The 57,671-nt window shown below is 32.6% G+C and carries 51 protein-coding genes (2 of these 51 running past the window's edge); 32 read left to right on the top strand and 19 right to left on the bottom strand.

What is annotated here, in order from left to right; all coding sequences use genetic code 11:
- The 11 genes from Ollyesu_RS00855 to Ollyesu_RS00905 form a co-directional block, all read left to right on the top strand.
- A protein-coding gene (locus tag Ollyesu_RS00855; protein WP_279301929.1) for an endonuclease crosses the window boundary here: on the top strand, positions 1-1,117 show its 3' portion. It extends 755 nt beyond the left edge of the window; the window shows 1,117 of its 1,872 coding nt (coding positions 756-1,872); its start codon lies off the left edge, out of view; its stop codon occupies positions 1,115-1,117.
- A gap of 163 nt (positions 1,118-1,280) precedes the next feature.
- The gene (gene purL / locus Ollyesu_RS00860) at positions 1,281-4,985 is read left to right on the top strand and encodes a phosphoribosylformylglycinamidine synthase (RefSeq protein ID WP_279301930.1); all 3,705 of its coding nucleotides are present in this window, start codon (positions 1,281-1,283) and stop codon (positions 4,983-4,985) included.
- Between the two features lie 62 nt (positions 4,986-5,047).
- Positions 5,048-5,854 carry a helix-turn-helix domain-containing protein gene (locus Ollyesu_RS00865; protein ID WP_279301931.1) on the top strand — a complete coding sequence of 269 codons (807 nt, stop codon included), beginning with the start codon at positions 5,048-5,050 and terminating at the stop codon, positions 5,852-5,854.
- 282 nt (positions 5,855-6,136) lie between these two features.
- The gene (locus tag Ollyesu_RS00870; RefSeq protein ID WP_279301932.1) at positions 6,137-7,909 is read left to right on the top strand and encodes an AMP-dependent synthetase/ligase; all 1,773 of its coding nucleotides are present in this window, start codon (positions 6,137-6,139) and stop codon (positions 7,907-7,909) included.
- Positions 7,910-8,029: 120 nt separating this feature from the next.
- Positions 8,030-8,479, top strand: coding sequence for a MarR family transcriptional regulator (locus tag Ollyesu_RS00875; RefSeq protein ID WP_279301933.1), 450 nt, complete (start codon positions 8,030-8,032; stop codon positions 8,477-8,479).
- A gap of 1 nt (position 8,480) precedes the next feature.
- A complete protein-coding gene (locus Ollyesu_RS00880; protein WP_279301934.1) occupies positions 8,481-10,889 on the top strand; it encodes a 3-hydroxyacyl-CoA dehydrogenase NAD-binding domain-containing protein in 2,409 nt (802 codons plus the stop codon).
- An 84-nt stretch (positions 10,890-10,973) separates the two neighbouring features.
- On the top strand, positions 10,974-12,164 hold the full coding sequence (locus Ollyesu_RS00885) for an acetyl-CoA C-acyltransferase (RefSeq protein WP_279301935.1): 1,191 nt from the start codon (positions 10,974-10,976) through the stop codon (positions 12,162-12,164).
- Positions 12,165-12,190: 26 nt separating this feature from the next.
- Positions 12,191-13,999, top strand: a complete 1,809-nt coding sequence (locus Ollyesu_RS00890; protein WP_279301936.1) for an acyl-CoA dehydrogenase family protein — start codon at positions 12,191-12,193, stop codon at positions 13,997-13,999.
- A gap of 133 nt (positions 14,000-14,132) precedes the next feature.
- Complete coding sequence (locus tag Ollyesu_RS00895) at positions 14,133-15,464, top strand: M28 family metallopeptidase (RefSeq protein ID WP_279301937.1); 1,332 nt, start codon at positions 14,133-14,135, stop codon at positions 15,462-15,464.
- Between the two features lie 6 nt (positions 15,465-15,470).
- Positions 15,471-17,114, top strand: a complete 1,644-nt coding sequence (locus Ollyesu_RS00900) for a M1 family metallopeptidase (protein ID WP_279301938.1) — start codon at positions 15,471-15,473, stop codon at positions 17,112-17,114.
- Between the two features lies 1 nt (position 17,115).
- Positions 17,116-17,688, top strand: a complete 573-nt coding sequence (locus Ollyesu_RS00905; protein ID WP_279301939.1) for a YdeI/OmpD-associated family protein — start codon at positions 17,116-17,118, stop codon at positions 17,686-17,688.
- 3 nt (positions 17,689-17,691) lie between these two features.
- Here the strand turns inward: Ollyesu_RS00905 and Ollyesu_RS00910 are convergent, their stop codons facing one another.
- Together Ollyesu_RS00910 and Ollyesu_RS00915 are read right to left on the bottom strand one after the other, a co-directional pair.
- Positions 17,692-18,420, bottom strand: a complete 729-nt coding sequence (locus Ollyesu_RS00910; RefSeq protein ID WP_279301940.1) for a response regulator — start codon at positions 18,418-18,420, stop codon at positions 17,692-17,694.
- Positions 18,417-19,463: a histidine kinase gene (locus tag Ollyesu_RS00915; RefSeq protein WP_279301941.1), complete on the bottom strand. Its 1,047-nt coding sequence runs from the start codon at positions 19,461-19,463 to the stop codon at positions 18,417-18,419. Before Ollyesu_RS00915 ends, Ollyesu_RS00910 begins: the two co-directional genes overlap by 4 nt.
- A gap of 181 nt (positions 19,464-19,644) precedes the next feature.
- On the opposite strand from Ollyesu_RS00915, the gene Ollyesu_RS00920 reads away from it, so the two are divergent.
- Positions 19,645-22,047 carry a TonB-dependent receptor gene (locus Ollyesu_RS00920; protein WP_279301942.1) on the top strand — a complete coding sequence of 801 codons (2,403 nt, stop codon included), beginning with the start codon at positions 19,645-19,647 and terminating at the stop codon, positions 22,045-22,047.
- An 18-nt stretch (positions 22,048-22,065) separates the two neighbouring features.
- Positions 22,066-22,722 (top strand): hypothetical protein, encoded by a 657-nt coding sequence (locus Ollyesu_RS00925; RefSeq protein ID WP_279301943.1) that lies wholly within the window; start codon positions 22,066-22,068, stop codon positions 22,720-22,722.
- A gap of 36 nt (positions 22,723-22,758) precedes the next feature.
- Here the strand turns inward: Ollyesu_RS00925 and Ollyesu_RS00930 are convergent, their stop codons facing one another.
- Positions 22,759-24,225 (bottom strand): magnesium chelatase, encoded by a 1,467-nt coding sequence (locus tag Ollyesu_RS00930; RefSeq protein WP_279301944.1) that lies wholly within the window; start codon positions 24,223-24,225, stop codon positions 22,759-22,761.
- A 110-nt stretch (positions 24,226-24,335) separates the two neighbouring features.
- A complete protein-coding gene (locus Ollyesu_RS00935) occupies positions 24,336-25,463 on the bottom strand; it encodes a VWA domain-containing protein (protein WP_279301945.1) in 1,128 nt (375 codons plus the stop codon).
- A gap of 138 nt (positions 25,464-25,601) precedes the next feature.
- On the opposite strand from Ollyesu_RS00935, the gene Ollyesu_RS00940 reads away from it, so the two are divergent.
- The 6 genes from Ollyesu_RS00940 (at position 25,602) to Ollyesu_RS00965 (ending at position 31,768) form a co-directional block, all read left to right on the top strand.
- Positions 25,602-25,898 (top strand): hypothetical protein, encoded by a 297-nt coding sequence (locus tag Ollyesu_RS00940; protein ID WP_279301946.1) that lies wholly within the window; start codon positions 25,602-25,604, stop codon positions 25,896-25,898.
- A gap of 122 nt (positions 25,899-26,020) precedes the next feature.
- Complete coding sequence (locus tag Ollyesu_RS00945; RefSeq protein ID WP_279301947.1) at positions 26,021-29,242, top strand: hypothetical protein; 3,222 nt, start codon at positions 26,021-26,023, stop codon at positions 29,240-29,242.
- A gap of 1 nt (position 29,243) precedes the next feature.
- Complete coding sequence (locus tag Ollyesu_RS00950) at positions 29,244-29,729, top strand: YdeI/OmpD-associated family protein (RefSeq protein WP_279301948.1); 486 nt, start codon at positions 29,244-29,246, stop codon at positions 29,727-29,729.
- Between the two features lie 67 nt (positions 29,730-29,796).
- Positions 29,797-30,354 carry a superoxide dismutase family protein gene (locus Ollyesu_RS00955; RefSeq protein ID WP_279301949.1) on the top strand — a complete coding sequence of 186 codons (558 nt, stop codon included), beginning with the start codon at positions 29,797-29,799 and terminating at the stop codon, positions 30,352-30,354.
- 84 nt (positions 30,355-30,438) lie between these two features.
- Entirely contained in the window at positions 30,439-30,966 is a 528-nt protein-coding gene (locus Ollyesu_RS00960; protein WP_279301950.1) for an RNA polymerase sigma factor, read from the top strand.
- 1 nt (position 30,967) lies between these two features.
- The gene (locus tag Ollyesu_RS00965; protein WP_279301951.1) at positions 30,968-31,768 is read left to right on the top strand and encodes an anti-sigma factor; all 801 of its coding nucleotides are present in this window, start codon (positions 30,968-30,970) and stop codon (positions 31,766-31,768) included.
- A 430-nt stretch (positions 31,769-32,198) separates the two neighbouring features.
- Here Ollyesu_RS00965 and Ollyesu_RS00970 read toward each other — a convergent pair whose 3' ends face one another.
- The 4 genes from Ollyesu_RS00970 to Ollyesu_RS00985 all read right to left on the bottom strand — a co-directional run bounded on the left by Ollyesu_RS00970 (position 32,199) and on the right by Ollyesu_RS00985 (position 37,062).
- Positions 32,199-34,427 carry a TonB-dependent receptor gene (locus Ollyesu_RS00970; protein ID WP_279301952.1) on the bottom strand — a complete coding sequence of 743 codons (2,229 nt, stop codon included), beginning with the start codon at positions 34,425-34,427 and terminating at the stop codon, positions 32,199-32,201.
- Between the two features lie 10 nt (positions 34,428-34,437).
- Positions 34,438-35,721, bottom strand: a complete 1,284-nt coding sequence (locus Ollyesu_RS00975) for a cell surface protein (protein WP_279301953.1) — start codon at positions 35,719-35,721, stop codon at positions 34,438-34,440.
- 104 nt (positions 35,722-35,825) lie between these two features.
- The gene (locus Ollyesu_RS00980) at positions 35,826-36,383 is read right to left on the bottom strand and encodes a DUF4331 family protein (RefSeq protein WP_279301954.1); all 558 of its coding nucleotides are present in this window, start codon (positions 36,381-36,383) and stop codon (positions 35,826-35,828) included.
- Positions 36,384-36,411: 28 nt separating this feature from the next.
- Positions 36,412-37,062, bottom strand: coding sequence for a DUF4331 family protein (locus Ollyesu_RS00985; RefSeq protein WP_279301955.1), 651 nt, complete (start codon positions 37,060-37,062; stop codon positions 36,412-36,414).
- Between the two features lie 155 nt (positions 37,063-37,217).
- Between Ollyesu_RS00985 and Ollyesu_RS00990 the strand changes: the two genes are divergently transcribed.
- Positions 37,218-38,411 (top strand): LETM1-related biofilm-associated protein, encoded by a 1,194-nt coding sequence (locus Ollyesu_RS00990; protein ID WP_279301956.1) that lies wholly within the window; start codon positions 37,218-37,220, stop codon positions 38,409-38,411.
- On the opposite strand, the gene Ollyesu_RS00995 is transcribed toward Ollyesu_RS00990, so the two are convergent.
- Genes Ollyesu_RS00995 through Ollyesu_RS01020 form a run of 6 tightly spaced genes read right to left on the bottom strand, consistent with a single transcriptional unit; the run spans position 38,412 to position 42,326 of the window.
- Positions 38,412-39,167 (bottom strand): LytTR family DNA-binding domain-containing protein, encoded by a 756-nt coding sequence (locus Ollyesu_RS00995; RefSeq protein ID WP_279301957.1) that lies wholly within the window; start codon positions 39,165-39,167, stop codon positions 38,412-38,414.
- A gap of 2 nt (positions 39,168-39,169) precedes the next feature.
- Positions 39,170-39,640 carry a DUF2306 domain-containing protein gene (locus Ollyesu_RS01000; protein ID WP_279301958.1) on the bottom strand — a complete coding sequence of 157 codons (471 nt, stop codon included), beginning with the start codon at positions 39,638-39,640 and terminating at the stop codon, positions 39,170-39,172.
- Positions 39,640-39,954 (bottom strand): 2TM domain-containing protein, encoded by a 315-nt coding sequence (locus Ollyesu_RS01005; protein ID WP_279301959.1) that lies wholly within the window; start codon positions 39,952-39,954, stop codon positions 39,640-39,642. The genes Ollyesu_RS01000 and Ollyesu_RS01005 overlap by 1 nt, the downstream gene beginning before the upstream one ends.
- Before the next feature lie 31 nt (positions 39,955-39,985).
- Positions 39,986-40,339, bottom strand: a complete 354-nt coding sequence (locus Ollyesu_RS01010; RefSeq protein WP_279301960.1) for a 2TM domain-containing protein — start codon at positions 40,337-40,339, stop codon at positions 39,986-39,988.
- Between the two features lie 11 nt (positions 40,340-40,350).
- Positions 40,351-41,697, bottom strand: a complete 1,347-nt coding sequence (locus Ollyesu_RS01015) for a 2TM domain-containing protein (RefSeq protein ID WP_279301961.1) — start codon at positions 41,695-41,697, stop codon at positions 40,351-40,353.
- A complete protein-coding gene (locus Ollyesu_RS01020; RefSeq protein WP_279301962.1) occupies positions 41,697-42,326 on the bottom strand; it encodes a hypothetical protein in 630 nt (209 codons plus the stop codon). The genes Ollyesu_RS01015 and Ollyesu_RS01020 overlap by 1 nt, the downstream gene beginning before the upstream one ends.
- A 180-nt stretch (positions 42,327-42,506) precedes the next feature.
- On the opposite strand from Ollyesu_RS01020, the gene Ollyesu_RS01025 reads away from it, so the two are divergent.
- The 3 genes from Ollyesu_RS01025 to Ollyesu_RS01035 are packed head-to-tail and all read left to right on the top strand — an operon-like array spanning position 42,507 to position 43,907.
- Positions 42,507-42,920, top strand: coding sequence for a hypothetical protein (locus tag Ollyesu_RS01025; protein ID WP_279301963.1), 414 nt, complete (start codon positions 42,507-42,509; stop codon positions 42,918-42,920).
- Positions 42,921-42,923: 3 nt separating this feature from the next.
- Positions 42,924-43,358 (top strand): hypothetical protein, encoded by a 435-nt coding sequence (locus Ollyesu_RS01030; RefSeq protein ID WP_279301964.1) that lies wholly within the window; start codon positions 42,924-42,926, stop codon positions 43,356-43,358.
- A 36-nt stretch (positions 43,359-43,394) separates the two neighbouring features.
- The gene (locus Ollyesu_RS01035; protein ID WP_279301965.1) at positions 43,395-43,907 is read left to right on the top strand and encodes a 3'-5' exonuclease; all 513 of its coding nucleotides are present in this window, start codon (positions 43,395-43,397) and stop codon (positions 43,905-43,907) included.
- Between the two features lie 154 nt (positions 43,908-44,061).
- Here the strand turns inward: Ollyesu_RS01035 and Ollyesu_RS01040 are convergent, their stop codons facing one another.
- Positions 44,062-44,349 (bottom strand): hypothetical protein, encoded by a 288-nt coding sequence (locus tag Ollyesu_RS01040; protein ID WP_279301966.1) that lies wholly within the window; start codon positions 44,347-44,349, stop codon positions 44,062-44,064.
- Between the two features lie 60 nt (positions 44,350-44,409).
- Positions 44,410-46,563, bottom strand: coding sequence for a TonB-dependent receptor (locus tag Ollyesu_RS01045; protein WP_279301967.1), 2,154 nt, complete (start codon positions 46,561-46,563; stop codon positions 44,410-44,412).
- 192 nt (positions 46,564-46,755) lie between these two features.
- Here Ollyesu_RS01045 and Ollyesu_RS01050 point away from each other — a divergent pair, with 192 nt between their 5' ends.
- Both Ollyesu_RS01050 and Ollyesu_RS01055 read left to right on the top strand, forming a co-directional pair.
- Positions 46,756-47,250, top strand: a complete 495-nt coding sequence (locus tag Ollyesu_RS01050) for an RNA polymerase sigma factor (RefSeq protein WP_111658968.1) — start codon at positions 46,756-46,758, stop codon at positions 47,248-47,250.
- Between the two features lie 3 nt (positions 47,251-47,253).
- A complete protein-coding gene (locus Ollyesu_RS01055; RefSeq protein WP_279301968.1) occupies positions 47,254-47,886 on the top strand; it encodes a hypothetical protein in 633 nt (210 codons plus the stop codon).
- Between the two features lie 50 nt (positions 47,887-47,936).
- Here Ollyesu_RS01055 and Ollyesu_RS01060 read toward each other — a convergent pair whose 3' ends face one another.
- Both Ollyesu_RS01060 and Ollyesu_RS01065 read right to left on the bottom strand, forming a co-directional pair.
- Positions 47,937-48,740: a lysophospholipid acyltransferase family protein gene (locus tag Ollyesu_RS01060; RefSeq protein WP_279301969.1), complete on the bottom strand. Its 804-nt coding sequence runs from the start codon at positions 48,738-48,740 to the stop codon at positions 47,937-47,939.
- A gap of 47 nt (positions 48,741-48,787) precedes the next feature.
- Positions 48,788-49,429 (bottom strand): CoA pyrophosphatase, encoded by a 642-nt coding sequence (locus Ollyesu_RS01065; RefSeq protein WP_279301970.1) that lies wholly within the window; start codon positions 49,427-49,429, stop codon positions 48,788-48,790.
- A gap of 7 nt (positions 49,430-49,436) precedes the next feature.
- On the opposite strand from Ollyesu_RS01065, the gene Ollyesu_RS01070 reads away from it, so the two are divergent.
- The 6 genes from Ollyesu_RS01070 (at position 49,437) to Ollyesu_RS01095 (ending at position 56,229) form a co-directional block, all read left to right on the top strand.
- On the top strand, positions 49,437-50,123 hold the full coding sequence (locus Ollyesu_RS01070) for a peptidylprolyl isomerase (RefSeq protein ID WP_279301971.1): 687 nt from the start codon (positions 49,437-49,439) through the stop codon (positions 50,121-50,123).
- A 45-nt stretch (positions 50,124-50,168) separates the two neighbouring features.
- Entirely contained in the window at positions 50,169-52,313 is a 2,145-nt protein-coding gene (locus Ollyesu_RS01075; protein WP_279301972.1) for a M3 family metallopeptidase, read from the top strand.
- A gap of 89 nt (positions 52,314-52,402) precedes the next feature.
- Positions 52,403-53,347: a hypothetical protein gene (locus Ollyesu_RS01080; RefSeq protein WP_279301973.1), complete on the top strand. Its 945-nt coding sequence runs from the start codon at positions 52,403-52,405 to the stop codon at positions 53,345-53,347.
- Between the two features lie 16 nt (positions 53,348-53,363).
- Entirely contained in the window at positions 53,364-54,152 is a 789-nt protein-coding gene (locus Ollyesu_RS01085) for a PhzF family phenazine biosynthesis protein (RefSeq protein ID WP_279301974.1), read from the top strand.
- Between the two features lie 22 nt (positions 54,153-54,174).
- Positions 54,175-54,330 (top strand): hypothetical protein, encoded by a 156-nt coding sequence (locus Ollyesu_RS01090; protein ID WP_279301975.1) that lies wholly within the window; start codon positions 54,175-54,177, stop codon positions 54,328-54,330.
- A gap of 57 nt (positions 54,331-54,387) precedes the next feature.
- On the top strand, positions 54,388-56,229 hold the full coding sequence (locus tag Ollyesu_RS01095; RefSeq protein ID WP_279301976.1) for a PLP-dependent transferase: 1,842 nt from the start codon (positions 54,388-54,390) through the stop codon (positions 56,227-56,229).
- A gap of 2 nt (positions 56,230-56,231) precedes the next feature.
- Here the strand turns inward: Ollyesu_RS01095 and Ollyesu_RS01100 are convergent, their stop codons facing one another.
- Entirely contained in the window at positions 56,232-56,834 is a 603-nt protein-coding gene (locus Ollyesu_RS01100; protein ID WP_279301977.1) for a trimeric intracellular cation channel family protein, read from the bottom strand.
- A gap of 181 nt (positions 56,835-57,015) precedes the next feature.
- Between Ollyesu_RS01100 and Ollyesu_RS01105 the strand changes: the two genes are divergently transcribed.
- Positions 57,016-57,671 carry the 5' portion of an OmpA family protein gene (locus Ollyesu_RS01105; RefSeq protein ID WP_279301978.1) on the top strand. It continues 586 nt past the right edge of the window, so 656 of the gene's 1,242 nt are visible here — the first part of the coding sequence; its start codon is at positions 57,016-57,018; its stop codon lies beyond the right edge, outside the window.

Genomic DNA, 57,671 nt, shown 5'->3' on the forward strand with positions numbered 1-57,671 from the left:
AGAAATTGATAGAAATAATGCCATCTTTGCAATACAAAATAATAGAAACCCTTTTATTGATCATCCAGAGTATGTAAATGCTATTTGGAATCCTACAGCAGATACACAAGCACCAACTACTCCAACTAATTTAGTAGCCTCTAATCCAACTGCTACAACTGTGGACTTGGCATGGACAGCGTCTACAGATAACGTAGGTGTTGTTAGTTATGACATATATATTGGAGGAGCTTTATACACCAATACTGGATCAAATAATACTACTTACACCGTAACTGGATTAAATCCAGAAACTACTTATAGTTTTACGATTTTAGCAAAAGACGCAGCAGGTAATATGTCTGCATTAAGTACTTCTGCTTCAGAAACAACATTAGCAGGAAGCTCTGGTGGTGGTGATTTATTCTTTTCGGAATATATTGAGGGATCTAGTAACAACAAAGCTTTAGAGATTGCAAACTTTACAGGTACTGATATTACAGATTTATCTATCTATGAATTAAGAATTAGTTCTAATGGTAACGCATCATGGACTGGAACATATAATTTTCCTGGTGGTGCATCCATTACTAACAATGATGTTTATGTTATCGGAAATGGTAGTTTAGCAGTGTGTACAGGAGCTGTAGATGATTCTAATAACACCATTACTGGATTTAACGGTAATGACGCTATTGGACTATTTAAAAATGGAACACTTATAGACATTTTAGGAACTTTAGGAGATAATTCTACTTATGCTCAAAATACAACTTTGGTCAGAAAATCTACTGTAGCTGGAGGAAATACAGTATTTGATTTAAACGAGTGGGATTCTTTTGCATCAAACACTTGTGATGACTTAGGTCAACACACACAATCAACTTTAAGCACAGTAGATGTTAGCATAAATAAATTTAAAATCTATCCTAATCCAATTAAAGGAAACCTTTTGACTATTGAAAATATTGAAAACACACGTTTCGAAATTTACAATATTTTAGGAAAGAAAATTTTAACAGGTACTATTACACCTAATAATAATAAAATAAGTGTGTCATCGCTTAACCAAGGTGTGTATATTTTAAAGTTAAATAACAGCAACGGTACTATCACTAAAAAACTAATTAAAGAATAATTCATTATACAAATTGCATATAGAAAAAAGCGACTTTTAGTCGCTTTTTTTATGTTTAAAACCTAGTGAATAACTCTTAAATTAAGCTGAAATTTTTATAAGCTATTCTAACTAAAAAACTTAAATTTGTGACTTGTAAAAACAACACTCAAACTAAAATATAATGATTCATTTCTTCGGAAACCAAAACAGCAAAGTCTTTGCTGTTCAAGCAACAAAAGAATTATCAACGCAAACCATCTCTAAATTGATATGGTTATTTGGCAACCAGCCAAAAATAGAACAAGCATCATTAGATGCTTTTTTTGTTGGTCCTAGAGCTGCTATGATTACTCCATGGAGTACCAATGCAGTGGAAATTACCCAAAATATGGGTATTGCAGGCATTATTAGAATTGAAGAGTTTGAAACTTGCGCATCAGATTTTAAAGGCTTTGACCCTATGATTTCTGAAAAATACAATGGTTTAAATCAACAATCTTTTACCATTGATATTCAACCAGAAACCATCTTAAATATTGAAGATATTGCTGCCTATAACCAACAAGAAGGTTTAGCCTTAAACGAAGAGGAAATTGAATATTTGGAAGGTGTTTCAAAAAAAATAGGTCGACCACTAACCGACTCGGAAGTATTTGGTTTCTCACAAGTTAATTCAGAGCATTGTCGTCATAAAATATTTAACGGAACGTTCATAATCGATGGTGTTGAAAAACCGACTTCATTATTCAAATTAATTAAAGAAACGTCCAAGCAACATCCCAACGATATTGTTTCAGCCTATAAAGACAATGTGGCTTTTATCAAAGGTCCAACAGTCGAACAATTTGCACCTAAACGAGCAGACATACCTGATTTTTATGTCAAAAAAGGTTTTGATTCTGTTATTTCGCTTAAAGCGGAAACACATAACTTTCCAACTACAGTTGAGCCTTTTAATGGAGCAGCAACAGGTTCTGGTGGAGAAATTAGAGACCGTTTAGCTGGTGGAAAAGGGTCTTTACCACTAGCTGGAACAGCGGTTTACATGACATCTTATTCAAGATTGGAAGACAATAGACCTTGGGAACAGAGTATGGAAGCACGTCCTTGGTTATACCAAACACCAATGGATATTTTAATTAAAGCTAGTAATGGCGCATCAGATTTTGGCAACAAATTTGGACAGCCTTTAATCTGCGGTTCGGTTTTAACTTTCGAACACGACGAAAGCAAAAGCACTATTATTAACGGTGAAAAACGAACCAATCGTAAAATTGGTTACGATAAAGTCATCATGCAAGCTGGAGGTATTGGTTATGGGAAAGCAGATCAGGCTATTAAAGACATCCCTAAAGAAGGTGACAAAATTGTAATTCTTGGTGGTGAGAACTACAGAATTGGTATGGGTGGAGCTGCTGTATCTTCAGCAGATACTGGAGAATTTTCTACAGGAATTGAGCTTAATGCAGTCCAACGATCTAATCCAGAAATGCAAAAACGTGCTGCCAATACTGTTAGAGGTATGGTAGAAAGTGAACAAAACCATATTGTCTCTATTCACGATCATGGAGCAGGTGGACATTTAAATTGCTTATCAGAATTAGTTGAAGATACAGGTGGAAAAATAAATTTGGACACTTTACCAGTTGGTGATCCAACCTTATCTGCCAAAGAAATTATTGGTAACGAATCCCAAGAACGTATGGGATTGGTCATTGCTAATAAACATTTAGATACTTTACAACGTATTGCAAATCGAGAACGTTCTCCAATATATACTGTTGGCGATGTTACAGGAGATAACAGATTTACTTTCGAATCTGAAACCCCTGGTAATAAACCAATGGATTTAGCTTTAGAAGATATGTTTGGAAGTTCTCCTAAAACCATAATGCAAGATGTAACTGTAGACCGTAATTATGGTGGGATTTCATACAATCCAGATAATTTCTACGACTATCTAGATCAAGTATTACAGCTAGAAGCTGTAGCTTGTAAAGATTGGTTAACAAATAAAGTAGACCGTTGTGTTGGCGGTAAAGTTGCTAAACAACAATGTGTTGGTCCATTACAACTACCACTTAACAATGTTGGTGTTATGGCTTTAGATTATAATGGAAAAGAAGGTATTGCCACTTCTATAGGGCACTCACCTATTTCAGGACTAATAGATCCTATCGCTGGAAGTAGAAATAGTATTACTGAAGCATTAACCAATATTATGTGGGCACCTTTAAAAGAGGGATTAAAAAGTGTGTCACTATCTGCAAACTGGATGTGGCCTTGTAAAAATGAAGGTGAGGATGCAAGATTATATGAAGCTGTACAAGCTATTTCAGAATATGCGATAGACTTGGGTATCAATGTACCTACTGGAAAAGATTCGCTGTCTATGAAGCAAAAATACCCTAATGAAGAAGTTATTTCTCCTGGAACGGTTATTATTTCTGCTGCAGCAAATTGTAATAATATAAAAAATGTAGTCGAGCCTGTTTTTAAACTTGATGGAGGTAATATTTATTACATCAATCTATCACAAGACGACTTTAAATTAGGCGGAAGCTCTTTTGCTCAAATACTAAATAAAGTTGGTAGTAACACACCAAATGTTAAAGAGGCAACTTATGTTAAAACTGTATTTAATACCATACAGCAATTAATAAATAATAACCAAATTGTAGCAGGTCATGATGTTGCTTCTGGTGGATTAATTACAACTTTACTAGAACTATGTTTTGCAGACATCAATTTAGGTGCAGAATTAGACATAACCTCTTTAAACCAAAAAGATTCTTGTAAAGTACTGTTTTCTGAAAATTCTGGAATAGTGTTTCAATCAAAAGATACATCAATTGAAAAAGTACTTTCTGATGCAAATATTCAGTTTCATAATATTGGAAAAGTTACTAATTCAGATGTGTTAAGTATTATTAATAATACAGAAGTTTTTACAATGACAGTGTCGCGATTAAGAGACATGTGGTATAAAACGTCTTATTTATTAGACCAAAAACAAACAGCAAATAATTTAGCAGAAATACGTTACTTGAATTATGCTAAACAACCTTTAAAATACTACTTTCCTAAACATTTTACTGGGCTTTTACCAAATATAGAAGCAAGCAAATCAAGACCTAAAGCTGCTATATTACGTGAAAAAGGTAGTAATTCTGAACGTGAGATGGCAAATGCCATGTATTTAGCTGGTTTTGATGTTAAAGACGTCCATATGACCGATTTAATTTCTGGACGAGAAACTTTAGAAGATATTCAATTTTTAGGAGCTGTTGGTGGTTTTTCTAATAGCGATGTTTTAGGTTCTGCAAAAGGTTGGGCTGGAGCTATTAAATATAACGAGAATGCCAATAAAGCTATTAACAATTTCTTTAAGAGAGACAACACACTTTCTGTAGGAATCTGTAATGGTTGCCAATTGTTTATGGAATTAAATTTAATAAATCCAGAGCATGATGTGCACGGAAAAATGCATCATAATGATTCTAAAAAACACGAAAGTGCTTTTACCTCAGTTACAGTACAAGAAAATAATTCAGTGATGTTATCAACGCTTAAAGATGCAACATTAGGTGTTTGGATTAGTCATGGCGAGGGAAAATTTCATTTACCTAAATCTGAAAAAGATTATAATATTGTTGCTAAATATGGTTACGATAATTATCCTGCCAATCCAAACGGATCAGATTTTAACACAGCAATGTTATGTGATAAAACAGGTCGTCACTTAGTGATGATGCCACACATAGAGCGTTCTATTTTTCAATGGAATTGGGCAAACTATCCAGACAAAAGGACAGACCAAGTTTCTCCATGGTTAGAGGCTTTTGTGAATGCTAGACTTTGGATTGAAAATAAAAACACAAATTAGTTTAATGATTATAATATTTTTCTTACGTTTATAGGGTAATAATTCAGAAGATCCCTCTATAAATGAATTTTAAATACATAGAATGTGTTAACGATAATCCGTTAATAAACAATTTTTATGAACTCAATGTTGGCAACTCTAGTATACCTTTACATTCTAAAGTAATACCAACTGCCCAGTGCCATATTATTTTTTTAAAGTCATCTACTCCTATTGAAATAGTCCTAAAAAACAATACTTATAAAAATATTGGGTTGGTTGTTTTAGGGCAGTCTTACAAATCCTATCAACTAAATGCCAAAGCTGCATATTATAATTTTGGAATTAACTTTCATCCAACTGGATTATATAAACTTCTAAAAAGAGATATTTCTAAATTAACGGATAAACATGAAAAATTATCAGAAGTGAGTTTGGATTTATTCAATCTATTAAACCCATTATTTGAAGAACAACTAGATTGTAATATACTAGCAAAAAAAATTGAAAAACAACTTTTAAATATAGAAATATTCGAAAACAAGAATACAGAACTTGTAGATGAAGCCATTAAACTTATTTATAATAAGGAAGGTAAAATAAACGTAGACGAATTATTAAAATCTATACCAATTTCTCAAAAACACTTAGAGGTACAATTCAAAAAAATAGTAGGTTTAACTCCTTTAAAATTTATAAAACTTTATAAATTTTTAAACTTAATGAAGAAATACGAATCTAAAAAAGCCTCAATATCTCAACTCATTGAATATTATGGTTATTATGATTTATCTCATTTCACTAAAGACTTTATGCTCTTTATGAATCAGAAACCAACAGAGTACTTCAAATCAGATAACGAATTTTTAAATAATTACTTAAAAAGGTAATATTTACACTTTTAAGTAATTTTTACGATTTTTTACATCTTAAGTATCAAAGTTTTTACATAATTTAGCTAACGGATTTATGCATTTTATTTAATTTAAATGAAAGTTAAGGGATTCATTTAAAAATAGTTAGTTATTAAATAAAAATCAACAAAGCATTTATTCACGCTATCAATCAGTTAGCTGGGAGCTGTTTAAATACAGCTCCTTTTTCTTGTTTATATTTGAAATAGATTTAAAATTTCATACTTTGCAAGACTTAATAACTTCGCACATTAACTAATGATAGAAATTACACGTCTTTTTGATTTTCCTTATTACCAACTAGAAAAATACAACCTTGATGCTGCTTTAGTAACAAAAAAAGATGGCGTTTGGGAGAAAACATCTACTAGAGAGTATCTTGATAAAGCCAATGCAGTAAGTAGAGCATTATTAAAATTAGGTGTAAACGTAAATGATAAAATCGCTATAATATCTTCCAATAACAGAACAGAATGGAATATTATGGATATCGGTATTTTACAATTAGGTGCTCAAAACATACCTATTTATCCAACAATTTCTGCAGAAGATTATGAATATGTTTTAAACCATAGCGAATCAATCTACTGCTTTGTATCAGATAAAGAAGTTTTAGACAAAGTCAATAAAGTTAAAGCTAATACCAAGGTAAAAGAGGTGTATAGCTTTGACCAAATTGAAGGTTGTAAACATTATTCAGAATTATTCGAATTAGGAAAAGACACTAATAACCAAGAAGAAGTAGAAGCTAGAAAAAATGCAGTTAAACCAAAAGACTTAGCAACAATTATATATACTTCAGGTACAACAGGAAAACCTAAAGGTGTTATGCTATCTCATGATAATATAACCAGTAATGTATTAAGTAGCGTGACAAGATTGCCATTATCAGAAGGAAATCCAAAAGTATTAAGCTTTTTACCTATATGCCATATTTTTGAACGTGTCCTTATATATATATATCAGCACGCAGGAGTATCTATTTATTATGCAGAAGGTATAGACAAAATAGGTGACAACGCTAAAGAAATTAAACCAAATTTAATGAGTGTTGTACCAAGACTTTTAGAAAAAGTTTATGATAAAATATATGCTAAAGGTGCCGACTTAACTGGTATAAAAAGCAAATTATTCCATTGGGCAATCGCTTTAGGAGAACAATGGGAACCTTATGGCAAAAATGGCGCATGGTATGAATTTAAACTTAAAATTGCTAGCAAATTAATTTTCAGCAAATGGCGTGAAGCACTAGGTGGAGAATTAACCACTATGGTATCTGGTAGTGCTCCATTACAACCAAGACTAACCCGCGTGTTTTGCGCAGCAGGAATGCAAGTTATGGAAGGCTACGGATTAACAGAGACCTCACCAGTCGTATCTGTTGGTCAATATGACGGTAATATGTTTAAAGTAGGTACTGTTGGTAAACCCATAGATGGTGTAGAGGTTAAAATTGCTGAGGATGGAGAACTTTTAATTAAAGGTAGAAATGTCATGATGGGTTATTTTAAAGACCCAGAAAAAACTGCAAGTGTCATGACTGGCAATTATTTTCATACAGGTGATAAAGGAGAAATAGATCCAGATGGTTTCTTAAAAATTACTGGTCGTAAAAAAGAAATGTTTAAAACCTCAGGAGGAAAATACGTTATACCAACATTATTAGAGAATCAACTAAAACAATCTCGATTTATAGAACAAGTTATGGTGGTTGGTGAAGGCGAAAAAATGCCTGCTGCAATTATTCAACCTAATTTTGAATTTATTCAAGAATGGATAGATAGAAAAGGAAAAAACATTGAAAAAACTAATGCTGTTATTGCTGCTTCTGAAGAAATCATTAGTAGAATACAACAAGAAGTTGACCAATGTAATACACACTTTGGTAAATGGGAGCAAATTAAACGATTTGAGCTAACTCCGGAAATCTGGACAATTGATGGTGGACATTTAACACCTACAATGAAAATGAAACGAGACATAATAAAGGGTATTTATCAAAATTTGTACGATAAAATATACCGTTGCTAAATTGACTAAAGCTATCTTATTTACAGATAGCTTTTTTTATGCACAATTTTAAATTTATTATGCATGCATAATAAATTTTTACTATCTTTGGAAATGTAACTATTAATTACGTTATAACAAATGAAAGATAGAACCATTGATTACATACTCAGAACCACATGGTTAGCAGTCAATAAAATGTATAACGAGGAAGCTGCCAAATTTGGAACCACTATGGCAACTGGTTTTACATTATTAAGTATTGACCCAGAAAATGGTACGCCTTCTACTTCACTTGGTCCTATTATGGGTATGGAAGCCACAAGTCTTTCTAGAATTTTAAAACGAATGGATGAGTTAGACTTAATAGAACGTAAACCAAATCCTAATGATGGACGCGGAGTTTTAATTCACTTAACACCATATGGCAAAGAAAAACGCAAAGATGCAAAAGAGCGTGTATTAGTGTTCAATGAAGCTATTAGAGAACACGTTTCCGAAGAAAAACTAAAACACTTTTATGAAGTTTCAGATACTATAAACGAGTTAATTTCCAATAAAAAAATATATACTAAAGAATCTATAATATAATATGAGCAAACGTAGAATTAAAAAAATAGCCATTATTGGTTCAGGAATTATGGGAAGCGGTATCGCTTGTCATTTTGCTAACATTGGTGTAGATGTTTTATTGTTAGACATCGTTCCTAGAGAATTAAATGATAAAGAAAAAGCTAAAGGTCTAACTTTAGAAGATAAAGTAGTTAGAAACAGATTAGTAAATGATGCTTTAACAGCTTCATTAAAATCTAAACCCTCTCCTATTTACCATCCATCTTTTGCAAGTCGAATTACTACTGGAAACTTAGAAGACGATATTGCTAAAGTTGCAGACGTAGATTGGATTATGGAAGTTGTTGTTGAAAGATTAGACATCAAACAACAGGTATTTGAAAAATTAGAAAAATACCGTACTCCTGGTACATTAATTACATCTAACACGTCAGGAATTCCTATTAAATTCATGAGCGAAGGACGTAGCGAAGATTTCCAAAAACACTTCTGCGGAACGCATTTCTTTAATCCTGCACGTTACTTAAAGTTATTCGAAATTATTCCTGGTCCCAAAACAAATCAAGACGTTTTAGATTTCTTAAATGAATATGGAGAAAAATTCTTAGGTAAAACATCCGTTATTGCTAAAGACACTCCTGCTTTCATTGGAAACCGTATAGGAATTTTCAGTATACAAAGTCTTTTTCACGCAGTTAAAGAATTAGATTTAACTATCGAGGAAGTTGACAAATTATCAGGACCAGTTATTGGTCGTCCTAAATCAGCAACATTTAGAACTGTTGATGTTGTAGGTTTAGATACTTTAGTTCACGTAGCAAACGGAATTAGAGAAAATTGTCCTGATGACGAACGTTCAGAATTATTCAAATTACCTAGTTTCATCAATACCATGATGGAAAACAAATGGTTAGGTAGCAAAACTGGACAAGGTTTCTACAAAAAAAGTGTGTCTGCAGACGGTAAAAAAGAAATATTATCTCTTGACTTAAACACTCTAGAATATCGTTCTGCTAAAAAAGCAAAATTTGCAACATTAGAGTTAACCAAAACAGTCGATAAGGTTGTTGACCGATTTAAAATATTAGTAAAAGGAAAAGATAAAGCAGGTGAGTTTTATAGAAAAAGCTTCACTGCTTTATTTGCATATGTATCTAATCGTATTCCAGAAATATCAGACGAGCTGTATAAGATTGATGATGCCATGAAAGCTGGTTTTGGTTGGGAACATGGTCCTTTCCAAATTTGGGATGCAATTGGTGTAGAAAAAGGTATCGAATTAATGAAAGCCGAAGGTTTAGAGCCTGCTGCTTGGGTAAATGAAATGCTTACTTCTGGTAGTACATCTTTCTACACAGTAAAAGAAGGTGCAACATATTTCTATGATATCCCTTCTAAAACACAAACAAAAATACCTGGTCAAGACAGTTTCATCATCTTAGATAATATTAGAAAAACAAACGAAGTATTTAAAAATTCTGGCGTTGTTATTGAAGATTTAGGTGATGGAATCCTTAACGTAGAATTCCAATCTAAAATGAATACCATTGGTGGAGACGTACTAGCAGGTTTAAATAAAGGTATTGATTTAGCAGAAAAAGATTTTGCTGGATTAGTGGTTGGTAATCAAGGAGCTAACTTTTCTGTTGGTGCAAACATCGGAATGATTTTTATGATGGCTGCAGAGCAAGAGTATGATGAGCTAAATATGGCTATCAAATACTTCCAAGACACTATGATGCGTATGCGTTACTCGTCTATCCCAACTATTTCTGCTCCTCACGGTATGGCTTTAGGTGGTGGTTGTGAATTATCATTACACGCAGACAAAGTTGTCGCAGCAGCAGAAACCTATATGGGACTTGTAGAATTTGGTGTTGGTGTTATTCCTGGTGGTGGAGGCTCTAAAGAAATGGCTTTGAGAGCACAAGACCTTTTCCAAAAAGGAGACGTACAACTTAATGTCTTGCAAGAACATTTCTTGACCATAGGTATGGCAAAAGTATCGACTTCGGCTTATGAAGCGTATGATTTAAACCTATTACAAAAAGGAAAAGATGTTGTGGTTGTAAATAAAGACCGTCAAATAGCTGTAGCAAAACAACACGCTATGTTAATGGCAGATTCTGGTTACACACAACCTGTAAAACGTAAAGATGTAAAAGTATTAGGTAAACAAGCATTAGGTATGTTTTTAGTAGGGACAGACTCTATGCAAGACTCTAACTACATCTCAGAACACGATATGAAAATTGCTAACAAATTAGCTTACGTCATGGCTGGAGGTGATTTATCAGAACCAACTTTAGTTAGCGAGCAATATTTATTGGATTTAGAGCGTGAAGCTTTCTTAAGTTTATGTACAGAACGTAAAACTTTAGAGCGTATTCAACACATGTTAACCAAAGGAAAACCACTTCGCAACTAGTTGCGAAAAGTAAAAAGGGAAAAGTAATTAGGGATTAGAAAATCACTAACTACTAATTACTAAAAACTAAATACTAAAATAAAAATGAAAACAGCATATATAGTAAAAGCATACAGAACAGCAGTTGGTAAAGCACCAAAAGGCGTGTTCCGTTTTAAAAGAACTGATGAATTAGCTGCAGAAACTATCAAATACATGATGAAGGAACTGCCTAATTTAGATCCAAAACGTATTGACGATGTGATTGTTGGTAACGCAATGCCAGAAGGCTCTCAAGGTTTAAACATGGCACGTTTAATCTCTTTAATGGGATTAGATATTGTAGATGTTCCTGGAGTAACTGTTAACCGTTTTTGTTCGTCTGGAGTAGAAACAATTGGTATGGCAACTGCAAAAATACAAGCCGGAATGGCAGATTGTATTATTGCTGGTGGTGCAGAAAGCATGAGTAGTGTACCAATGACAGGTTTTAAACCAGAATTAAATTACGACGTTGTAAAATCTGGTCATGAAGATTATTATTGGGGAATGGGAAATACTGCAGAAGCTGTTGCAAAACAGTTTAAAGTATCTCGTGAAGATCAAGATGAGTTTGCATACAATTCACATATGAAAGCATTAAGAGCGCAAGCTGAAAATCGTTTTCAAGATCAAATTGTACCAATTGAAGTAGAACAAACTTATATTGATTCAAACGGAAAAAAAGCAACCAAATCTTACACAGTAACTAAGGATGAAGGTCCACGTAAAGGAACTAATCTTGAAGCTTTAGCAAAACTTAGAGCAGTATTTGCTGCTGGAGGAAGTGTTACAGCTGGTAATTCATCGCAAATGAGTGATGGCGCAGCTTTTGTAATGGTTATGAGTGAAGATATGGTTAAAGAACTAGGTTTAGAACCAATTGCAAGAATGGTAAACTATGCTGCTGCAGGAGTTGAGCCTCGAATTATGGGTATTGGACCAGTAAAAGCCATTCCAAAAGCATTAAAACAAGCAGGTTTAAAACAAGACGATTTAGCGTTAATTGAATTAAATGAAGCGTTTGCTTCTCAATCATTAGCTGTAATTAGAGAATTAAACCTTAATCCTGATATTATTAACGTCAATGGTGGTGCAATTGCACTTGGTCATCCATTAGGATGCACAGGAGCTAAACTATCTGTACAACTTTTTGATGAAATGCGTAAGCAAGACATGAAAGGTAAATATGGTGCAGTTACTATGTGTGTTGGTACTGGGCAAGGTGCTTGTGGAATATTCGAATTTTTAAACTAATAAAAAACTTAATACAAAATAATAAAATGGAAGCAACTGAAAAAGACATCTTAAGAGGAGGGCAATTCCTTGTAAAAGAAACAAATTGTGAAGACATTTTTACTCCTGAAGATTTTTCAGAAGAGCAAAACATGATGAAAGAAGCGGTAATGGAATTTAATGACCGCGAAATTATTCCTTATAAAAATAGATTTGAAGCTAAAGATTATGCATTAACAGAAGACGTGATGCGTAAAGCTGGAGAACTTGGCTTTTTAGGAGTTGCAGTTCCTGAAGCCTATGGTGGATTGGGAATGGGATTTGTTTCCACGTGTTTAACTTGTGATTATATTTCTTCTGGAACTGGATCTTTTAGTACTGCTTTTGGTGCGCATACAGGAATTGGTACGATGCCAATTACTTTATATGGTACCGAAGAACAAAAACAAAAATATGTGCCAAAACTAGCTACTGGAGAGTGGTTTGGTGCATACTGTCTAACAGAGCCTGGTGCAGGTTCTGATGCAAATTCTGGTAAAACAACCGCAGAATTAAGTGCAGATGGAAAATCATACAAAATTAACGGTCAAAAAATGTGGATTTCAAATGCAGGTTTCTGTAGTTTGATGATTGTTTTTGCACGTATCGAAGATGATAAAAATATTACTGGTTTTATCGTAGAATATGACCCAGAAAACCCTAATGGAATTACTTTAGGTGAAGAAGAGCATAAATTAGGTATTCGTGCATCTTCAACTAGACAAGTATTTTTTAACGACTGTGTAGTACCTGTAGAAAATATGTTAGCAGGTCGTGGTGAAGGATTTAAAATTGCCATGAATGCACTAAACGTTGGTCGTATAAAATTAGCTGCTGCATGTTTAGATTCTCAAAGACGAATTTTAACAACTGCTGTTAATTATGCTAACGAGCGTAAACAATTTAAAACGCCTATTGCAGACTTCGGTGCTATTAAAACCAAATTAGCAGAAATGGCTGCTAGTGCTTATGCTGGAGAGTCTGCAACGTACAGAGCTGCAAAAAATATAGAAGACAGAATAGCTTTAAGAGTTGCTGGTGGAAACACACATCAAGAAGCAGAATTAAAAGGTGTTGAAGAATATGCAATAGAATGTTCTATCTTAAAAGTTGCAGTGTCTGAAGATGTACAGAATTGTGCAGATGAAGGAATCCAAATATTTGGAGGAATGGGATTCTCTGAAGAAACACCAATGGAAGCAGCTTGGAGAGACGCACGTATCGCTCGTATTTACGAAGGTACTAATGAGATAAACCGAATGTTAGCGGTTGGAATGCTTGTTAAAAAAGCAATGAAAGGGCATGTTGACCTATTAGGCCCAGCTCAAGCAGTTCAGGAAGAATTAATGGGTATACCATCTTTTGACACACCTGATTACTCTGAATTATTTTCAGAAGAAAAAGAAATGATTAAAAAGCTAAAAAAGACCTTTTTAATGGTTGCTGGTGGAGCAGTTCAAAAATACGGACCACAATTAGAAGATCACCAACAGTTATTAATAGCAGCTGCAGATATTTTAATTGAAATCTATATGGCAGAATCTGCAATTTTAAGAACAGAGAAAAACGCAAAACGTTTTGGTGAAGAAGCACAATCTGCACAAATCGCTATGGCTAAATTATACTTATACCACGCAGTAGATACTGTTGAAGAAAAAGGAAAAGAAAGTATTATTTCTTTTGCAGAAGGTGATGAGCAACGTATGATGCTAATGGGTCTTAAGCGTTTTACAAAATATGCTAACTATCCAGATATCGTAGATTTACGTATTGAAATAGCAGAAAAAGTTAAAGCAGAAAACAAATACTGCTTTTAATAGTTAAGTTTTAGTTTTAATTACCCCTAAAAAAGCTGTTTTATAATGAAACAGCTTTTTTATTTCGTTAAAAAAACCACCCTTGTTGGAGTGGTTTTCTAATTTTCATTAATTTAGAAGAAAATTAGTCAAAATGAAAAAATTAATACTCCCTATACTCCTACTTTCAATTTCAGTTTCCTTAGCTCAAACTAATCAAAAAATATATGATATAATCGAATCTGTTTCAGCAGAACGAATCGAGAAAAACATACAAACATTAGTCGATTTTGGTACTAGGAATACGTTTAGTGATACTATCTCAGAAACCAGAGGGATTGGTGCAGCACGACGTTGGATAAAATCGGAATTTGAAACCATTTCCAAAAACTGTAATAACTGCTTAAACACGTTTTATCAAAAAGATTTTGTGACTAAAGAGGGGAATCGTCGTGTGCCTCATGATGCTTGGATAGTTAATGTTGTTGCTATTCAAAAAGGAACAAAATATCCAAATCGCTACATTATTATAAGTGGTGATATCGACTCCAGAGGTAGTGATACTATGGAGTTTACTAAAGATGCTCCAGGCGCAAACGATAATGCTTCTGGCATGGCAGGAACTATTGAAGCTGCTAGAGTACTGTCAAAATATAAATTTGAAAACAGCATTGTTTATGTTGGTTTATCTGGTGAAGAACAAGGATTATTTGGTGGTGCAGGATTAGCAAAATATGCTCAAGAACAAGGATGGGACATTATTGGAATTTTAAATAACGACATGATAGGAAACATCAAAGGTGTAGATGGCGTAATAGATAATCGCACATTTAGAATTTTCTCAGAACCTGTTCCTCCTACCGAAACTGAACGCGAACGTACTTTAAGACGTTTTTATGGTGGTGAAATTGATGGAATATCGCGTCAACTAGCACGCTATGTGCATAAAAACGTAAAAACCTACATGCCTGAAATGAATCCGATGATGGTTTACCGATTAGATCGCTTTGGACGTGGTGGACACCATAGACCGTTTAACGACTTAGGATTTGCTGGAATCAGAATCATGGAAGCTCATGAAAATTACACACAACAACATCAAGATATTAGAGAAGAAGATGGTATACAATATGGAGATGTCATAGAGCATGTTAATTTTGATTACGCCAAAAAATTAACAGCAGTTAACGCCATAAATTTAGCTAGCTTAGCTTGGGCACCTCCTGCTCCTAAAACAGTTGCTATTGGTGGTATTGTTGAACCTTCAGTTAAACTTAAATGGGATAAAGTAGAAGGTGCAGTTGGTTATAAAATTTATTGGCGTGACACCACCTCTCCTACTTGGGATAACAGTCGTTATGTTGGTGATGTATCAGAATTTATGCTAGATGGTATTGTTATTGATAACTATTTCTTTGGGATTGCTTCTGTAGGTAAAGACGGTTTTGAAAGTCCAGTTGTATTTCCTAATAAAATCTTTAGATAATAAAAAATGAAAAACACACCATTTTCTTTAATTATGTTAGCTTTTTTGATGGCTAATACAATGTTTGCACAATTACTTCAAGAGAAAGAAAATTTTACAAGACAAGACACATTACGTGGCAGTATTACACCTGAGCGAGACTGGTGGGATTTAACGTATTATCATTTAGATATTACAGTCAGCCCAGACGACAAAACCATTTCGGGAGAAAACACCATTCAGTATAAAGTATTACAACCAAACCAAATTTTACAAATCGATTTGCAACCACCTCTAGTATTAACTAAAGTGACTCAAAACGGAAAATCGTTAGACATAAAACATGATGGAAATGCGCATTTTGTAACACTAAAAGATCAGCAACACATTGGTGACATAAATAGTGTTATAGCTTATTATGAAGGAACACCTCGAGAAGCAGTTCGCGCTCCTTGGGATGGTGGGATTTCTTGGAAAAAGGACAATAATGGAAATCATTTTGTAGCCTCGTCCTGTCAAGGTTTAGGAGCCAGCGTATGGTGGCCAAACAAAGATCATATGTATGACGAAGTTGATAGTATGCTAATAAGCGTAGAAGTGCCAAAAGGATTAACCAATGTATCTAATGGGAGACTTAGAAACGTTAAAGAAAAAGAAAACTCAACTACATTTCATTGGTTTGTAAGTAATCCAATTAATAATTATGGTGTAAATATTAATATTGGTGATTACGAAAATTTCTCAGAAGTTTATAAAGGTGAAAAAGGCGATCTGGATCTCAATTATTATGTTCTAAAAGACAATCTTGATAAAGCCAAAGAACACTTTAAAGACGCACCAAAAATGATGAAAGCATTTGAGCATTGGTTTGGACCTTACCCTTTTTATGAAGATAGCTTTAAGCTTGTCGAAGTGCCTTATTTAGGTATGGAGCATCAAAGCTCTGTTACCTATGGAAACCAATATAAGAAAGGCTATTTAGGTAACGATTTATCAAGAACTGGTTGGGGTTTAAAATTCGATTTTATTATTATTCACGAAGCTGGACACGAGTGGTTTGCTAATAATATAACTAACGTAGATATTGCAGACATGTGGATTCATGAAGGATTTACAGCCTATTCTGAAAATTTATTTTTAGATTATTATTATGGAAAAGAAGCATCTGCAGACTATGTAATAGGTACACGTGCAAATATTCAAAATGATAAACCTTTAATTGGTAAATACAATGTCAATAATGAAGGCTCTAGCGATATGTATTACAAAGGTGCTAATATGTTGCATACTTTACGACAGTTAGTGGATGATGATAAAAAATGGCGACAGATTTTAAGAGGTTTAAATTCAAACTTCTATCATCAAACCGTTACTACAAAACAAATTGAAAACTATATAGCAGAACAATCTGGCTTAGAGCTGAAAGGCTTTTTTAATCAGTATTTAAGAAGTACAAAAATCCCTGTTTTAGAATATAAAATTGAAGATAAAAAGCTCACTTATAAATGGAATAATATTGTTGAAGATTTTAAAATGCCAATACAAGTTGAAATTGATGGACAAACACAATGGATTAACCCTTCATCAAAAAATCAAACTTTAAAATTAAAATCTAAAATTCCTGAAATCAAAATAGATAGAGATTTTTATATCGAAGTGAAAGCAATTTAAAATGGAGCTTCAAGAATATTACTTCGAATCTGATACAGAATGGCGCGAATGGTTACATGTTAATCACACAAACGATGAAGGCATTTACCTTATCTTTTATAAAGTAGGTCATAAAAACAAAAGCATGCGCTGGGAAGAAGCAGTAAAAGTCGCCTTGTGTTATGGCTGGATTGATAGTACTGTAAAAAGTTTAGGTAACGGAAAACGTAGACAATATTTTTGTAAGCGTAATCCAAAAAGTGTTTGGAGCGCACTTAACAAAAAGTACATTAAAGAATTAGAAGCTAAAAATTTAATGCATCCAAGTGGTTATGCTATTATCGAAATTGGTAAACAAAATGGTAGTTGGACAGCTTTAGATGATGTTGAAAATGGTATTGTTCCAGAAGCATTACAACATGCTTTTGATGCTAATCCTGTAGCATTTGAAAACTACAACAACTTTGCACCTTCTTACAGAAAAAGCTATTTGTATTGGTTAAATCAAGCTAAACGTGAGACAACTAGACAAAAAAGAATCGCAGAGATTATAAAACTTTGCGAAGCCAATATTAAATCCAGAAGTAATTGGTAATAGCTAAAACATTAATTTTTTAATATTATCCATATAGCCTCTACTGACTCTTAGTACGTCACCATTAAGCATAGTTACATCATAGCTCTTAGTATATTTATTAAGTTCTTTGACCTTGTTTAAATTAATTATTGAGGAACGATGCACTCTTATGAATATAGTATTATTTAGTTTTTCTTCCAATGTAGATATGCCATAATTACTTAAATATGTTTTGTTATCTACTATTATTTTAGAGTAATCACCATAAGCCTCAATCCTTACAACATCTTCCAAAGCAATGGTCACCAATTTATTTTGGCTTTGTACTAAAATACGTTCTGGTGACTTAGTAGTTTCTAATAACAAACTTTCTGCTAAGGGTCTAGCTTTATTAGTATGGTTACTTTTATTAGATTTTTCAACAGCTACTTTAAAACGATCTTTAGTATAAGGTTTTAAAAGATAGTCTATAGCATGTACCTCAAACGCTTTTAAAGCATATTGATCATAAGCAGTAGAGAAAATAATTTGTGGCAATTCTTCTAAATGTGTCAAAACATCAAAGCCAGTCATTCCTGGCATTTGGATATCTAAAAAGACCAGATCTGGTTTAAACTCGTTTATAATCTTTACTGCATCTACTCCATTATTGGCTTCACCTAACAATACTAAATCTGGAAAGTCTTCAAGATACTCTTTAATTAATTGTCTACCAGCAGCTTCGTCGTCTATGATAATTACTTTCCTCATATTTCAAAACTGATTTTTAAACCTTTAGGAGTGTTGTTTGATAACTTTAAAGTGGTATTATACATTTTTTCTAAACGTAATCTTGTATTTGTCAAACCAATACCCTTATTAAAAACCGCTTCTTTATTTTCAACTCCAATTCCAGTATCAGAAATTTCAAATGCTAATTGATTGTTTTTCTTTTTTATTGAAATAGTAATAGTTCCTCCTTCAATCAAAGACGATAAGCCATGTTTTATTGAATTTTCTACCAAAGGTTGTAATAGCATTGGAGGTATTAATTCATCTTTAATATGGTCCTCAACTTCAATGTTAACATGAAGCCTATCCTGAAAACGTTCTTTTTCTAAAGCCAAATACTTTTTGACAAATTCTAATTCTTCTTTGATGGTTACTTTTTCGACTTGAGATGCTTTAAGTTGATATCTAAACAAGTCTGATAACTCAGCAATCATATGTCGTGTTTTTTCGTTTTCAGCTGGTACTGATGCACTAATGGTGTTAAAAATATTATATAAAAAGTGTGGATTTAATTGGGCTTTAATAGCTGATAATTCACTTTTCAATGCAGCAGTTTTTAACTCGCCTTCAATTTTTAACTTTTGTTGATTTTCTTTAAAGTAGCGATAGGCAAAAAAACACCCAAACTGAATCATCATAAATAGTGATGGAATGTACCAATCCCAAACTGCACCCGCACCTCCTAAGTGCCAAATACCTATACTATCAAGAAAAACATATCTAGATTCTCTAATTATAAATACAATTATGGGAATTAACAGTACCACAACACCTATTTGAACTATAGTTTTTTTACGTTTTAAAAGGTGAACACCAATAAACCAAATAAATATTGACGCTATAAAATAAAATACGTATTGCATACCAGACATGTACCAATAGTCTCTAAGTTTAGCCCATCCCCAAAAACCTTCTGATGCATAATTATTTGCACTATACCATAATACAATTCTGTACAAAACTGAAAAGAACAGATAGAATAGAAAAATTATTATAATTTCTGTTTTAGTTATTTTTTTCATTTTTAAAAGTTTCATCAAATTTAAAAATACACTTTAATATTTAATATTACATATCGCTGAGTTGTCCTATTTTAAGTTTAGTTGTCCTATTCCCATTTAACTGCTTATAGTTCAATTGGACGATTCTGGATTTTATAAAATTGTTTTTCTCTAGATATTTGTATCAACAAAAACAAGTATCATGAAAAATCTATTGATAATATTGGCAACATCACTTATAAGTATAACAGTTGTCGCTCAACAAGGCGTAAAAGGAAAAGTAGTAGACGACCAATCACTTCCAATACCTGCAACAGTTGTATCTATTTACACTTTAAACAAAGAAAAATTTGTTAAAGCTGGTATTACAGAAGATAACGGAAACTTCGTAATAAGTACTATAGAAAATGGAACTTATATCATTGAAATTTCCAGCTTAGGGTTTAAAACCTATCTATCAGATAGTTTCAAAATTGATAACAACGTTAAGGATTTTAATACTATAGTCATGTCTACTGACACAGAGACATTGGATGAAGTAGTTATAGAAGTAGAAAAACCAATGGTACAAGTTTTAGCAGATAAAACAGTGTTTAATGTACAAAACACGATAAGCGCTACAGGAGATTCTGGGTTTGAATTACTTCGTAAAGCTCCTGGAGTTTTAATTGATAATAATGACTCTATAATTGTTGAAGGTAAAGCTGGTGTGCTAGTTTATATAGACGATAAACCTTCAGTTTTAAGAGGCGAGGATTTGGTAAACTACCTTAAAACAATTCAAGCTACAGATATTGATGCTATTGAAATTATCACACAACCCTCGTCAAAATACGATGCAGAAGGTAATGCTGGCATCATTAATATTAAATTTAAAAGAGATAAAAGTCTTGGAACTAATGGTAGTATTTCTAGCGGAATAACCTATGGCGATTTTGGTAGATACAACACGTCTGTATCATTTAATAATAGGAATAAAAAAACAAGTTTGTATGGATCATTCAGCAATAGTTTTGGAGACAGTTTTGGATTTATAAACCTGTATCGTACGCAAAATAACACCATTTTTGATGCTAAAACAGAAAGCGTTTATGGTAACAATAATAACAATGCTAGGATAGGTTTTGATTACTACGCCAATAAAAAATCAACTTTTGGTGTCATACTTACAGGTAATTTTAGTGATAATAATAACGAATCCAATTCCAGAACGCCTATAACACCTCAAGGTAATCAAACTCCAACAGAAGTTTTAGTTGCAGGCAGTTTTACAGATAATACATCTTCCAACCTATATTCTAATTTTAACTATAGATTTAAAACCGAAAAGGATTTGTCACTTAACATAGATGTAGATTTTGGTAAATATGGAAATGATCGAACCAACCTACAACCTAACCAATATTTTAATGGTGATGAAACACAATTAATAAGTGAGACTATTAATTACATGATAACACCAATAGACATTAATATTTTTACAGCTAAAGCTGATTTTGAAACCTCTTTTTTAAAAGGAAAAATTGGACTTGGTGTTAAATACTCTAAAATAAATACAGACAATCAGTTTGATTTTTACAATAGAATAAATGGGCAAGATATTCTAAATGAAGATCGCACAAACGATTTTAATTATGACGAACGTATCAATGCAGCCTATTTTAATTATAATAGAAGCTTTGAAAAATTAAATGTTCAACTAGGTATGCGAGTTGAGCAAACACAGTCTGATGGTATTTTAACAAGTACTCAAAACACAGAAAATGATAGAGTAAAAAGAAAATATACCAATTGGTTTCCAAGTGGAGGAATAACTTATCAAGTGAATCAAAAAAATAGTCTTGCCTTAACTTACAGCAAGCGTATTGCTAGACCTAACTACAGAAGTTTAAATCCGTTTGAGTATAATATAGATGAATTATCTTTTAGTAAAGGAAACCCTTTTCTACAACCACAATACACAGATAATTTAAAATTATCTCACACTTTTAATTATAGATTAAACACATCTATAAGCTATAGTTTTGTTAAAGATTTTTCTGCACAAGTGACAGAAGCAGTCGGAGAAGACAAAAACTTCTTAACTTCAAGAAACGTAGCCAACCAAAAGATATTTAACTTAGGTATTTCGTATCCAACCAAATTTAATGATTGGTGGAGTATTTACTTTAGTGTAAATGCGTTTAAAAGTATTTACGAAGCTACTAACCCAGATTTTATCTCTACAGAGCAAAACACCTTAAGCTTATATGCGCAAAACACATTTACGTTACCAAAAGGATTCAAAGCAGAAGTGTCAGGTTGGTACAGCTCGCCTTCAGTTTGGGGAGGAACCTACCAAACCAAAAGTTTAGGCTCGTTAAATTTAGCCATTCAAAAAAAGTTTATAGACAACAAGCTAACTGCTAGATTAGCTTTTAATGATGTATTATTTACATCTCCTTGGCGTGGTGACACGCAATTTGGAGATTTAGTTATCCTAGGAAATGGTGGTGGTGACAGTAGACAAATAAGATTTAACTTATCCTATAATTTTGGTAGAGATGATGTAAAAAAAGCAAGAAAAAGAAATACAGGTCTTGAAGACGAAAAAAACAGAATTTAATAATTAAAAATAAAAACTATGAAAACAAAAATTTTAACAACAGTAATGACCTTAATCTTTTTACTAGTATCAAATCTAGCATTTAGTCAAAATGACTATTTAAAAATTACAAGAAGCAATAATAATGACGATTTTATAAAGTATCCTCCAGGTACAACTTTTAAACTTAAAGACGAAAAAGGCAAAGTGGTTTACAGTGACACATCATCAAATCGAGAATTTATAATTGATAAGTCTTATACATTAACTGTGTTTCCTCCTTATAAAAAATCTTATAATACTTATAAGCTTACGGAAGGAAAACTAGAAATAAAAAACAATAAAGAATATTTTGTAGCATTAAAAAAACATAAAAAAAAGAGTAAAACTAGTCAGAACAATAAATCAAAAAACGATAGTCAGGATAACAATAGTGAAGTAACCTATACAGGTGGCATAAGTATGAAAAAAACATTGCTTCCGTCAGCTGAAAAACTTAACACTTACAATGCAACTTTTGAATTCAGCAATGGTATAAAAGCGTCGTACAAAGATGGAAAGATGATGGCGACATTAGATGGTAAGACACTAAAAATTGAAAATAAATATTTGATTTATTCTGACTATGGCTTAATTAAATTAAGTTACAATCCAAATAATGGTGAAACATGGTGGGTTTTTGATCCCAAAAAATAATAAAAAAAAAGGGAAGCAGTAGCTTCCCTTTTTTTATTAAATACCGCTTATAAAACTACCATAAGGGTCTTTAAATTGTAATCCTTCTGTAAATCTATATTTACTTAATTGCTTATACTCTACTAAAGCCCAAAGCACAAATTCCTTTACAAAATAACTTTCTTGTTTTGATAATTTGGGTTGGTACTCGCCTAACAAATCATCTAAAGGTGATACTGCATCTAGTAAGGCTTTATATTCTTTATCTCGTAAATCATCCAATAATTCGAAGCCTTCAGCATTATTAAAAAACCATGAGACAATATCGTCATACGGACTGTCATCTTCTTGTTTTTTTAGTTTTTCTATTTTTGGAAAAAATTCTGGAAACAAACTTTTTACTGCTTCGCCAATTAAATTATAAGCCACTTGTGCTGCACCTTCTTGCTCACCTTCATACACCAATTCTACCTTACCTGTAATGGCTGGAATAATTCCTAAAAAGTCAGATAATCTGACCGTTGTTGTTTTATCACCTGCTTTTAAACTACGTAACTCTGCTGTACTTAATAAATTTTCAAAAGCAGTAATACTTAATCGCGCACTAACACCACTTTTTTCGTCAATAAAATCACTTTCGCGAGCTTCAAACACAATTTGCTCTAATAAATCTTTAGCCAATTCTGGAACGTGAATGTTATCTTTTTGAAGTGCATCAGATTTTGCCTCTTGTTGCGTAATGATTTTTGCGGTTTCGATATCTGTAGGATAATGGGTTAAAATCTGTGAGCCAATTCTATCTTTTAAAGGCGTAACAATACTACCTCTATTAGTATAATCTTCTGGATTTGCTGTAAAGATAAACTGCATATCTAGTGGTAATCTCAACTTAAATCCTCTAATCTGAATATCGCCTTCCTGTAAAATATTAAATAAAGCGACTTGTATTCTAGCTTGTAAATCTGGTAACTCATTAATAACAAAAATACATCTATTAGCACGTGGAATCATTCCGTAATGGATGACTCTGTCGTCTGCATAACTCAATTTTAAATTAGCAGCTTTTATAGGATCTACATCGCCAATAATATCTGCAACTGTAACATCTGGTGTGGCTAGTTTTTCAGCAAAACGTTCGCTTCTATGTAACCAAGTAATTGGTGTAGCATCACCTTTTTCTTTAATTAATTCGGTTGCTAAGCGCGAGATTGGTTGTAGTGGATCGTCATTAATTTCTGAACCTTCAACTACTGGAATATATTCGTCTAACAAATTCAGCATTAAACGTGCTAAGCGTGTTTTGGCTTGACCACGTAATCCTAAAAAATTGATATTATGACGTGATAAAATAGCACGTTCCAACTCAGGAATTACAGTGTTTTCGTAACCATGAACACCTTTAAACGTGGTTTCTTTATTTTGTATTTTTTCAATTAAATTATATCTTAATTCGTCTTTAATAGATTTGCTTTGGTATTCAGCTTTTTTTAAATCTCCTAAAGTTTTTATTTCTTTTATATTCATATATTTTTTCTTTTGTGACATCTTGACTGCGCTCGATGTGACATTTTGTTTTAATTATTCAAAAAATTATTCATTAGAGTGAAAAAAAACTTTTCACTTTTAACTAACCCCTATCCTTTAATTCGTTTTTTTCTATTAGTTTCATAATCTTCAAAAATCATTTCGCCTAATCCTTTTAATCCTGTATAAAAAGCTTTTCCTTGATTGGCATGCGTAAATTCTTCTACAAATTGCATTAAATATGGGTCTTGTGCAATCATAAACGTAGTGATTGGTATATGCAATTTTCTAGCTTGCTGCGCTTGTGCGTAACATTTATTAGTGATGTAAGGATTTAAACCATTACTGTCTTTATAATAAGTTCCGTCAGGTAATCGCAAACAGCTTGGTTTACCATCAGTTATCATAAAAATCTGCTTATTGGTGTTGCGTTTTCGGCGTAATAAATCCATAGCTAATTGTAAGCCTGCAACTGTATTAGTATGATAAGGTCCAACGTTTAGATATGGTAAATCTTTAATTTTTATTGGCCAAGCATCGTTACCAAAAACCAAAATATCTAAGGTGTCTTTTGGATAACGTGTTGTAATTAATTCGGCTAAAGCCATAGCGACTTTTTTTGCAGGAGTAATTCGGTCTTCTCCATATAAAATCATACTGTGACTAATATCTATCATCAAAACCGTACTCATCTGCGATTTGTGAGTCGTTTCTTCTATAACCAAATCGTCTTCGGTTAATTTAAAATCTCCAATACCATTATTTATTTGTGCATTACGAAGACTTTCGGTCATAGACACTTTATCTAAAGCATCACCAAATTGGTAGTTTCTAAAATCACCAGTATGTTCGTCTCCTATGCCAACACCTTTACTTTTGTGGTTTCCAGAACCACTACGTTTGATGTTTCCAAATATTTGATCTAAAGCCGATTGTCTAATGGCACGTTCGGTTTTAGCTGTAATAGAAGTTCCTTTTTTACCATCAGGTTTAATCTCTTCTCTTATATAACCTTTGTCCTTTAAGTCTTCAATAAAATCTTCAATGGTATAATCAGGAGTAGTTAAATTGTATTCTTTATCCAATTCTCGTAGCCAATCTATAGCTTCATCAAAATCTCCAGAAGTATGTGTAATCAACTCTTTAAAAACATCAAAGAGTTTTTCAAAAGGGGTTTGCGAAGGCGAAGAATAAGGTTTAAACACAAACCCTTTTCTATTTAATTTTTCGTTTTTCATGCACTATAAAAATACTGCTTTATTTTATAAAAATTTTTAATAGTTTGTTAAAGCCTCAAAAAAAATTGAGTACTAAATAATTTCAGCATTTGTTTTAAATGTTTTAAATTGTTTGACATAACCAAAATCTAAAACACAATGAAAAAACTATTATTAATTCCTATAGTAGCTGCGTTAGCACTTAACATGTCTTGTAAAGAGTCTGCGTCAGAAAAATTAGTAGATGAAATGGAGGAACACCAAGAAAAAATGGAGACTCATGCGGACAATATAGAAGATGCTACAGAATATGTTGAAGAAGGATTTGAAAATTTAGAAGCTGCTGTAGAGTATTTTAAGAAAGCACTCGAAGAAGTTGAAGATCCTAAAGAGCGTAAAATTATTAGAGAACGTATTATTAAAATTATGGATGATATTGAGCTTAAAAATCAGTAAACTGACAATTAATACTACTAAAGCACACAAAAGTTAAAAAAGAAACTTTTATCTTTTTTGTTAGAATGCAAGATTTAATGTCTTGCATTTTTTTTATCTTCATGGCTTACAAAAAAAAACCGATGAAAAAATTATTTACGCTTACAATCTTCTTCTGCTTAACATTACTTTCTGCTCAGGAATTCTCAATGGATTTAGTCAAAAATATGAAACCTAGAAACATTGGTCCAGGAGGTATGTCTGGTCGTGTAACTAGCATTGACGTAGTACATAGTAATCCAGACATCATGTACGTTGGTACAGCTTCTGGTGGGCTTTGGAAATCGACTTCGGGAGGTATCCAATGGGAACCTGTTTTTGATAAGGAAGCGACCGCCTCTGTTGGTGCTGTAGCAATCCAACAATCCAACCCTAGTGTTATTTGGGTAGGAACAGGAGAGGGTAATCCAAGAAACAGTTTAAATGGTGGTTATGGTATATATAAATCGTTAGATGCAGGAAAAACTTGGACTCTAATGGGATTAGAAAAAACGCGTCACATTCATCGCGTTATTATAGATCCTACAAATCCTAACGTAGTTTACGCTGCTGCAATTGGTAGTCCTTGGGGAGAACACCCAGAACGTGGTGTGTATAAAACTATTGATGGTGGTAAAACTTGGAAAAAAATACTATTTGCTAATAATAAAACTGGTGCTGCAGATTTAATAATGGACCCAACCAATCCTAATAAATTAATTGCTACCCTTTGGGAACATAAGCGTGATCCTTGGTTTTTTAAATCTGGAGGAGCAGGTTCTGGTTTACATATCACTCATGATGGAGGAGAAAACTGGACCAAAATAACAGATAAAGAAGGCTTTCCTAAAGGTGAATTAGGACGAATTGGTGTTGCAATTGCAAGAAACAAGCCTAATATTATTTATGCGTTAGTTGAAGCTAAAAAAAACGCACTTTACAGAAGTGAAGATGGTGGTTTTAAATGGAAAAAAGTCAATGATAAATCAGACATTGGCAACAGACCATTTTACTATTCTGAAATCTATGTTGATCCACAAAACGAAAACAGAGTCTATTCCATCTACACCTATGTAAATGTTAGTGAAGATGGCGGAAAAAACTTCAAACAACTTATGCCAGCTTATGGTGTTAGTAATGGTGTACATCCAGATCATCATGCGTGGTGGATTCATCCAACTAATGGTAATTTTATGATAGATGGTAATGATGGTGGAATGAATATTACCAAAGATGGCGGTAAGAATTGGCGTTTTATTGGTAATCTTCCTATTGCTCAATTTTACCATATTAATGTTGATAATGAGTTTCCTTATAACGTCTATGGTGGTATGCAAGATAATGGATCATGGAGAGGTCCTGCTTACGTTTGGCGTGCGCAAGGTATACGTAATAGCTATTGGCAAGAAATTAGTTTTGGTGATGGTTTTGATGTCGTACCAGATAAAGACGACTCACGTTATGGATGGTCTATGAGCCAACAAGGTTATGTTAGCAGATACGATTGGCAAACTGGTAATAATTATGGTGTAAAACCAACACATCCAGATAAAGATGTAGTACTAAGATTTAATTGGAATAGTGCAATTAATATTGACCCTTTTGATAATAGCACCATCTATTTTGGAAGTCAATTTGTACATAAATCTACCGACAAAGGATTGACTTGGACAGTTATCTCACCTGACTTAACTACAAACGATCCAGACAAGCAAAAACAGCATGAAAGTGGCGGAATAACAATGGATGCAACAGGTGCAGAAAACCATTGTAGCATATTAGTTATCGAGCCTTCTCCAGTAGAAAAAGATGTACTTTGGATTGGTACCGATGATGGTAAAGTACACATCACAAAAAATGGAGGACAAACGTATGAAGATGTTTCTAATAACCTGAGAGGATTACCTAAGGGAAGTTGGATTCCACAAATAAAAGCTAGTAATAAAAATAAAGGTGAAGCTTTACTAATTGCCAACGATTATAGACGTTTCAACTACACACCTTATGCTTACAGAACTAAGAATTATGGAAAAACTTGGGAACGTATCGTAGATGAAAATGATGTAAAAAGTTACGCACTAGCAATAGTTGAAGATTTGGAAGAACCCAATTTGATGTTTTTAGGGACAGATGATGGACTATATGTCTCTATAGATGCAGGAAATAAATGGACCAAATGGACTAATGGTTTTCCAACAACTTCTGTTAAAGATTTAGTAATTCATCCAAGAGAACACGATTTGGTAATTGGTACGTTTGGACGAGCTGCTTGGATTTTGGATGATATTAGACCACTACGTGCTATTGCAAAAAACAAACAGGTAATAAATAATAAAATAAAACTCTTCTCTCCTCCTACTGCCTATCAGGCTGCTTACCAACAACCAACAGGAAGTCGTTTTGGTGCAGATGCGATGTTTAATGGCGAAAACAGAAGAGGTGGTGCACAATTCACCTATTTTGTTAATCCTGTAAAACCTGCAATAGAAGACCAGGAAAAAGATAAAAAAGAAGATAATGAAGCTAAAAACAGGAATAATAATAATAATAATAATAATGATGTTAAATGGGATTCCATTACACTTAAAATATATGATGGAGATCGCTTAATTCGTACATTAAAATGTAAAGTTCCAAAAGAAAAAGGACTGCACAAATGGACTTGGAGAATGGATGAAAAAGGTGGAGACAGACCGTCTAGAACTATTAGAAAACGTAAATCTGAACCCTCTGGAGTTTCTGTAAAACCCGGAAATTACAAAGCTGTTTTAGAGTATGGAGATCAAAAAGATGAAACAACTATAATAGTTGCTTCAGATCCTAGATTAGAAGTTTCAACACAAAATATAGAAGACGTATATGCTGCTTTAAAAGAAATTGAAAGTATGCGTCAAATTGCTGCTGATGCTACAAATCAATTATTAAAAAATAAAAAATTAGTAGAAAAATATAAAACTGAATTAACAGATTTAGATAAAGAAAAATACAAAGATGAAATACAAGCATCCAAAGATATTATCAAAGAAATTAATGAAATTATTGATGTATTTGTGGGTAAAGAAGATAAACGTCAAGGTATTACAAAAACTTTAGACATAAGCGTTAATGATAGATTAGGTGCTGCGTCATGGTATGTTGGTTCTAGACAAACCGGTTTAACAACTACCGAAAAAACATTAATGCAGCATGCAAAAACCGATTTAAATACAGCTTTAGAGAAAACTAATAGCTTTTTTAATGAAACCTTTAAGCCTTATTACCAAACTATTAGTAATATAAACATGACCAAAGGTATTGACGAGATAAAAATGTTTAAGTTAGATTAACATGAAAAGCATCCCTTTTGAAGTTACTTTAGCGGATCAATACAGTATTATAATTCCTGAAAAATACGTACAACCGTTTTTAGATAAACATTTGAGTCGTGTTAAAATTAAAGCTAGCCATAATGAGCATTCCATAGATTATCACGCAGCACTCAAAAAAGAAAAGACAGGTTTAATCCGTACGTATTTTAGTAAAGCAAAACAAAAAGAATTAGGGATTTATATAAACGACTATTTTACTGTTCAATTATTTGAAGACCAATCCAAATATGGTGTAGAAATGCCTGAATCTTTGGACGCTGTTTTACTGAGTGATTACGAGGCTTTTAAAATTTTTGAAAGCTTGACTCCTGGTAAACAACGTAGTATAATATATACTATTAAACGTCTTAAAAATGTTCAAAAACAAGTAGATAAATCTATAATAATGACAGATAATTTAAAAAGAGGAATCACTGACCTAAAACTTTTATTTAAAATTAATTAATAGCAAGTAATTTGCAAAAGCATAAATATCTGCTTAACTTTCTAGATTAAACCAAAAAACTATAAAAATGAAAAAAATAAACTTAATATTATTAGCACTTACTTTAGTAATAACAGTAAGTTGTAAAAAAGATAAAACTGCACCAGAAACAGAAAAAACAGTAGCAGAAACTGCTAAAAAAGTTAAAGTGAAATTAGAGTCTAAAAGCGGAAGTAATGTAACCGGAAATGCTGTTTTCACAGAAGAAGATGGTCAAATCAAATTTACTGCGATGATTAGTGGTTTAGAGCAAGGCACACACGCTATTCATATTCATGAAAAAGCTGACTGTTCTTCTGATGATGGAAAATCTACAGGTGGACACTGGAACCCTACAGGAGCACCTCATGGACAATGGGGAAGCTCAGCAGGTTATCATAAAGGTGATATTGGTAATTTAGAAGCAGATGCGGAAGGTCATGCTATGATTATGCTTAAAACTGACGAATGGTGCATTGGTTGTAGTGACAAAAACAAAGATGTTTTAGGAAAAGCTATTATAGTGCATGCAGGAACAGACGACTTTACAACACAACCTACAGGAGCAGCTGGTGGACGTGTAAGTTGTGGTGGCATTATAAAATAAAAACAATAAACGTTATTTAAAAAAAATCGCTTTATGGCGATTTTTTTATGTTTTATTGATATATTCGGACAACATTAAATATTTATGGATTTAGACACTTTAGTATTACAATTTAAAAACAAAGACGAAAAAGCTTTCGAGAAACTTTATAATATGTATAAAGATAGTATGCATGGTGTTATCTACAACATTGTTAGAGATAATGACATAGCAGAAGAAGTCATGCAAGATGTGTTTATTAAAGCTTGGCATAAATCCGATAGTTATGACGTAACAAAAGGACGTTTTTTTACATGGTTAATTAACATATCCAGAAATGCAGCGATAGATAAAACCAGATCCAAGTCTTTTAAAAATTCAGGTAAAAACCTTAACTCCGATTATTTCGTAGATATTATACAATCACAAGACAGTTTAGATGATTCAACAGATGCAATAGGCATCAAAAAGTTTGTTAATAAACTGGCTAAAAAATGTATAGAAGTTATTGAGCTATTATACTTTAAAGGTTTCACACAAAAAGAAGCTTCAGAAGAGTTAGATATGCCAATAGGGACTATAAAAACACGAAACAGAAATTGTATTAAAGAATTAAGAGAAGCCGTATTATAATATGAACATTAACGATTACATAAACTCAGGAATACTAGAACTTTACGTTGCTGGCAAGCTGTCTGAAAAAGAGAGCCAAGAGGTGTATGACTTGATGTTAAAACACCCAGAAGTATTAAAGGAAGTTCTAGAAATTGAAGCTGCATTGGTTAAATTAACTGCTAGTGTTGCTCCTAAAAAAGATATAAAATTTAGTACCATAAAAGGAAGATTAAACACTAATGATACAGATGGTAAAATTATTAGTTTAAACAGACCAAAAACTAAATGGTTTAGTTATACTGGTTGGGCTGCAGCTGTAGTTTTAGCTGGAGGTTTACTCTGGACTATTAATCAAAAATCTGCATTAGAAGACCAAATACAAACAGTTAATACCGAAAAGGATTTTATAGAAATCCAAATGGAAACGTCTAAAACTGATTTAGCTGAGACCAAAAATTTATTAAATATAATTAGAGATAAAAGTATTATAAATATTCCTTTAGAAGGTCAAGCAGCAGCTCCTGGAGCTTATGCTACAGTCTATTGGGATAAAAATGATGATACAGTCTATTTAGACTTACAAGGATTACCAGAACCACCAGAAGGTAAAGTGTACCAAGTCTGGTCTTTAATGCTAAATCCACTTACACCTACTAGCTTAGGAACTATAGACGAATTTATACAAGACGACAACAAGATTTTTAAGTTAGAAAACACTAACGAGTCTCAAGCATTTGGTATTACTTTAGAACCAGCTGGAGGAAGTGTTTCACCAACATTAGAGCAATTATATACTTTAGGTGCTTTAGCGTCCAACTAATAGCTATTAAATCTTTTAAACTATAAAAAAAGACACTAATAGTGTCTTTTTTTATGCCTTTATATTATCTCTTTGTAATATAGTTGTTAACTAAATATCTTCTACAAAATCACCTTTATTTTATTTTTCATACTCTCTGTATTTTATCTAAACAATTTCTACACATCATCTAAATATTATCAGCATATCTTCTTACATGTCATCTACAATTTATCTAGGCAACTACTACTAGACAATCACTACTTGATATAAAACAAGAAAGTGCTTGGAGTTAGATCCAAGCACTTTCAAAACAAACTAACAAAAAACAAACCTTACCTTTTCATAGCATTTAACGTAGTGTTAGTTGTATTACTTATCAATTGTATTTTCCCTTAAACTGATAGTCACAAATACATACGTAATTTTTATGAGTAAGGTTTTATTATATTTAAAACGAATAACTTAAAGTCGTTTTAAAATTAAATGGTGTACCAGGAGTAAAATGAATTTCTTCAACTGGTTGAGCCTCATTCTGTAATCTAGACTCGGTTAAAAACTGAGTTTCTTTCCAATCTGTATCCAGTACATTTTCAATAACAACACCTAGTTTCCAGTGTGTATTAAAACTGTAATTGATATTTAAATCGGTAACAAAATAGCCTTCAGCTATTACACTGTTATCTTCATTTGCTGGTCTATTATCTACATATCTGTAGTTAATTCCTCCAGAAAAATTATTTATATCTTTAAAAGCTATTCCTCCAACCAGAGTAAAATCTGGTGCTAAGGGTATATAATCATTTCCATCTTCCTCTTCTAAACTTCTAGCTCTAGTAAACGTTGCATCTGTATTAAAATAGATGTTGTCTGTAAGTTGATATCTAACTCCAAAATCAATTCCGTAACGCTCAGATTTTCCGCTAGGTTCAATAATACCTGCATCACCAACGTATACAAATTCTTCCTCTGAAAACAGATACCATAAAGCAGTATTTAGCACTAACTTATTAGTTGGCTTCCAAATATTTCCTAGGTCAACTCCATACGCTTTTGGTAGGGCATTATCTATATTTTGATTTAGCACTACTCTAGAGTCATTGGAATGAAATCCAATACCAGATTTGATAAACCATTGTAAGTTTTCATTTTGATTATATTGGATGGATAGTTTTGGTAGCAAAGCCACTTCACTATCCGTTAAGTTACTATAGGTTTCGCTTAACAGATCTTGATATTGAAATTTAATGTACTCTAAACGTAACGCTGGAGTAATTTTTACTTTACCTAAATCTATTTCAGCATTAAAAAAACCATATAAGTTACGTTGATTAACATTACCTAATTGAATATTTTCTAAGGTAGTTTCTCTATTTAATGTGTGTGATAATTCTATGTCATTAACGTCGTCATAACGAAATCCTAAACCTGAAGTATAAGTCACATCAAAATTAGTATAGTATTTGTCTTTTTTGAATTGTGTATTAAATCCGAAAATATCTCTATCTTCTTTTTGTCTAATTTGATCTCCATTAACTGGATCTTCCAGAAAAAAGGTGAAATTAGAATACAATTCAAAGTCATAATTGGAATAAAATGCATTAGACTGCATTGCAATATCATTATCTAAAATAGTACTGAATTGTACATTAAAATTTGTACGACTTGTGTAACCGCCTTCGGTATCGTCTACTGCTCCAAAATTTGAAATAGTTCCGTTATCTACCAAACGTTGTGGAATTTGTCCTGAAGCGTCCCATTGACTGGTAAAATGGCTTAAGGTTAAACCAATTTTAGAATCGTTATTTAAAAAAGCATTATACTTTCCAAACACGTTTAATCTATCAAAATTTTGAGGCGACTCAAAAGGTCCATCGGTTTCGATATACTCTACTGCAACATAGGCGTTTTGAGAATTTTTATTTTCTATAAGATTAAATAAACCTAATGTTCTAAGCGAGTTAAACTGTCCTGCAGAAAAACTAATTAAGTTGTTTTGCAATTTATCTTTAGTTTTAAAATCTACGAAACCTGCTGTTGTAAAATCACCATGATTTGCATAATAAGGCCCTTTTCCAAAACCAATAGTATTAATAGTTTCTGGGATTAAAAAATGTAAATCGCTATAACCTTGTCCGTGTGCGTGAGACACCATATTTACAGGCATACCATCTACAGACAAACTTACATCTGTCCCATGATCTACGTCAAAACCTCTTAAAAATAGCTGTTCAGCTTTACCACCTCCAGCATGCTGACCAATGATTAACCCAGGAACTTTCCTTAATATTTCTTGTGAAGAATTTATTGGACTAGTTTCTAAATCTATTTTAACAATACTGTTTAAAACATCTATTGGTTCTGTTAATACTAACTCGTCTAAAACAAATGCTTTAGAGTCTATATTAATAATTAAAGTATTTTGTAAAAGAGCTTCTGTTAAAACCAATGTTGTTTTTTGGTAGCCTAATAATCCAACGGTTAAGCTATCTCCTAAATTGGTATTATTTATAATAAATTGTCCTAATTGATTAGTATGTGCGTGTTCTTTTGAGTTCTCGTTGTACACGTATGCTGTTTCTAAAGGTTGGTTATTGTCCATAACATAACCTTTTACAGATTGTGCATGAGTCGTCACAACAAGACACACCAATCCTATTAAAGTGATTATCTTTTTCATAATGGTTGGTTTATAGTTGGTTAACGACTTTTGCTGTTAATGGTCCAAGCTCGTAGCTAGCGTCTTGCAATTCTTTTTTAAGTTCTGCTACCTCTTTAAGTTTGCCATTAGCTTTATAGATTTCTGCGATGTGGTATTGTGCTTCTGGTTCAAAAGTTTTTCCAACTACGTGGTTTTCAATGATGTTTAAAGCCTCTTTGACATTACCATTATTGTAGTAACTCCAAGCTAATAAGTCGTAAGACATTGGTGTTGGTCTATTCTCTACTTCTATTTGTGCTAATTCTAAAGCTTTTTCGCTATTAGTTTCTGCTAAAATTTTAGAGGAATACACATTATACATGTCTCCATAATTTGGATTATCTATTGCTTTAAAATAAGCATTTAAATAGTCGTTTTTTGACGACTCATCATTTTCATATTCCGCAATTTCTGCTTTAAACAATAAGTAATCTGGTGCATTGTGTAATTGTGTTAACGCTTCTAAAATTCGGTTAGCTTCTGCAGTATTTTTCTCGTAAGAATATACAATCCAAGCAATTCCTTTTTTAGCGTAAGCATCATCAGGGTTTAAAGCTAATGCTTTTAAATAGTGATTGTATGAGTTTTCTATTTGTCCATCATGACCATAAAAATCTGCTAGATTAGTATAGGACCACTCTATTAAACCTTCTAGTTTAGAAGACTCAGCAATTACAGTTGCTTTTTCTAAATATTTTATTGCAGATGCTAAGTCACCTTTATGATCGCTCCATTTAGACAATCTTATTAAGTATCCAAAATCGCTAAAATCCTTAACTGTTTCAAGATAGTTTTTGGCTAATTGGTAGTTACCTAATTCCATGTGAACATCAAATAACATTTTTTGAGTGCCTTTAAGGTTTTCGCCATTATCTTCAGCCTTTTTAAGCATGTCTAAAGCTTGCTTAAATTTATGTTGTGAAATATAATTTCTAGCTAAAGCACGTAAGCTACCAGCAGAATTATATTGAGTGTCTTCATTTAGTTGTATTAATGTTTTTTCGGCATTAATTAAGTTTTCAATTTGTCCTGTAGATTTAAATAATCTAGATTCTGCATCAGCAATTTTTGATAAATATGGAAACTGATTAGGAGTGGCTTCCAATTTATTTGTCCAAAAATTATAGTCTTTTAATGCATTTTCGGTTTCGGTATTTGATTGTAGAGTTAAATACTGGTTGTAATCTTCAGGGTTAGTAATGGTTTTATTGTTTTCTGAACAACTACTTGCCATTAGTATAACAAATAGTAGCATGTATAGTTTAGTGTTCATAATTTTGGTTTTTGTTTGTTTGTTTGTTTTTGTAGGGTAAAAATTCATGATAGATTAACACTATGTAATTTTAAAAATTACATAGTGTTTTTAAGGGATTCATTCTACCAAGGAGATGCTAAATATGGGAAAGACGTTGAAAACGGTTTATCATTGGCATCCACATTATCGTTAGATAAGGTTGGGTTTTCAGAGAAATCTTCTCCTCCAAAAATCAATAATAATTCTACTGTAATCACATCATCCGCTAAAGCACGACCTGTTAAAACGTTAGTTCCATCGTAAAATGTTGTTGTTCCATCAAGAGATACATTTAATACGTCTGTAGCTAATAAACCAGTAAAGGTTGGAGCATCTAAACCTAATGCGTTTTGGTCTCCTGGATTTGCATAAGCTGGACTTAACCCTGTTAAGTTAGCTTCAAACATAGCTTGGAAAGCCGCATTTTGGTTACTAGGTATTGTTGTGTTAAACATGTCTTTAGATCCTGTAGACACAAATACTGTATTAACAGCTGGTCTACCCATTTGATCTTGTTGTGTGTAAGTTCCTGTAAAGTCAGGACCTGTAGGACTGTTTGGTCCTGCATCGTCATCGTTAGAGCAATTAAATGCTACTAAGGTTACTAAAAGGACGGTAATTATATTTTTTAAATTTTTCATGATATTAAAATGTTTTTATGGTTAGTGTTTATGACTTTGATTTAGATTCTACCCAAGTATTAATAGTACCTGAACCACCAATCATAGATTTTGGTACTTCAATAACAACAGACATAACGTTTGTACCTGCAAATGTGTCTGAACCTGGATTGTTAAATCCTGAAGCTGTTCCGCCTACAATTGCACTGTATTGTGCAAAATCCATAAAAAATGGATCGTCTCTTGGTCCTGCAAAAGCAGAAATACCAGCAGTAGTTTGTACCATTGGCGCTGATCCGTAAGTTGTAATATCTACAACTGTTTGAGGTCCTGACCCAATAACTGTGCTACTTAATCCTGTAGTACCTGGAGCAACTGGTCCAAAAAAGTACATTTTACCATCTCTTGGGATAGCTTGAATAACTAAGTCTTCAACATTGTCACCTGTGTTATCAATGTTAAATTCAATCATGACATTTTCATCAAAACTTGCACTAGCAGTAGCAGTAGGACTTAAAAGTCCTTGTACGTTAGCAACAAATACTAAATTGTCTGTGTCTTCACCTTGAAAGGCATAAAAATCTGTGATATCACTTGTACCACCTTGTACAGCAGGAGCATCAATGTGATCTGCTGATAAGAAGAAGAAACTTGCTGCTGCAAATACGCCTACTCCTAAAATAAATTTGAAATTTTTCATAATGTTTTGAGATTTTTTGTTAATTAATATTTTTGGTTCTCACAGACACTTACGCAACAATTGCAAATGCGGTTTTATTAAAATTTTGTTAAAGCGAAAAAAATGTGTGAAATAAGATTAAAAAAGTATCTTTATACTTTAATATAAATACCTGAATGAACCCTTCTGCAACTGGTTGGATTAAAAAATTAATAAAAGAGTTAAATCCTGAAGAACTCTTTAAAGACAACGACTTAGAAGTCTATTATAGACATTTTAGAGACTGCGGATTTATTTATGGTAGCAATGTAAAAGTAGTTAACGATTGGATTGAAAATGAAGATTTTGAATCTGATGAAATTTGTAAAATAAATTTAGTTATTGCATTACATATTGCTTTTACCAACCATAATACTACAAATGATTTTTACACTGAAGTTGCTAATTTTTACAATAAAATTAATAAAAAAAGAGTGTCTTTTCTAGAGGCACTAATGGGTTCAAAAAACAAAACAGATCAAGTAGAACGTATTATAAATAAGCGTATTCAAATTGATGATAACTTAATAGACAAAAGTTTTAACTATTTTATTACTAACGCTTTACTGTTTGTAGATGTTTTGGCGTTTAGAAACTATTTAAAAACAGGAGAGGTTGCTGAAGAAACAATACGAGAATATGAAGCAGTTATAGAGAGCATTGTGCTAAACACCTTAAATAGTAAGAAAAACAAGTCTGACTACGACAAAAGTTTAATTGACTTATTTGAGCAATCTCTACGCTACCAACGTGATACTGTTTTAGTCTTTAGTGAAGCTATTAGTACAGTAAGCACTAATTTATTTGCACGTTATTGTTTGGATTTAGCAGCAATGGCGACATGGACAGATGCCAAATTAGACAACGAAGAAGAATTATTTTTAAATACGTTAGGCGAAAAACTTAATTTATCACAGCATCAAATAGATGAAGCCTCTAAAACTATTGAAGAGTTTTATAAAACTTACAGAGAAAAAGTACCGCTATTAGGCTCTAAAAATATTGTAAAAACGTTTTATGATAATTCTAGCAATATGGTACTTAAGCTCATTAAGCGTAATAGCAAACGATTAACCAAAGAATTATCAGAGAGTAAAGAACTATTGGTCTTATTATCACATTCTACCGTTAGAGACTTAAGTAAAGACGAACAGAAAAAAGTACAAGACCAATTATTAGATATCTTTAAGTCTGTACCAAGCTTGGCAATTTTCCTGTTACCTGGAGGTGCCTTATTATTACCACTAGTGGTCAAGTTTATACCAAAACTACTACCAAGTGCTTTTGATGATAATAGAATTGAGGACGACAAAGAACAGGATAAGTCATAGTTACTCTAACCAATTTTTAAAGTCTTTAACACGTTCTCTAGCAACAATAACCTCATCCTCATTATAGTTATTAAGCTTAATTTGTAAACGCGAATTAGTATAACTTACCATATCTTTTATAGCATTAATATTTACAAAAAACTTTCGGTTAATTCTAAAAAAAGTTTGTGGTTCAAGTTCTTTTTCTAATGCTTCAAGAGAGGTGTCTAGTAGATAATTTCTGCCTTCTGATGTGTAGAGATATGTTCCTTTATTTTCGCTGTAAAAGCATTCGATATCATCAATATTAACCAGTTTTAAGTGCTGACCTACTTTAACTGAGAAACGTTTTTTGTACTCGCGCTCAATAGGATTGACTAATAACTTTTTAATATCATCAAAGTCTAATGCAATATTAGTTTTTTCTGGTAGTCTGGTTTTGTATTTAGCAACTGCAGTTTCTAAATCTTCGTCGTCTATTGGTTTTAACAAATAATCTATACTATTTAATTTAAAGGCTTGTAAAGCATATTCATCATAAGCAGTTGTAAATATAATAGCCGATTTTACCTCAACTTCATCAAAAATCTCAAAAGACAATCCGTCACTTAATTGAATATCCAGAAAAATCAAATCTGGATGTTGGTTATTATTAAACCAATGTATAGCTTCTTCAACAGAGTGCAGAAGTGTTTCTGTTTTAATATCTATTGCATCTAACATACGCTGTAAGCGTCTTGCGGATGGTTTTTCGTCTTCTATAATTATAACCTTCATGATTATTTTAAATTTAATTTTTTGGCATTTTTATTAATGATAGTACGACCTATAAAAGCAGTTATCAAGGTTGCTAATGCAACCATCCACCAGAAATCTTTCATATTATTTACAAATCTAGTCCCTACTTCTGCCCAAAACGCACAGAATAAACCTACTACTGACCAACTCATAAAATAAAAATGGTAAGCAAACCAGTTATTTTGCTTTTTTAGGGTTGGTACCATACCACCAATAATACTTAATAAACTTACGATAGCAAAAAAATGAAATACGCTAAAACCATTAAAATTTACTATAAAAAAGGAACTAATATTTAATAATAACATAGCAATGACATAAACGTAACCCACTCTTTTATGAAACGTGGTGCCTTTAGGGTTTAAAATTACAATTACACCTGTTAGCATAGCTAAAACTGCTGTAATAAAGTGAAACCAACCTATATTACTATGTATGATTTCGTTTAACATTATTCCCAACGTTTTTGATCACGTTCTTCTTTTATATATTTCTCTATTTGGCGTTGTTCCCATTTAGCTCCTAAAATAAAGTTTGGAAAAAAAGCAGTTAGTGCGTGCATTATTAATACAATTCCCCATAGTGTTAAGGTTATAAAGTTTCTAGCTTGAAAATAACTTTCTCCTGGATCTAAGTTCTCTATGTTTATATAAACAATTACTGAGTTTATTATTATGTAAATAAGTAAATGCGTGTAAAAGCTTTTTATTTTTTGTACTCTAATTTTTGCTCGTTCTAAGCGATGTTGATTTCTTGTTGTGTCCATAAGATTTTAATTTAGGTTTGCTTGTTACATACTACTCCCAACGTTTATTATCTCTTTCCTGATTCATGTACTTCTCAATTTTACGCTCTTCCCAATTTTTTCCGAATAAAAAATCGGCACCAAACACACCCAAGAAGTGAAACACTAAACCAATACCCCAAAATAAAGGTGTGGACCAGACTGCAATACTCCAAAACGGTTGTCCGGATTTAGTATATATTATAATCATTATAAAAATATTTATGACCACATATGAAGCTAAATGCCAATAAAATCCAACGATTTTTTCTACCTTTTTCTTAGCTCTTAGATAGGCTTCTTCTTTTTGATATCTAGCTTGCATATCGATGTCGTCTTCTACGTACGGTTGTATATCTTCTCTCATAACCTTAAAGTTTAGTTCCAACGTTGTTGGTTGTCCTCTTCCATAAATTTTTTAATCTGTTTTTCTTCCCATGATTTACCTAACATACCATCATTTACAAAAACTTTATAGGCATGAAACGCTAGTCCTAATGCCCAACCAAACATTGGAAACCAAAACCATTTATAATCCCAATTGGTCTTATAATTAATAAATATTAAAAAAGGTATAACAAAGCAGTAAGAAATCAAGTTGTAGTAAAACTCTTTTAATTCTTCTACATGTTTTCGTGCTCTTACATAAGAGTCATCAAATTGTTTTTCTGGTAATCGTTTCATAATAGTAATTTCTTTTGATAACATAGGTATTGCCACTAAAAAGGTATTATTATTTTGGCTAATACTTACGCGTTTATTGGTTAATAATTGATAGCGTTGTTTGATGTTTTCAAGACCAACTCCACTACTCTTTTTGACTATCTCTTTGGTTTGTAGATTATTTTCTACAATTAAATTTCCGTTGGATTCGTAAATTTTAATATGTAACGGTTTACTACTGGTTACTATATTATGTTTTACTGCGTTTTCTAATAACAGTTGTAACGATAAAGGCACCACTTTACTCTCTGGATGTTGTGCATGCTCCGGAATATCAAAAACAATACTATCTTCAAATCGCATTTTAATTAGAGACATGTAGGTTTTTGCGAATTTTAACTCTTCATCAACGGTTACTAAATCTTTGTTTTTTTGTTCTAAAACGTAACGATAGACTTTAGACAAACTGGTTGTAAATTTTTGTGCGCTGTTTGGATTTTCTTCAATTAGACTAGTTAACACATTTAAACTATTAAATAAAAAATGAGGATCTAACTGGTTTTTTAAGGCATCAAACTTGGCACTTGCAGTACCAGCTATTACTTTTTGCTCTTTGACTTTAGTATCTTGTCTTGATTTTAAGTAATAGACAATGTAAAATACAGCAGTTATAGTAATAGATATGGTTAAAGAAAACCAATAGAAAATAAATTTCTCGCCAGCAAAAAACTTGGACGCTTCATACCCATTAATAACTACTAAAATAAAGAAACGTAATGCAAAAATAGCAATCATGGTAATGCTTACCGACAATAATGCTGCAACCAATAAGTTTTTAGGTTTAAACAAGTCGTGCTTGTACTTGTTCATCATATAGGTCACAAAATAGGCATTAGCCATATACAAGACTATGGAATATAATTGGTTATACACAAAGTCTATAAACAACTCATAATTAGCTTCTATTTTTACTCCTGTCATGTACATGATAATTCCTCTAATTAGGAAAATTAGCACTCCAAGAGAGAAGGCTTTTACTATTTCTTTACCAAAATTAAACATTACTCCTCGTTACAGTCTTTAGTTAATTGTTCTGCACGTTCTTTTCCCCAATTAGGATGAAACGCACTCTCTGGTTTAAAGGTATCAAAAAGTTTAACAGATTGCTCTATTTGCTCACAAAATGGTTTGGTATCCTGACCAAAATATCTGGCACTTCCCATATCCCATTCGGCTTTACTTAAAACTACACGTGGATTGTCAGGCTCTAATTCTAAAGCTGTTGTATACAAGCTATTAATTTTTCCAGACAAGGTCATTCCATAAGTTGCTCCATCACTTGCTACATAAGCAGTATATAACATGGCTTGAAGCACCATGATTTCGGCATTATCTTCAGATCTGTTGATTGCTTCATCTACAAACGTTTGTGCTTTTTTTAATTGCGCGTCTAAAACGTCTTTATCTTTTAATTTAGAAAAGGCATCTAACACTAACACTTGTGCTGCATAGTAAGAGGGTAACCAGTTGTCTTTTTCGGCAGTAGCAATACGCTCAAATAAATTTGAAGCTTCAGCAACTTTACCTTCTCCCCAAAGTGCAAATGCTTTGTTCATTCCGGTTTCGTAGGTGGTTTGCGCTTGTAACATACTAGTTACAAATAAGGCAATTGTAATGGCTATTTTATACATAATTAAACAGTGTTTTGGTTTACACTACAAATATCTAACACAAACTTAATACTTTAAAAAGCAGTTTACCCAACTGTTATTTTTTAAGGCTGAATTGTAACCAAAACCATTTACGTACTTATACGTATTGTATTTAACCTCTAGAAACCTTAACTTGATGTCACTAAAACACACAGGATTATGCCATTAAAAACTGTAGAAATAATTGTATTTAGCACCATTGGATTGTTGTTTTTATTAAACATTATATTAAATATTAATAGGTATAGAAACGACACCATTAATGTGCTAATTAAAAACTGGAGCTTTAATAAGTACTTTTTTATTACGTTTCTTTGGGGCGTTTTTGGTGGACACTTTTTTTTAGGCACTAAAGCACCTATACATCCTATTTTTGTCGAGCGTTGGGAAATCCCTCCAATACTTTTAGCAGTTATTGTTATTGTTATGATAATTTATGGTAAAAAATTACCTAAAGACTATGTTGTACCAACCAAATACCAGATTGCGTTAGTGCTTTCTGGTTTGTTATTTGGACATTTTTTATGGTCGCAACGTCATGAAGAGTTTATTAATTTTACCCTAAACCTGTAAACTATGCAACCCATATCACAATTACTAGACAACGATACCTTTGTAAAGCGCGTACAATACGTCATTATAACATTATTTATTTTATTAATTGCATTTGATATTTATTTGGCAATAGATAACACCGTAGAGGATGATACTATTAGTAACATTATAAAATCCTACACAGATAATGGTTTGTATATCCTTACCTTTTTTTGGGGTGCATTAGCAGCCAACTTCTTTTTTCCAACCAATCAACCATTATTAGTTAGTGGTACAGTAGGTAGTATTATTTTGGTGGTGTTTGCCATTTTTATTTACTGGTTTAGTTTAGGGACTATGGTTAAAAATATGATAGGTCCAACCGAAAACGATATACGCATAGCTCACGCTATTTATATGGTTTTTGGGTTTTTAATGGCGTTTTTATTGTGGAGGCAGCCAAGTGTTAATAATTAAATATTAAGCTGTAACTTTACTATAAAATTAAACTCCATGCCAACCACCTTTGCAGCAATAGACTTCGAAACCGCAAAAGGACACCACATTTGCTCGGTTGGGATTGTGACCTTTACAGATGGTGAGATTGTGGACGAGTACCACCAACTTATTCAACCACCAAATAATGACTACAATTGGCACAACATACAAGTCCATGGTATTACAGAAGCGGATACCAGATTTGCACCTAATTTTAAAGCAGTATATCCAGAGATTAAAAAACGTATTTCTGGGATAACAACCGTTGCCCATAACGAAGCGTTTGACAGAACCGTTTTACTAAAAACTATGAAAGATTATGGGATATCTGCTTCAGACATTATGATGCCTAGTCGTTGGGAATGTACTCTTAAACTATACCGCAAAAAAGGCTATAAACCTGCAAAATTAGATGCGTGTTGTAAAGTCCACAATATTGCCTTAAAGCATCATGATGCCTTGTCTGATGCACGTGCTTGTGGTAAATTGTTTGTAATTGCTCAGTTTGAGCGTTTACCACTATTTTAGTTGTTCTCGATATGCTTCTCCTTTGTCGTAGCACTCGAACTGACCAGATATGATTATTTAAACCCTAATATAATACAACACGTCTCACATACGCAACGTCACTTCGAGTGATTTGTGAGGTACGAACAAATTGTATCGAGAAGCTCTTTACCAACTATGCTCTAGCTTTACGTATTAACTTAATCACAAAAAAAGCTATTAATGCTTGTAGTAACGCATTAACAATAATTACTGTCCAAAAACTATTAGTACTGGATCTGTAAATACCATGCTCTGGAAAGGTCTTATTATATAATGTTAGAGGAAAAGAAATTGCTTCGTCCACAAACTTAACTATCAGACTAGTTGGAGACAATACGTCTGGTACCAAAGCAGATAGAGAAAACCCTAATGCGATATCAATTAAAAATAGAATAACAAATAGCTTGACAAATAGTTTCATGTTGCAAATAAAGCTAATTTTTACTAATTACTACCCACTGTCTATTGCCTACTGCCTACTCTATAAATTATCTAATTGGTTATCCGTCCCTTTTTCACTAATAGTCCAAAAGAAACCTACAAAGAAAAACTGATCTGCAGCAGGACGCAATGCACGTCTGTTAAATTGCCCATTAACATTTGGTGTATCTGCATATTGATAACCATTAGTATTTCTAAACCCTAACGCATTATTTACTGAAAAATACAAGATTTTTTGCTGACTTAGTAAGTAGGCCCAATTTAAACTTAAGCTATTAAAATTTTTAGCTTTCTCGTTTAAAAAACCTGTTTGATTTGGGTCTGTATACGTTCTACCAGATGCAAAACCATAGCTAAATCCTACTTGACTTTTCCAATCCTCAATCCAATATTTACCTACTACAGATAAGTTGTGGGTATTAGCAAAATTAGGTTGTGCAGAAATTGGATAGTTTCTATAATCGCGTTCTGTATCTAACCACGAGTAGCTTACCCAATAATCTATATTTTTAATACTTTTATTATCTCGCCAAAATAAATCCAATCCTTTAGCAAAACCACTACCTAAATTATTATAATTGGTATCAAAACTGGTAAAATCAGAATCGTATTTTACCAAGTCGCTATATTTTTTGTAATAGGTTTCTGCTCTAAAAATTTTACCATCTGCATTAAATTGGTAGTTTAAAATAAAATGTTCGGCTTGTTGCGCTTGTAAGTCTTGATTAAACTTTAAAATATCACTATTAGGTTGTTGGTAAAAGCTACCATATGCTAATGATAACTGACTTTTACTGCCTGTTTTATAAGCTAAAGATACTCTTGGAGATATATTTATCTGGTCAAATAATGCGCTATATTCTGCACGTAAACCAGCTTTTAATGCTACATTTTTTGAAAAGAAAATATCAGCTTCGGTAAAAGCACCTGTAATATCATTATTAAAACCATAAGCGATATTATCTATAAACTGATCGTTATAGGTTTCGTCAAACTTGGTGGTAAATTGCTCTATACCAAAGTTTAATTTAAAACGGTTGTTAAAACGATGCTTAGCTTTAATCTTAGCATGCACTGAGTTTTGTGTTGTATTAATCTTGCTATCTATAACGTTAATTTTCCCTTTAGCATAGGTGTAACTTAAGCCACCTGAAAGTGTCCAATTGGTTCCTAAAACTTCTCTGTAAGACCCATTAAAATATAAATTTTGATTGTTAAGCGTAAAAGGCAAACCATTATCTAAATTGATATCTTCTTGTACTAAATCGAAATTTGTAGTATCAAAAGCCGAATATAATTTTAATATTCCGTTGTTTGTTTTATGTCTAAAAACTGCCTCACCAGAAGCACCTTCAAAGGGTTTCTTCCAATCATTTCTATCATCATAAATCGCTAAATAAGGTGCTAAATTTATGTAAGAAGCATTGACACTTAAACTGTTTTTACCCCAAATTTGGGTGTTACCAAGGGTTGCACCAACACTCATAATACCAATATCTGTTTTTTCTTGATCAGGTTGGTTAATAGTATTTAATTCTAAAACACTAGATAAGGCTTGACCATATTCTGCTGAATAACCTCCTGTAGAAAAGGTTATTCCATCAAACAAAAAAGGCGAATAACGTCCACGTGTTGGAATATTATTAGTAGTTGGTGTGTAAGGTGTAAACACACGAATACCATCTATAAAAATTTGTGTTTCTTCTGCATCTCCTCCACGTACAAATAGTCGTCCATCTTCAGAAACGGTTGTGGTCCCAGGAAGAGTCTGTAATGCACCAACAAAGTCGCCTAAAGCACTTGCTGTGGTGACCACATCTAATGGTTTTAAAACCGATACTTTACTGTTGTCTCCTGCTTCAAATGTTCCAGCAGAAATCACTACTGCATCCAACGTATTAACATCATCCCTTAACACAATTGTTAAATCTTTAAACGCTGAAACGTCTTTAGTAATGGATTTAGTTTCAAAAGACACAAAGGAAATAATTAAGGTTTTTTCTCCAGTTTCTGTTGTAGAAAAACTAAAGCTTCCATCTGCCAACGTACTTGCTCCATCATAAGTCCCTTCTAAATAGACATTAGCTCCAATAATAGGTTGATTTTTTGAGTCTGTTACAATTCCACTAATGGTGTGTTGTGCTTGTACTGATAGACTTATTAAAAAAATTAAGATTGATGTTAGAAGTTTCATCTGTTCTGGTTTTTGATTGTTTGATGACACAAAGATGATTTACTATCCTATCATTAGAAATTAATTATTCCTGAATTGTTGTTTTTAACGGATGAGTTGCACATCAAAATGCTTAGCACAATAAAATAATTTTACATTTGTGTAACATCTAAATAATTTTGACTACTTATAGTTAAATTAACCATATAACCATTGAGTAAACCACTAGAACAAAATTTTGTTGAATTGCTGGAACAGCATCAGAATATTGTGCATAAAGTTTGTAGACTTTATACCAATAACTATGATGCGCACAACGATTTGTTCCAGGAAATAACCATTCAGTTATGGAAAGCATTTCCAAAATTTAGAGGTGATAGTAAGTTTAGTACGTGGATGTATCGTGTAGGTTTAAATACTGCTATTACGTTGTACAGAAAGTCTAAACGAACCATTAACACACAGCAGTTTGATACTGTACAATTTAAAATTAGTGCAGAAGAGTATGATAGTACAGAAGAAGAACAATTAAAGCTACTATACAACGCTGTTCACCAATTAAATGATATTGAAAAAGCGTTAATCTTTTTATATCTAGAAGATAAAAATTATAAAGAAATTAGTGAAACAATGGGTATTACTGAAGTGAATGCCAGAGTGAAAATGAACAGAGTGAAAACCAAGTTAAAAACCATTTTAAATCCGTAACCTATGGATGAATTAGAATTATTAAAAAAAGATTGGGGCAAAAGCGACGATAAGTTTGAGAAAAAATCGGCTAGTCAATTGTACCCAATGCTACTAAAAAAATCGTCGTCTATTGTTAAGACACTATTTTATATTAGTGTTGCCGAGTTGGTATTTTGGATTTTAATCAACACTATCCCATTTGTAATGTCTGACACTTATAGAGCTAAACATGAAGCTATGTACACTAGTAATACCTTTATTGTATTAAGTGTTTTATCTTATGCTATTATACTAGTATTTGTCTATTTATTATACAAATCGTATAAGTCTATTTCTGTGACAGATAATGCTAGACGCCTTATGAAAAACATTATTAACACAAGAAAAGTCATAAAATATTATGTGCTATATAATTTAGTAATGGCTGCAGGAAGTATGGTTTTTGCGTTTTTCTATACCAGTAAAAACGACCCAAAATTAGCTGCAAAAATTGATCATTTTACAAGCTCGCAATATATGATTATGGTTGGTGTGTATATTATAGCCACCATAATGTTTGTTGTTATTATATGGTTATTTTACAGACTAATTTACGGTATACTTCTTAAACGTTTAAACAGAAATTACAACGAATTAAAAAAGATTGAGGTATAGCTTTGTTAGCTGTTAACTGTTAGTTATTAACTGTTCACTAAGCTAATAAATCAACTCAAAAACTCACGTTGTTTATTAAGCTCTTCTTGTGCCAGCAATTCTTCCTGCGGAATCACTTTTAAGAATGATGGATGCTGCTCGATAGCGTATTCTATTTTTTCAACAATGCTTGCAATACTTTCGTTGTCGTAATCGATTTGTAGAGGTTCTTTAATTTCAAAAGATTGATACACATTTTTCTTTTTAATACGTAACCCTTTTTTATCAAAACTACGTCTAAATCCATCAATCACAATTGGGACTACTATTGGCTTATATTGTTTAATAATATGTGCTGTACCTTTTCTAATAGGTTTAAAAGGTGTCGTTGTACCTTGAGGAAACGTCACTACCCAACCGTCATCTAATGCGGTTTTAATAGCAGAAATATCACTCATTTTAACTTGTCGTTTTACATCTTTCCCTTCGCTTCGCCAAGTACGCTCAATACTTATAGACCCTGTGTAAGCAAAGATTTTAGGAATTAAACCCGCTTTCATTGTCTCTTTAGCTGCAACGTAGTAAAAGTTTAATTTAGGATTCCATAAATAGCCTACATTTTTAATGGAGTCTTGACGATTGCTTAGCGCTGCATTAAACACATGAAACATTGCTATAACATCTGCAAAATACGTTTGATGGTTAGATATAAATAATACGTTAGTGTCTGGTAATTGTCTTATAATTTCTGACCCTTCAATTTGTAGCTCGTTAAAACCTCTGTAGCGTCTGTGTGTTAGTAACCCTAAGATTCTAATCAACCATTTTTTGATAAAAAGTATATGTCCAAAAGGATTCTTTTTAAATAAACCCATAGCTTAGTTTTAGTTAAAGTAAATACAAATATAGAAAAACCTTAAGGTTAAAGAGTTGCTTTTAACAAGTCTTTGACTTCATTAAGCATCATAGCAGTTGCTCCCCAAACCAAATGATTGTTTAATCGAAATGCTGGTACCTCAACCTCAACATCATAACTAGTTTTAACTAGTTTGTTGGTTATATTATCTTCATTTAACAAATCGGATAAATACACTTCTAATAAATCTTCTACTTCCTCTTCTTGTTTAGTAAATATTGGTGTTTGATTAGTCACACCCATATATGGCTGTACATAAAAATTACTTGGCGGAATGTAGACTTGTGTCATTTCCTTATATACAGTAACTAACTCTGGATGCACACCAACCTCTTCATGTGTTTCGCGCAATGCAGTATGCATTAAGTTTTTATCTGCCTCTTCTACTTTACCGCCAGGAAAACCAACTTGCGCAGAATGGACACCTTTATAGGTTTTTCGTAAAATTAAAATCAGTTTAGTTTGTGCTTCTAAATCTGGATAAAATAAAGCTAACACAGCACTTTGCTTAGCGTTTTTTATTTTCTCTGCTTGCAGCTTAATTAGTTTTTCTCGGTATGGTGGTGACATTTTAAATTGAGAAGCTTCGGCTGGCAAAGGGATATTTTTTATTTTTGGTAACGCTATGATAAATTCATCAAAATTCATTTTAAAAATGCGCTTATTATTATTGATTGTTTGTACGTTTTTACTTTTTAATTGTGAAGATAAACAATCCAAATCTAAAACACCATCAACCAAAACCAAAACAGAGGTCAAAACCATAGAAAAAGACACGACACCAAAACGCGAATTCCCTTATCTTACAGAGGAAAATGCAATGGACTTTTTTTTAGAATACGAAAAAGATAATAAAGAAAACAAAGTCCGTATAACAACTACAAAAGGTGATATAGACCTATTATTATATGATAAAACCAAGTTTCATCGTGCTAATTTTATTTTTTTAACCAAACAAGGTGCTTTTGATAATACACAGTTTCATCGTGTGGTTAAAAATTTTATTATTCAAGGCGGAAATACAGACAACATAAAAGTAGCTGCAAAACGTGGACGCATTGGTAAATACTTGCTACCAACAGATACCAAACGTGGCTATACTCATAAAAGAGGTGTAATCTCTATGCCTAGTGGCGAGATTGAGAATCCACACAAATTAGCGTCACCTTACGAGTTTTTTATCACTCAACAAAATGCGTTTCATTTAGATGGAGACTACACTATTTTTGGTGAAGTTATAAGAGGTATGGATGTGGTTGATAAAATAAATGCAGTAGATGTAGACGAAGCAGAATGGCCATTAAGAAATATCTATATTAAAAAAGTAGAAATCATAGAATAACTTAACCCTTTTCCTTATTTTTAAGCTGAAAAATTAGTCATAATCATGAAAACAAACACAATTCTATCCACTGTTATTTGCACCATGCTATTAACAACAAGTTGTAAAAACGATACTGAAACCAACAAAACTATGAGCGACAACGTGCTACTTCAAGACTACACAGGACCTTATGGTGGTGTACCTGCTTTTGATAAGATGTCTGTAGATTTAATAGAACCTGCTGTTTTAGAGGGTATGGAACAAGGGTTAAAAGATATTGAAGCAATTGCTAATAATACGGAAGTACCAACTTTTGAAAACACCATTGAAGCTATGGAACGTGCTGGAAAAGGCTTAGACAACGTCTTTACTTACTACGGAATTTTTAGTAGTAACGTAAGTAGTCCAGAGTTTAGAGAAGTACAAGGTAAATTAGCACCAAAATTATCTGAATACTCCTCAAAAATTAATCAAAACGAAAAACTATTTAAACGTATTAAATCGGTTTACGATGCGTCTCAAAATAATCCACTTCCTGCTGACCAACAACGTGTAGTCGAGTTAATTTACAAGCGTTTTGAAATGAATGGAGCCGAATTGGATGAAGCTAAAAAGAAGCGCTATGCAGAAATTAACAAGGAGCTTTCTACATTGTACAACAAGTTTAGTGACAACGTCTTACATGACGAAGAAAACTACATTACCTATTTAAGCAAAGACCAGTTGGACGGATTGAGTGAAGGGTTTATCAAATCGGCAGCTAAAATAGCAACCGACAATGGTAAAGAAGGTATGTATGCTATAACCAACACACGATCATCTATGGATCCGTTTTTAACGTATTCTACAGAGCGAGAATTACGTAAAAAAGTATGGACTAATTACTATTCTAGAGGTGATAATGGTGACAAATATGACAATAACCAACTTATTGCCAATATCCTAAAACTAAGAAGAGAACGTGTCGAGCTATTAGGTTATAAAAACTATGCAGAATGGCGTTTACAAGATCGTATGGCTAAAACTCCAGAAAATGCTATGGGTTTGATGGAAGCAGTTTGGCCAGCAGCAATTGCAAGAGTTAAGGAAGAGGTTGCAGATATGCAAGCAGTTGCAGAAGCAGCAGGAGACAATATAGAAATCGCACCTTGGGATTACCGTTTTTATGCCGAAAAAGTACGTCAGAAAAAATACGATTTAGATAGTGACGAAGTCAAGCAATACTTGCAATTAGACAAATTAACTCAAGCGTTGTTTTATACAGCAGGACGTTTATTTAATTATAAATTTACTCCAGTTGAAGACGGTAAAGTACCAGTGTTCCATGAAGATGTAAAAGTTTGGGAAGTAACAGATAAAGATTCTGATAAATTTATTGGATTATGGTATTTAGACCCATTTGCACGTAAAGGAAAACGTTCTGGTGCTTGGGCAACAACTTACAGAAGTCACACGACATTTGATGGACCAAAAACCGTTTTAGCATCCAATAATTCAAACTTTGTAAAAGCAGCTCCAGGAGAAGCAGTTTTAGTGTCTTGGGATGATGCCGAAACGTTTTTTCATGAATTTGGACATGCGTTACACTTCTTCTCTTCTAACGTTAAATACCCAACCCTAAATGGTGGTGTTAGAGATTATACCGAGTTCCAAAGTCAGTTACTGGAGCGCTGGTTATCTACAGACGAGGTGATTAATCAGTTTTTAGTTCACTACAAAACAGGTGAGCCTATTCCAGCAAGTTTAGTAGCCAAAATCAAAAAAGCCTCAACCTTTAATCAAGGGTTTGGAACGACTGAGTATTTAGCATCTGCATTAATGGACATGAAACTACATTTAGTAGATCCAACTAATATTGATATTGACAAATTTGAACGTGAAACATTAGCAGAATTAAATATGCCTAAAGAATTACCAATGCGTCACAGAACACCACATTTTGGACATGTCTTTTCTGGCGAAGGATACGCAACAGCATATTATGGTTATATGTGGGCAGATGTTTTAACTAGTGATGCATCTGAAGCTTTTAAAGAAGCACCAGGTGGTTTTTACGACAAAAAAGTAGCAGATAGATTAGTACAATATTTATTTGCACCACGTAATAGTATGGATCCAGCTGAAGCCTACAGAAAATTTAGAGGTCGTGATGCCAAAATTGAAGCGTTAATGCGTGATAGAGGGTTTCCGGTGACGACAGAAAACTAATATATTTTTTAAAGTTCCTTGTATCATTTTTTATAGGGATATAGAGAACTTTAGTAGTTTACGTTACAGTACATTTAAAAAAAAACACTATGCCTAAATTTAAACTTTTAGTAACTCTATTTTTAATTTTTGGAGTTCAAATTAATATAAAAGCGGAAACTTGGGACGAACCTTGGCAGAAAGAAATAATCCAAAAAGCTGAATATTTTGTACTCGCTAATGTTATTGAGTTAGATAGTCTTGGAGTTCAAATTGAAATTCTACAGAACTTTGGACAGAAGAAATTACCAAATAAAGTCCTAATTAATGGGTTTTCACTTTTAAATTTGGGAAGTTCATCAGGACATGGAGTGCATTATGATTTTGAAAAAGGACAAAAATTATATTTTTTACTTACCCAAAAAAAAGATGGAAATTTTGCAATCCCAACACCTACTTCTGGTTTTGCAGTTTTGGATGAAGAAAATAATGTTTATGCTACATATAGACATAGTTATCATCAAGCATTAATTCCGAAAGATATTTACGAAATGACTTATCAATCAATTTGGAATTATTATCATAATATAGGTTATGATAAAAAGTCAATTGTCAAATTTATTAAACAACAAATTGAAAAAGAACCAGCAGGATTTTCTGAAAATGAAATTTCGACTTTCTTTTTACAACACGCTGCTTTAGAAACTGCTTATTTGTTAGATTTTCCAATCGAATTGAATCAAATTAAAAAGTTTGCAAAATCTGATAATTTTCATTCAAAGGTTTCATCTGTTCAACTTATGTCTCTTCTTGATAATAAAAACACAAAAGAATTTCTATTTGAATTTATACAAAGTGAGGAAAATGGTAATTTTGAGAAAGTAATTGCAATTCGTTCTCTCAAAAAAATCGGAGGAAAGAAATACAGATTCAAACTATTGGAAATTGCAGAAAATTTATCAGATGAAGAAACTGGATTTGGTGGAAATCTAATGGATCCAAGGATTGGAACAAGATTCCCTAGTCCAAGAGAAGCAGTAAAAGAAACCTATTAGAAATCAATAAGCATAAATGAAACTTGAACTATATCAAATAGACGCTTTTACAGATAAAATATTTGGTGGTAATCCTGCTTGTGTAGTTCCGTTAAAAGACTGGTTACCTGATGAGATATTATTGAAAATCGCAAAAGAAAATGCAGTTGCCGAAACTGCGTTTTTTGTAAACAAAGGTGACACAATACATTTACGTTGGTTTACGCCAGACATTGAAATGGACTTATGCGGTCACGCAACCCTTGCAACTGCACATTGCCTAAAATCAATTTTAAACTATCCTAAAGACCAAATAATATTTGAAACATTAAGTGGCGATTTAACTGTTTTAGTAAAACATGATGTCTACCATTTGGACTTTCCGTCACGAATGCCCACTGTTTCAGAACTACCAGAAGCGATTAAAAACTCCTTAAATATTCAACCCAAAGAAGTTTATAAATCAAGAGATTATGTATTGGTATATGACACAGAACAAGACATCAAAAACATTAAAATAAATAGACAACTATTTGACACCATAAATCTTGATCCTGGAGGAGTAATTGTTACAGCTAAAGGTGAAAATTGTGATTTTGTGTCACGGTTTTTTACACCTCAAGCGTCTATTTTAGAAGATCCTGTTACAGGTTCAGCACATTGTTCATTAATTCCGTTTTGGTCATCAAGGCTTAAAAAAAATGAACTACATGCCATACAAATGTCTGATAGAGTTGGAACATTACGTTGCCAAAACAAAAAAGATAGAGTCATTATAAGTGGACAAGCTAAAACATATTCAATTGGAAACTTATGGACAGAATAAAAAACTAATTAAAAAAACACCTATGACAAACAAAAAAAGAGACGTTGCATTTATGATTATTTCTGGTGCCATTATAGTAGTTGGTATAATTGGACTTTTTGTATTTAGACCCTTTGGTTTAATCACTATAGTTGTAGGTGCAGGCATGTTATTAATGGCGTATTTATCTAAATTATAATAGTACTAAATCACGTTAAATAACGTAAATTGCAAGCCCATTAAAAAGGAGTTAAACATGCAGAATCATTCCATGCTAGAGTACATAAAAGACGTATTACAAAACCTGCCAACTAATTGGTTAAATCTAACCACCCACAGACTAGACATTTACAACGAAGATAAAGCAAAAACTGAGTTTTTAAACGCATTTGAAACTTTATATCAAACTAATAATTCTAATACTACTGCATTAGATAATTTACCTACAGCGTACGACTACATTAGACTAGGCCATCCGTTATCTTGTATTTTAGAATGGGTTATTGCTAATTTAAACGGATTTCAAGCTGAGCATGTTATTAGCTTTTCATCGCAAGTCACTCCTATTTTAGCAATCCTTAGAAAAAATCTATTAGACAATAAAAACACGCAAATTTGCTACTCTGGGCAATTACCAAAATGCTTTGATGCAGACACCATACAACAGGTTTACGATTATCAATTCAACTTAAAACCAGTCGAAACTATTAACGATATTCCAGAATTTGATGGAAGTACTATTTTTATTGGTCAGCAAGAGGATATTACTCAGTTTCAAATCAACCAAACTATTGACTTTTACATCAATATTCATCCAGATTTTGGAAGTATCATTGTTGCTAACGGAAATGATGACTATATATCAGAGATTCAACATGTAAGACGACGCGAAACTATTGCTATGACACCCATTAATTGTCATTTAGTTTTAAGTGCATTAGCAAACCATTCGTCTTTTAACTTTAAAAGTGATAATGTTAACGCCGATAAAACTTCAGTTCTACAATCCATTACAAGTATCACTGGTGCTGCTACAAAACCATTAGTGGGTTCTAGCGGATTATCTATCCAATATGCGATTATGATGGGTCTAATTCATGATGCGCAGGACCATCACAAAGGAAAAGCTATTAAATTTATTGTTCCACCAAATTGTTATGGTGGCACCAATGACCAAGCAAGACGTGTTGCAACTTGTTTAGACCACGTGGAAATTGTCGATTTACCTGTAGATGGTGAGAATGATATGGTACAAAGTATAGACCGTATTTTAACCACTATTGCTAGCCAAGATGCTATCCCATATATAATTGCAGAAATTCCAACAAATCCAAGAGTTGAAGTACCAAACCTCGAAGATTTAAAAGCGGTTTTAAGTAAAATACGTTATACGCCTAATGGCGAAACTGCTATAGATCCTGTATTTATTTTAGATCAAACGTTTTGTCCAAATGTGCTATTTTTAGGAGAAGGTAAAATACTGTCAACTGTTAAAACTATCTCTTATGCAAGTGGTTCAAAATTTCCGAGTGGTGGATTGTGTACAGCTGGTTATTGTGTAGGAAATAGTAAAACAGAACGCTTAATGCAAAAGATAGAACAGCATCTATTATTATGTGATAATGAAGCAACAAATCTGCAATATCAGATTTTGGCAAAGCAGTTACCATCCATGAATCAGCGCATTGAAGATGCCTATCAAAACACTCGTGAGTTTGTAAACTTTATAAAAGAACATTTACCAGACGCAAAAATTAATTTTGTATCAGAAGACTTAGCAGAACAAGGATTCACGCCTTCAGTATTCTCTTTAGATTTACCAACAAAAGGACATACTGCTGAAGAAAAAGAACGTTACAAACGTGCATTAAATCATAAACTGATTAATTTAATGATTACTAAAATCCCAGAGGAAAGTAAATACTGCGTAAGTTATGGGCAATTAAAAGGCTGTTACTGGACTATTCCAGCAACGTCTACACAAGGTACTACCAAAGAAGGTGATAAAGATTATATTGCACGTGTTGCTTTGTCTGGAAATATGGATTTAGAAAAACACAAAGAAGTGTTTTTAGAATTTGTTGATAGTATTAAATAAGTCTAATTCTTATACAAACTAGGTAAACTCACTTTAAACTTAACAGCAATCAATCTAACGGTTATTACAACTGCTCCTGCGATAACAAACACAAAATCTGACGCAATAGGTAATTTGATTACTAAAAAATAAGTTGCACCTCCTAAGATACAAGCAGTAGCATAAACTTCTTTTCTAAAAATTACAGGTATTTCATTACATAAAATATCACGAATCACACCACCAAAACATGCAGACATCGTTCCTAAAAATATACAGATAATTGGGTGGAGTCCTGCATTTATTCCCTTTTCAACACCAACTACAGTATATAAACCAATACCAATGGTATCAAACAAAAACAAGGACTTACGCAAATAATCAATCTTACTTCTAAACACAACTGCAAAGACCGTAGACAAAATAACAACGTAAATAAACGTCATATCTTTCATCCAACTTACAGGAGTTTCACCTATTAAAATATCGCGTAAGGTTCCACCACCAACTGCAGTTACAAATGCAATAATTAGTATTCCAAATGCGTCCATTCGCTTATTAAGCGCAACCAAAACTCCTGATATTGCAAATGCAATAGTTCCTAAAATATCTATGATGTAAAACATACGCTATAAAAAAGCAAAACTAACACTTTATTATTCGTTTTAATAATAAAAATATTAGTGTATATAGTTTAAAAAACCCTAGTATACTTAAACTATTAGAGGCAACAGATTAGTAATTTATTTTTAATATTATCTTTTTTAGCCTATATTGTCACTGCTATTAATCAATATTCTATAAACCATGAAACGATTAGTTTTATTACTAACTGTTATTCTCCCGTTATGCTTTTCTCATAATTTACAAGCTCAAGACGATTATTCTCCTTGGACTGCAAGCTTAAGTACCAATGCTATAAACAATCCTGTAAGATCGTTACCTGGTGACGAGGGTCGTTTTAAAACGTGGAATTGGGATCCAGCAGGATTTAAAATTGGTTTAGCAAGACATATAAAAGGTAATTTATCTTTTGAAACCACTATTTCGCTTAGCGGAATTAAACAAAACTATGTTAATCTTGACGAGAAGTTTCCGTTAATTTCTTTAGACGGACTATTTAAATTAAACTTATCTAACAGTTTTGTGGTTAACCCTTACCTTGCTTTAGGTGGTGGTTACACTTGGCTGGATAATGTTGGTGCAGGAACCCTAAATGCAGGTGTTGGTATCAACGTGTGGTTAACGTATAATTTTGGATTGACTGCACAATCTGTTTACAAACATACGTTTAAAGATTATGGATTAAAACATTACCAACACTCGGTTGGAATAATTTTCAAATTTGGAGGCACAGATAGTGATAACGATGGTATTATTAATGAAGAAGACCAATGCCCAAACGTGTTTGGCTTAGCAACTTTAAATGGTTGTCCTGACAAGGATAAAGATGGTATTGCAGA

The sequence above is a fragment of the Olleya sp. YS genome, assembly GCF_029760915.1.
In the GTDB taxonomy this organism is placed as follows: domain Bacteria; phylum Bacteroidota; class Bacteroidia; order Flavobacteriales; family Flavobacteriaceae; genus Olleya.

What these genes read in the sequence shown, in the direction of transcription:
- Ollyesu_RS00985 (WP_279301955.1), bottom strand. Translation starts at nt 37,062, where the DNA reads ATGAAAAATTTCAAATTTATTTTAGGAGTAGGCGTATTTGCAGCAGCA.
- Ollyesu_RS01000 (WP_279301958.1), bottom strand. Translation starts at nt 39,640, where the DNA reads ATGTTAAACGAAATCATACATAGTAATATAGGTTGGTTTCACTTTATT.
- Ollyesu_RS01040 (WP_279301966.1), bottom strand. Translation starts at nt 44,349, where the DNA reads ATGAAACTATTTGTCAAGCTATTTGTTATTCTATTTTTAATTGATATC.
- purL (WP_279301930.1), top strand. Translation starts at nt 1,281, where the DNA reads ATGATTCATTTCTTCGGAAACCAAAACAGCAAAGTCTTTGCTGTTCAA.
- Ollyesu_RS00950 (WP_279301948.1), top strand. Translation starts at nt 29,244, where the DNA reads ATGAAAAGCATCCCTTTTGAAGTTACTTTAGCGGATCAATACAGTATT.
- Ollyesu_RS01030 (WP_279301964.1), top strand. Translation starts at nt 42,924, where the DNA reads ATGCAACCCATATCACAATTACTAGACAACGATACCTTTGTAAAGCGC.
- Ollyesu_RS00995 (WP_279301957.1), bottom strand. Translation starts at nt 39,167, where the DNA reads ATGAAGGTTATAATTATAGAAGACGAAAAACCATCCGCAAGACGCTTA.
- Ollyesu_RS00990 (WP_279301956.1), top strand. Translation starts at nt 37,218, where the DNA reads ATGAACCCTTCTGCAACTGGTTGGATTAAAAAATTAATAAAAGAGTTA.
- Ollyesu_RS00935 (WP_279301945.1), bottom strand. Translation starts at nt 25,463, where the DNA reads ATGAAAAACGAAAAATTAAATAGAAAAGGGTTTGTGTTTAAACCTTAT.
- Ollyesu_RS01070 (WP_279301971.1), top strand. Translation starts at nt 49,437, where the DNA reads ATGCGCTTATTATTATTGATTGTTTGTACGTTTTTACTTTTTAATTGT.
- Ollyesu_RS00945 (WP_279301947.1), top strand. Translation starts at nt 26,021, where the DNA reads ATGAAAAAATTATTTACGCTTACAATCTTCTTCTGCTTAACATTACTT.
- Ollyesu_RS01010 (WP_279301960.1), bottom strand. Translation starts at nt 40,339, where the DNA reads ATGAGAGAAGATATACAACCGTACGTAGAAGACGACATCGATATGCAA.
- Ollyesu_RS00925 (WP_279301943.1), top strand. Translation starts at nt 22,066, where the DNA reads ATGAAAACAAAAATTTTAACAACAGTAATGACCTTAATCTTTTTACTA.
- Ollyesu_RS00965 (WP_279301951.1), top strand. Translation starts at nt 30,968, where the DNA reads ATGAACATTAACGATTACATAAACTCAGGAATACTAGAACTTTACGTT.
- Ollyesu_RS01065 (WP_279301970.1), bottom strand. Translation starts at nt 49,429, where the DNA reads ATGAATTTTGATGAATTTATCATAGCGTTACCAAAAATAAAAAATATC.
- Ollyesu_RS01015 (WP_279301961.1), bottom strand. Translation starts at nt 41,697, where the DNA reads ATGTTTAATTTTGGTAAAGAAATAGTAAAAGCCTTCTCTCTTGGAGTG.
- Ollyesu_RS01055 (WP_279301968.1), top strand. Translation starts at nt 47,254, where the DNA reads ATGGATGAATTAGAATTATTAAAAAAAGATTGGGGCAAAAGCGACGAT.
- Ollyesu_RS00970 (WP_279301952.1), bottom strand. Translation starts at nt 34,427, where the DNA reads ATGAAAAAGATAATCACTTTAATAGGATTGGTGTGTCTTGTTGTGACG.
- Ollyesu_RS00880 (WP_279301934.1), top strand. Translation starts at nt 8,481, where the DNA reads ATGAGCAAACGTAGAATTAAAAAAATAGCCATTATTGGTTCAGGAATT.
- Ollyesu_RS01085 (WP_279301974.1), top strand. Translation starts at nt 53,364, where the DNA reads ATGAAACTTGAACTATATCAAATAGACGCTTTTACAGATAAAATATTT.
- Ollyesu_RS01095 (WP_279301976.1), top strand. Translation starts at nt 54,388, where the DNA reads ATGCAGAATCATTCCATGCTAGAGTACATAAAAGACGTATTACAAAAC.
- Ollyesu_RS00890 (WP_279301936.1), top strand. Translation starts at nt 12,191, where the DNA reads ATGGAAGCAACTGAAAAAGACATCTTAAGAGGAGGGCAATTCCTTGTA.
- Ollyesu_RS01100 (WP_279301977.1), bottom strand. Translation starts at nt 56,834, where the DNA reads ATGTTTTACATCATAGATATTTTAGGAACTATTGCATTTGCAATATCA.
- Ollyesu_RS01045 (WP_279301967.1), bottom strand. Translation starts at nt 46,563, where the DNA reads ATGAAACTTCTAACATCAATCTTAATTTTTTTAATAAGTCTATCAGTA.
- Ollyesu_RS00910 (WP_279301940.1), bottom strand. Translation starts at nt 18,420, where the DNA reads ATGAGGAAAGTAATTATCATAGACGACGAAGCTGCTGGTAGACAATTA.
- Ollyesu_RS01090 (WP_279301975.1), top strand. Translation starts at nt 54,175, where the DNA reads ATGACAAACAAAAAAAGAGACGTTGCATTTATGATTATTTCTGGTGCC.
- Ollyesu_RS00895 (WP_279301937.1), top strand. Translation starts at nt 14,133, where the DNA reads ATGAAAAAATTAATACTCCCTATACTCCTACTTTCAATTTCAGTTTCC.
- Ollyesu_RS00905 (WP_279301939.1), top strand. Translation starts at nt 17,116, where the DNA reads ATGGAGCTTCAAGAATATTACTTCGAATCTGATACAGAATGGCGCGAA.
- Ollyesu_RS01080 (WP_279301973.1), top strand. Translation starts at nt 52,403, where the DNA reads ATGCCTAAATTTAAACTTTTAGTAACTCTATTTTTAATTTTTGGAGTT.
- Ollyesu_RS01025 (WP_279301963.1), top strand. Translation starts at nt 42,507, where the DNA reads ATGCCATTAAAAACTGTAGAAATAATTGTATTTAGCACCATTGGATTG.
- Ollyesu_RS00940 (WP_279301946.1), top strand. Translation starts at nt 25,602, where the DNA reads ATGAAAAAACTATTATTAATTCCTATAGTAGCTGCGTTAGCACTTAAC.
- Ollyesu_RS00915 (WP_279301941.1), bottom strand. Translation starts at nt 19,463, where the DNA reads ATGAAAAAAATAACTAAAACAGAAATTATAATAATTTTTCTATTCTAT.
- Ollyesu_RS00960 (WP_279301950.1), top strand. Translation starts at nt 30,439, where the DNA reads ATGGATTTAGACACTTTAGTATTACAATTTAAAAACAAAGACGAAAAA.
- Ollyesu_RS00875 (WP_279301933.1), top strand. Translation starts at nt 8,030, where the DNA reads ATGAAAGATAGAACCATTGATTACATACTCAGAACCACATGGTTAGCA.
- Ollyesu_RS01020 (WP_279301962.1), bottom strand. Translation starts at nt 42,326, where the DNA reads ATGTATAAAATAGCCATTACAATTGCCTTATTTGTAACTAGTATGTTA.
- Ollyesu_RS01005 (WP_279301959.1), bottom strand. Translation starts at nt 39,954, where the DNA reads ATGGACACAACAAGAAATCAACATCGCTTAGAACGAGCAAAAATTAGA.
- Ollyesu_RS00975 (WP_279301953.1), bottom strand. Translation starts at nt 35,721, where the DNA reads ATGAACACTAAACTATACATGCTACTATTTGTTATACTAATGGCAAGT.
- Ollyesu_RS00930 (WP_279301944.1), bottom strand. Translation starts at nt 24,225, where the DNA reads ATGAATATAAAAGAAATAAAAACTTTAGGAGATTTAAAAAAAGCTGAA.
- Ollyesu_RS01035 (WP_279301965.1), top strand. Translation starts at nt 43,395, where the DNA reads ATGCCAACCACCTTTGCAGCAATAGACTTCGAAACCGCAAAAGGACAC.
- Ollyesu_RS01075 (WP_279301972.1), top strand. Translation starts at nt 50,169, where the DNA reads ATGAAAACAAACACAATTCTATCCACTGTTATTTGCACCATGCTATTA.
- Ollyesu_RS00870 (WP_279301932.1), top strand. Translation starts at nt 6,137, where the DNA reads ATGATAGAAATTACACGTCTTTTTGATTTTCCTTATTACCAACTAGAA.
- Ollyesu_RS00920 (WP_279301942.1), top strand. Translation starts at nt 19,645, where the DNA reads ATGAAAAATCTATTGATAATATTGGCAACATCACTTATAAGTATAACA.
- Ollyesu_RS00900 (WP_279301938.1), top strand. Translation starts at nt 15,471, where the DNA reads ATGAAAAACACACCATTTTCTTTAATTATGTTAGCTTTTTTGATGGCT.
- Ollyesu_RS00885 (WP_279301935.1), top strand. Translation starts at nt 10,974, where the DNA reads ATGAAAACAGCATATATAGTAAAAGCATACAGAACAGCAGTTGGTAAA.
- Ollyesu_RS00980 (WP_279301954.1), bottom strand. Translation starts at nt 36,383, where the DNA reads ATGAAAAATTTAAAAAATATAATTACCGTCCTTTTAGTAACCTTAGTA.
- Ollyesu_RS00955 (WP_279301949.1), top strand. Translation starts at nt 29,797, where the DNA reads ATGAAAAAAATAAACTTAATATTATTAGCACTTACTTTAGTAATAACA.
- Ollyesu_RS00865 (WP_279301931.1), top strand. Translation starts at nt 5,048, where the DNA reads ATGAATTTTAAATACATAGAATGTGTTAACGATAATCCGTTAATAAAC.
- Ollyesu_RS01060 (WP_279301969.1), bottom strand. Translation starts at nt 48,740, where the DNA reads ATGGGTTTATTTAAAAAGAATCCTTTTGGACATATACTTTTTATCAAA.